Here is a 56,892-nt window from a genome sequence, read left to right as displayed (position 1 = left end):
CGGGGAAGGTGCGTTCGCTGGCGGGTGCCGCCGGGTCGATGGCCATGGTTGCTCCTGAGGAAGGATGGGACTTTTCGTGTCTCCACGAGCATGGGAGAAGGTGACGGGGATCACGAGCTTGCTTTCCACTGAGTGAAAAAGAGATCATGGATCGAGCCCACGGAGGGATGCTCATGAGCGCTGCCGGAACGCCAATGCCGGAAGTCGGGAAGACCACCGTCCCCGCCGGGGGCAGGTCCGTGGCGGAGCGTGTCTTCATGGTGTTGCTGGCCTTCGGGCCCCAGCATCGCCTGATGACGCAGTCCGAGATCGCCCGGCGCATCGACCTGCCGGTGGCCACGGTGCATCGGATGCTGCACAAACTGGAAGGAATGGGTGCCGTCGAGCGGAACGCCGACGGGCGCTACGGGATCGGCCCCTTGATGTGGCGGATGGGCATCCTGGCTCCCACCCACGATGTCATCGGGCGGGGCGGGCGCCCCTTGCTGATGTCCCTGAGTGCCCGGAGCGCTGCGGACGTGAGGGTGCTCAGCTATTTCGACGAGGCCGCCCTGTGCGTGGATGAGATCCACCAGACCTCCCTGTCCGCCGACTCCGGCCTCGGGGAGATGCACCCGCTGCACGCCAGCGCCGGGGGCATCGCCGTGGCCGCTCAACTGACCCCGGAGGACCGGCAGCGGCTACGGTTGACCCGGCCGGTCTTCGAGGACCTCGAGCGTTCGGTCGCCCTCGCCGGGAGGCAGCTGCACGTGGAGGTGCACCGGCCGGCCACCACCGAGCTGGCCGTGGTGCTGAACGTCACGGACCGCCCGCCCATGGCGCTGCAGATCCGCTTTCCCGTGAAGCCCGGAACGGAACGCCGCTCCGCCCAGCGACTGCCGCTTCTGCAGGAGACGGCGCGCTCCTTGACCGCCATCCTCAACGAGAGGCCCCGACCATGACCGCACGAGACGACGCCGAGGGGCTGTCCCCGGTGCCGAAGTCCGTGGTCGCACGGGCCCTGCTGATCCTCGGCCAGTTCAGCGCGACCACGCCGTCCATGACCATCAGCCAGCTGTCCCGCGCCACCGGCCTGCCGGTGGCCACAGTGTTCCGGCTGTTGGGGGAGCTCGAGGCCGGTCACTTCGTCCAGCGCGCCGGCAATGGCCAGTTCCGACTGGGCAACCGGTTGTGGGAGATGGGTCTGCTGACCCCGTTGCACGGTCGGCTGCGGGAGACGGCCCTGCCCTTCCTCCTCAACCTCCAGTACAAGACCCGGGAGACGGTCCAGTTCGCCATCCCCAACGGGGATGCCGCCCTATACATCGAGAAGCTGACACATGAGGAGGCCGTGCCCCATCAGAGCCGCATCGGATCCCCCATGCCGTGGCACGGAACCGGGGTCGGCAAGGTGATGCTGGCGTTCGGTGACGAGGCCACTCGAGACGAGGTCCTGGGCCAGCCCCTGGCCGCCCACACGCCAGACACCCTGGTGGACCCGACAGTCCTGCGGCGCGAACTGCTCGCCATCCGACAGCGGGGGTACTCCACGAGCGCCGGGGAATACGTGGCAGGCTCGACCTCCATTGCCGCACCGGTGATCGTCCACGGAGTGGTGCATGCCGCCGTCGGGATCGTCAACTACCGCATGGATGCGGGCCTTGAGCGCTTCAGCGAACCTCTGCTGCATGCCGCACAGGGCATCTCCCGGAGGCTGGAGGACACGGACGGCCTCATCGGGCAGTAGCCCTCCGCCCGACTGGGGCCGCGGTCAGTCCCCGGAGCCGCCCAGCCCGCCGAGGTCGAAGACCCGGAACACCACGGCATGGTCGGTGCCGGAGCGCACGCCGCCGTCCCGCAGGACCTCCGGGATGAACTCCTCCGGCTTCGGGTGACCGGTGACGTGCTTCAGGTAGGCCTCGTGACGGTTCAGGGAGGCGACGGCGGCGTCCACCGCCGCCTCGTCCACGGCCGCCGCGTGGGTCGGGCGCTCGTGGCCGGCGACCAGCAGGGCGGAGGTGTGCCACTTCTGCAGCCCCTCGTCCTCGGCCAGTTCGCGGAAGACCCAGGGGTTGTCGGCGTCCCGGACCGCGTCCACCACGGCCATCCCCGCGGCGCGGTGGTCGGCCTGGTTCAGCCCGCCGTAGGCCTCGACGTCGAAGTTGGCGGTGACCACCGCGTCCGGGCGGACCGTGCGGATCACGCGGGCGATGTCCCGCCGCAGCCCCAGCCCGTACTCGAGCATCCCGTCCGGGTGGTCCAGGATCAGCAGGTCGCCCACGCCCACCTCGTCACAGGCGTTGCGCTGTTCGGCCGCACGCACCGGCCCGATGACGTCCGGCGGCTCGGCCATGCCGGCCTCGCCCGCGGTGAGCAGCAGATAGGTGACCTCCACGCCCCGGGCGGTCCAGGCCGCCACGGCCGCCGAGGTGCCGTATTCCATGTCATCCGGATGGGCGACCACGCAGAGCACGCGGGACCAGCCGGCGTCAAGCAGCGGGGTGAGCAGCGGTTCGGTGCCGGTCATGACGTTCTCCCGATCTGAGGGGTGCTGTTCCAACCCAGCGTACGTCGGTCGCCGGCCCCTGTCGGCGCCCCGCCGCGAGCCATAGGGTGGCTCTATGAACCACGAGGACACGACCCAGGCCGGGCGGCACGCGCGTTCCATGGCCGGAGCCGACGGCACCATGCCGGCCCAGCAGCAGGAGCCACCCGGGCTGACGGCGCCGATGGACCCCGTGCCGGACCACGGGGAGTCGAGCTGGGTCGGCCGCGGCCGGCTGGAGGGGCTCAAGGCGCTCATCACCGGCGGGGACTCGGGCATCGGCCGGGCCGTGGCGATCGCCTTCGCCCGGGAGGGCGCGGACGTGGCCATCAACTACCTGCCGGAGGAGGCCGAGGACGCCTCGGACACCATCGGCTGGATCGACAAGGCCGGGCGGAACGGCATGGCCGTCCCTGGAGACCTGCGGGACGAGGACGCCTGCCGGCGCATCGCGGAGGAGGCCGTGGCGGGCCTGGGCGGGCTGAACATCCTCGTGAACAACGCCGGCTACCACTGGGCCCGCGGCGAACCCGGGCTCGGCGGGCTGCGCACCGAGGACCTGGACCGCGCGGTGAAGACCAACCTCTACGGAACGCTGTGGTTGAGCCGGGCCTGCCTGCCCCACCTGGGCGCGGGGGACAGCATCATCATCACGACGTCGGTGCAGGCCTACCAGCCCTCCGAGACGATGATCGACTACGCCGCCACCAAGGCGGCCCTGAACAACGTCACGGTGAACCTCGCCGGGGAGTTGGGGCCGCAGGGCATCCGAGTGAACGCGGTGGCCCCGGGGCCGGTGTGGACGCCGTTGCAGCCGGCCACCAAGGAACCGGAGGCGGTCTCGCACATGGGCGCGGACACCCCGTTGGGGCGCATCGGCCAGCCGGCCGAACTAGCCGGCGCGTACGTCTTCCTGGCCAGCCCCGCGGAGGCCAGCTTCGTCTCCGGTTCGGTGCTCGGTGTCACCGGAGGCCTGCCGGTCTTCTGAGATATGGGCGGTAGGGGGTTTCGGCCTCAGCGTCCCAGCACGTGCTGCAGGGCCGCGTCCAATTGAGGGTGACGGAACACGTAACCGCAGTCGAGGGCGCGGTCGGCCCGCGCCTTCTGGTCCGCCTCGACCAGCAGGCGGTTGCCCTCTGAGCCGAGGACCGCCGTGGGTGCAGCCGCCGGCAGGGGGACGGCCGAGGGGCGGCGGAGCACCGTGCCGAGGGTCGCTGCGAAGTCTCGCGACTGCACGGGACGCGGCGCCACGCCGTTGACGGGGCCGTGCACGCGACCGTCCAGGGCGGCGTGGGCGAAGAGCCCCACGATGTCCTCGATCGAGATCCAGCTCTGCCACGGGTTGCGGTCCTTGCCCGTGCCCAGCGGCCCGCCGATCCCGAGCAGGAACAGCGGCAGCACCTGCTGCAGGATGCCGCCGGCGGGCGTCAGGACCAGGCCGGTGCGGATCAGGGCGGTCCGCACCCCGGCCCGCGCGGCCGGGGCGGTGGCCTGCTCCCATTGCCGGCACAGCACGGCCAGGAAGTCCTCGCCGGGCTGATCGGTCTCCCGCAGCCCCTCGCCGTCCTGGCCGGCACCGGCCTCGGCGCCGTAGAAGCCGATCGCCGAGGCGTTGATCAGCGAGCGCTGCCGGCCATCCTCGGCCAGCTCCGCCAGGGTGCGGGCGAGCAGCCCGGTGGCGCTCAGCCGGGACTGCAGCATCTCGTCCCGGTGGGCCTCGGTCAGCCGCCCCCCGATGGTCTCGCCGGAGAGGTTGACCACGGCGTCCACGTCCCGCAGGGCCTCGGCGTCCAGGTGGCCGGCCGCCGGATCCCAGGACACCGTCTCTCCCGAGGAGGTTGCCGTGCCCCGGGACCCGGTGCGCACCAGGCGGATCACCCGGTGGCCGCCCCCGGTCAGCAGGGCGCACAGCTGGCTGCCGATGAGTCCGCTGGCCCCGGAGACGGCGATCGTCAGCGGGCCGTCGGCGTCCGGTGCGGCATGGAGGCCGGCGTGGAAGTCCAGGTCACCGGCGAGCTGGGCGGCCCGGAAGTCGAACTGCCGCGCCAGCTCGTCCTCGAGGCGTTCCTCCGTCCACCGACCAGCCCGGGACCACGCGGCGCCCGTGCGGCGCAGCACGGCGCCTGCGGGCAGCTCGTACTCGATGTGGTCCACCACCACGCAGCCGGGGCGGCCCCCGGCCGTGTCCGCCTCCCCGGGGGCGGCGTCCTCGAAACTGTGCGTGTGGACCCAGGACCTCAGCGGTCCGGAGGACATCTCGTCCCGGAACATGCGGCCCGGTTCCAGGGCCGTGTGCAGTGAGGTCCACGGGGCCTCGGGGGCGAACCACTGGGGCAGTCGGAACGGTAGGACCGTCTTGGCCAGTCCGGCCGCGGACTCCAGTCCCAGGCCCAGCGAACCCGGGGCGCCCACCCCCAGCCGGGCGACGGAGCCGACGTCGAGCCCCTCTGGTTCCCGACGCACCGAGCCGGCGAACGGCGGCGTCAGCCGGACCAACGCACCGGGCCGAGAGAACCAGGAGAACACGGTGGAACGGTCGTGGGGCACCAGGGTGCGGCGTTCGAAGACGGGCATGCGCTCACTCTAGCTAGGGTGAGGGCGTGACCACCGAGCAGTTGTCCTCCCGCGGCCCCACGGGACTACTGGGTCTGCTGTGGATCGCCGTGTGGGGCTTCTCCGGCTTCTTCCTCAGCTACTCCACCATGGTGCCGATCAGTCTCGAGCGCGGCTTGAGCGCCGTGACCGGCGGCACCCTGTTGACGATCATGATGCTCAGCGTGATCGTGGTGCAGCCCGCCGCCCCCGTCCTGAGGCAGCGGTGGGGGCCGCGCCGGACCATCGGCACCTCCCTGCTGCTGATGGCCGCCGGGCACGCGGCGAGCCTGCTCATCCCCCATCCCGTGGCGGCACTGCTGACGGCCGGCCTGGCCGTCGGGTGCGGCTTCGGCGTTCTCGTGGTGGTGGCGACGGCGGCCGTCCCCCTGGTCTCGCGACCGGAACGGGCGGGACGCGCCCTGGGCCAATTCGGGGCGGCCACCTCCAGCGCCGCCGCCGTGGGCGCGCCGCTGGGCCTGTGGTTCAGCGGGGTGGTGCCCCTGGAGACCTTCCGGCTCGTGGCCGCAGCCTGCGTGCTGCTCGCGTTCGCCACCCTGCGCGGCGTCCCGGACCGGGTCGCGGAGGTCACCGCCCCCGTCGCTCCCACCACCGCCACCGCAGACGGCGACCCGGGGCCGGAAGGTGCGGCCCGCGCGTCGGGCACGGGGTCCGGTCCGGCGACCAGCCGGTGGTGGGCCGCGCTGGGGCCGGTGCTGGCGCCGTTCCTGGTCAGCATGGCCGCCTACGGGCTGGTGATCGCCTTCGGGCCGGGCGGGGACACCACACACCCGGCCGTGTTCATCGCGACCATGCAGGCGGCCTCCGTGGTCGGGCGGTGGGTCTCGGGGTCGTTGACGGACCGGCTCGATCCCACGGCGGTCTACACGGCCGGGATCTTGATGACGGCGGCCGGCCTGGTGGCCGTGGCCCTCGTGGATCCACCCGGGCTTTTGGCCGCCTGCCTGGTGCTGATGGGCGTGGGGATCGGCACCGTGCAATCCGCCAGCCTGGTCATGGCCTTCGCCCGGGCCAGCAGCCACGGCCGGGCCAGCGTCGGCTGGAACATGAGCTTCGACACCGGGCTGGGCCTGGCGGGCGTGTTCGGCGGCGTGGGGTTCACCTACCTCGGGCCGGGGGTCACGTTTGCCGGAGTGGCCGCACTGATCGTGCTCGCGGGGATCCCGCTCTGGCTGCGCCGTGGGCGGATCCCGGGCACAGGGTGACCAGACCACGTCACTCTGGTGGGGGCAGGGTCACTTCGCGCCTGGAAGGGGACAGGGATGCCGGGCTGTGCCAGACTGGTGCGCACGTCACGCACCCCGCGCGGGAGAGCGCCGTGACCCGACGCGGTCGGCCGGAAGGCCCGGCCGATGCGCGGGACCACGGCCGCCGAAGGAGCAATTTCTCCCCGAGAATCTCTCAGGCACCGGTACCGCGCAGGGCATGGCGACTCTGGAAAGCTCCGGGACTGTCGTCAGAGACAGACCCCGGACACCGACGGTGCAAGCACGTATCCTCCAGATACGGGCGGAATCTCTCAGGTCCATGACAGAGCGGGGAGGTACCGATCCGTGCCCACCGCGCCCTGGAGGAACCCGATGAATGCCACCTACGCCACCGACGCCACCACGACGACGCCCCCGCAGACCGTCCTGCCGGCCACGAGCCAGCGCCACGAGCCGAGGGACACCGCCTCGGCACCGTTCACCAGCCGCCACATCGGCCCCCGCCCCTCGGACGCCGAGCACATGCTCTCCGTGCTGGGCTTCGACTCCCTGGCGGACCTGGTGGACGCCGCCGTCCCGGCCGACATCCGCCAGGACACCCCGCTGAACCTGCCCCCGGCCCTGACCGAGGCCGCCGTGCTGGAGGACCTGCGGGCCATCGCCAACCGCAACATCGTCAAGACCCAGATGATCGGGCAGGGCTTCTTCGACACGGTGACCCCGCCCGTGGTGCTGCGCAAGGTGCTCGAGAACCCGGCCTGGTACACGGCCTACACCCCGTACCAGCCGGAGATCTCCCAGGGCCGGCTGGAGGCCCTGCTGAACTTCCAGACCATGGTCTCCGACCTCACGGGCCTTCAGATCGCCAACGCCTCCATGCTGGATGAGGCCTCCGCCGCGGCCGAGGCCGTGCTGCTGATGCACCGCGCCAACAAGAAGGCCAAGGACGGCATCACCCTGCTGGATCAGGACATCTACCCGCAGACCCGCGCCGTGATCGAGGGCCGGGCCCGGGCGCTGGACCTGGACGTGCGCACCGCCGACCTGGCGGACGGGCTGCCGGAGGACCTCGCGGCCGACCTGGAGGAGAAGGGCTTGTGCGGCATCGTGCTGCAGCAGCCCGGCGACTCCGGCCGGATCCACGACCACGCCGCCGTGATCTCCCAGGCCAAGGAGCGCGGCGCCATGGTGACCGTGGCCGCCGACCTGCTGTCCCTGGCCCTGATCACCCCGCCGGGCGAGCAGGGGGCGGACATCGCGGTCGGCAACACGCAGCGCTTCGGCGTCCCATTGTTCTTCGGCGGGCCCCACGCGGCCTACATGGCCGTGCCCAAGGGCCTCGAGCGCCAGTTGCCCGGCCGCCTCGTGGGCGTCTCCCAGGACGCCGCCGGCCGCCCGGCCTACCGCCTGGCCCTGCAGACCCGCGAGCAGCACATCCGCCGCGAGAAGGCCACCTCCAACATCTGCACCGCCCAGGCCCTGCTGGCCATCACCGCCTCCATGTTCGCCGTCTACCACGGCCCGGAGGGCGTGACCGCGATCGCCGAGCACGCCCACCGTCAGGCCTCCCGCCTGGCCACCGCCCTTCAGTCCGCCGGGTTCACGCTCACCCAGGACGCGTTCTTCGACACGGTCCAGGTCTCCGTGCCGTCCCTGGCCCGCACCGTCGTCACCGCGGCGGAGGCCGCCGGGGTCAACCTGCGACTCGTGGACGCCGGCACCGTGGGGATCTCCTGTGACGAGACCACCACGGACGAGGACCTCGTGGCCGTGCTCTCGGCCTTCGGCGCACCGCGGGAGTCCCTGGCCGCCGGCGGCACTGATGCCGGAGACCCAGTGAAGAACGACGACGGCCAGCCGGGTCCCGAGCGGATCCCCGCCTCCCAGCGGCGCAGCAGCGCGTTCATGACCCACCCGGTGTTCAACACCTACAAGTCCGAGACCCAGATGCTGCGCTACCTCAAGCGCCTCTCCGGCTACGACCTGGCGCTGGATCGCACCATGATCCCGCTGGGCTCGTGCACCATGAAGCTCAACGCCACCGCGGAGATGGAGTCCATCTCCTGGCCTGAGTTCTGCTCCATCCACCCCTTCGCCCCGGACCACCAGACCGAGGGCTGGCGCTTCCTGCTGGGCGACCTCGAGGAGAAGCTGGCCGAGATCACCGGCTACGCCGCGGTCTCCATCCAGCCCAACGCCGGTTCCCAGGGCGAGTACGCGGGACTGCTCGCCATCCGGCGCTACCACCTGGACCAGGGTGAGGGTGAGCGGGACGTCTGCCTGATCCCCGCCTCGGCCCACGGCACCAACGCCGCTTCCGCGGTGCTCGCCGGGCTCAAGGTCGTGGTGGTGGGCACCGCGGACGACGGCACCATCGACTCGGCGGACCTCGCGGCCAAGATCGAGGCGAACGCCGGCAGGGTCGCGGCCATCATGATCACCTACCCCTCCACGCACGGCGTCTACGACGCGGACGTGCGGGAGGTCTGCCGCACGGTCCACGAGGCCGGTGGCCAGGTCTACATCGACGGCGCGAACCTCAACGCGCTGGTCGGCCTCGCCCAGCCGGGCAAGTTCGGGGGGGACGTCTCCCACCTGAACCTGCACAAGACCTTCTGCATCCCGCACGGCGGCGGCGGCCCGGGGGTGGGCCCCGTGGCCGTGGCCGAGCACCTCAAGCCCTACCTGCCCAGCGCCGAGCTGCCGATCACCTCGGCTCCCTACGGCTCGGCCGGCGTCATGCCGATCTCCTGGGCGTACCTGTACCTGATGGGCGCCGAGGGGCTCACGGACGCCACCCGCCACGCGCTGCTGAACGCGAACTACGTGGCCAAGCGGCTCGGGGACAAGTTCCCCATCCTCTACACGGGCGAGACCGGGCTCGTGGCCCACGAGTGCATCCTGGACCTGCGGGAGCTCACCGCGAGATCCGGGGTCACCGCGGAGGACGTCTGCAAGCGGCTGATCGACTACGGTTTCCACGCCCCGACCCTGGCGTTCCCGGTGGCCGGCACCCTGATGGTGGAGCCGACCGAGTCCGAGGACCTGGCCGAGATCGACCGCTTCATCGACGCCATGGTGGCCATCCACGCCGAGATGGAGGCCACCACCCCGGAGACCCTGGACGCCTCCGTGCTGCGCAACGCCCCCCACCCGGCCGAGGTGCTCACCGCGGACGAGTGGGACCGGACGTACCCGCGCTCGCAGGCGGCCTACCCGGTGGACTCGCTGCGCCGGGACAAGTACTTCCCCCCGGTGGGACGCATCGACGGCGCGTGGGGGGACCGCAACCTGTTCTGCTCCTGCCCGCCGATCGAGTCCTTCGAGTCGGCCGATCCGCAGGGGGCCGCCGCCTCCGCCACGGCCGTGGCGGAGAACGTCGAGTCCTCGTCCTCCGTATCCCACTGACAGGAACGCGCACATGTCCGAGAACAACAATCCGAACACCACCCCGCTGCACGGGGTCCATGTGGAGGCCGGCGCCTCCTTCACGGACTTCGGCGGGTGGCAGATGCCCCTGAAATACGGCTCGGAGCTGGCAGAACACCAGGCCGTGCGCACCTCCGCCGGGCTCTTCGACCTCTCCCACATGGGAGAAGTCCGGGTGACGGGACCCCAGGCCGCCGAGGCCCTGGACTACGCCCTGACCGCCCGTATCTCCGCGGTGGAACCGGGCAAGGCCAAGTACTCCCTGATCTGCACCGAGGCCGGGACCGTGCTGGACGACCTGATCGTCTACCGGCTGGATGACGGCGGCGAGGCCGGGGCGGATGGCGCGGCTCGCGAGTTCCTGGTGGTGCCCAATGCGGGCAATGCCGCCGCGGTGGCCGCCGCGCTGACCGAGCGCGCGGCGGACTTCGAGGTCACCGTCCGCAACGAGTCCTCGCAGACGGCGCTGATCGCCCTGCAGGGTCCCGAGGCCGCGCGCATCCTCGCCGCCGTGCTGCCCGAGGGCGAGGCGGCGGAGCTGGCGGGGCTGCCGTACTACGCCGCTCGGCCGGCCACCGTGCGGACCGGTGGGGAGGCCGGGCACAGCGGTGACGTCACCGTCCTGCTGGCCCGCACCGGGTACACGGGTGAGGACGGCTTCGAGCTGATCATCGGTCCCGTGGCAGACCGCGGCGTGCTCTCCACCGAGGCCGAGGCCATCTGGAACGCATTGCGCGGCGCCGCCGCCTCGGTGGGCGCGGACCTGCTGCCGTGCGGGCTGGCCTGCCGTGACTCGCTGCGCCTGGAGGCCGGGATGCCGCTCTACGGCAACGAACTGGACCTGGGCCACCTGCCCAGTGAGTCCGGGGCCGGGATGGCCGTGCCGCTGAAGTCCAAGGAGACGGACTTCGTGGGCCGGGACGCCCTGCTGGCCGCCCGGGAGGCCGGGACCGGTACCACGACCGGCCAGCGGATCGTGGCCCTGCAGGGCGGTGGCCGCCGGGCGGCGCGTGCGGGCTACCCCGTGCTCGACGCCGAGGGGCAGCGGATCGGCGAGGTCACCTCCGGCATCCCCAGCCCGACCCTCGGTTACCCGATCGCCCTGGCCAGGGTGGACGTCGGCTTCCGGGAGGTCGGCACCGAACTGGCCGTTGACCTGCGTGGCAAGGCCGAGCCGTTCACCGTGGTGCAGGCACCCTTCTACCGCCGGACGGAATAGCACGAGCCCCCGGGCCCGCTTGCTAGACTTTCGGAAGCCTGCGGGCCCGCCTGATCCCCCGCCACACCGGCGCCACCCCACTGCAGGAAGACCATGACAGAACAGCAGACTGCCCGACGGTTCTCCGTCCTGGCCATCATCGCGTTCGTCGTGGTGGCCGCGCTGTTGCTGACGCTGGCCATCCTGAGCACCATCAAGGGGGTCCGCACCGCCGCCGCCGTGGGCAACGTGGTGCGGGTCCAGGACGGCCAGACCCTCGTGGTGAACCATGACGGCACCGAGGAGACGGTGACGCTCGTCGGGGTGCTGGCCCCCTTGCCGGCGGCTGAGGGCGAGGAACCCACGGTGGAGAACTGCCTCGCCGAGGAGTCGACGGCGAACCTCGCGGCGATCCTCGAGCCGGGGGACTCCGTGCGGTTGGAGTACCCGGAGGAGTCGGACGGACCCAACGGCACCCGGCTGGCCATGATCCACCACGACGGCCAGATCACCAACACCCAGCAGGTCGAGGCCGGGCTGGCCGTTCCGCTGCGTGAGCAGCCGGTGGAGCACCTCGGCAGCGATCTGCGGGAGGCGCAGGAGACCGCCCGCACGGAGGAGTCCGGCCTGTACTCCCCGGTGGAGCCGTGCACCCTGGCCGGGCAGATCGCCCCCGCCGTGACCGTCCTCCAGGACCTGCAGGAGGACCGGCCCGCCACCTCCGAGGAGGCCGACGCCCAGATCGAGACGGTGGAGGCCGCCGTGGAGCAGGGCATCACCGCTGAGAAGGTCTTCGCCACCATCGACCCTGAGGGCGGCTCCCTCGCCGCGCTCGCCTGGGGACAGGACCTGCCGCGGCTGCAGGAACGGCTCAGTGGGGCGTTGTCCTCGGCACAGTCCGAGCTCGACTCGCTGAAGTCCACCCGCACCGTCCTGCTGACCCGGGAGAGGGAAGAGCAGGAGCGTCGGGAGGAGGAGGCCCGCAGGGCCGAGGCCGCGCGTCAGGCCGAGCTGCAGCGTCAGCGCGAGGAGGCCGCACGCCAGGAGGCGGCGCAGGAGGCCGAACGCCGCCGGCAGGCCGAGGCCAGCCGCGAGGCCGAGGAGAGCGCCGAGGCCGAGGAGAGCGCCGAGGCCGAGGCCTCGGAATCCGCGTCCCCCTCGCCGTCCGAGACGCCGTCCTCCTCGCCGTCGCCAACTCCCACCACGGCATCGCCGAGCTCCCCGGACTCCTCCGGTGACGACGACTGACCTCCCGGCGACCCACCCGTGACCGCCCAGCAGCCGGGCCCCGCCGGGCACGCCCCTCGCGCCCACGGCTTCCCCTCACCGGCCCGCGACTACCTGGACGGCGGGATCGACCTCAACCGGGAACTCGTGCGGGACCGCACCTCCACCTTCCTGATGCGGGTGAGCGGGCAGGCACTGGCCGCCTCCGGCATCCATGACGGTGACGAACTGGTGGTGGACCGCGCCGGGACGCCGCGCCACGGCTCCGTGGTGGTGGCCGTGCTCGAGGGGGAGCTGCTGGTGCGTCGGCTGGCCCTCCAGGTCCGGGACGGGATGCACCGCACGGTCTTGGAGACCGACGACGGCGCGGCGCCCCGCGAGGTCGAGGACCTCCAGGTCTGGGGCGTGGCCACCTACTGCCTGCACCGCCTGTGACGGAGGCGGGCGGCACGGCGGGGGAGCGATCCGGCGAGCACCTGGCGCTCGTGGACGTCAACAACTTCTACGTCTCCTGCGAACGACTCTTCGACCCGCGGCTGGAGAACCGGCCGGTGGTGGTGCTCTCCAACAACGACGGCTGCGTGGTGGCCCGCTCGCCGGAGGCCAAGGCGCTGGGGCTGAAGACCGGCATGCCGTGGTTCCAGATCGCACCGCACGCGAAGGCGTGGGGCCTGGTGGCCCGGTCCTCCAACTACGAGCTCTACGGGGACCTGTCGGCCCGGGTGATGGAGCTGCTCGGTCGCTGGGGGACCTGGCAGCAGGTCTACTCGATCGACGAGTGTTTCATCGGCCTGACCGGTACGCCCCGGCAGGCGCTCGAGGCGGGCCGGGCCGTACGGCGGGACGTGGCCGAGCGCCTGGGACTGCCCGTGTGCGTGGGGATCGCACCCACCAAGACGTTGGCCAAGTTCGCCAACCACGTGGCCAAGAACAACCCGGCCGATGCCCGGATCGACGGGGTCTTCTCCGTGGATCACGCGGGGCCGCGGTTCGTGGACCGCCTGATGGGGCGGCTGCCGGCCACCGAGGTGTGGGGCGTGGGCCGCAAGTCCGGGGACAAGCTCGAGCGTCTGGGCATCCGCACCATGGCCGAGCTGCGGGCCGCCGAGCCGGGGTGGATCCGGTCCCGGTTCTCCGTGGTCATGGAACGCACCGTGCTGGAACTCGGCGGCGTAGCCTGCATCCCGGACGCCGATGAACAGGCCGGCCCCGCCCAGGTCATCTTCTCCCGCTCCTTCTCCCGCCCCGTGGTGAGCGCCGCGGACATGGCCGACGTCATGAACGCCTACGGTCAGCGGGCGGCGGCCCGGCTGGCGGACCAGGGCCAGCAGGCGCGGACGGTGATGGTCACGGCCGGGACCTCACGGTTCTCGGGGCCGGACGGCTCCGTCTCGAAGTCGGTGGTCCTGCCGCGGGCCACCGCGGACCCGATCGCCATCACCCGGGCAGCAGTGGGGGCCATGCGCTCGGTCATGCGGGAGGGGGTCCCCTACACCCGGGCCGGGGTGATGCTCGCCGGCCTGGGGCCGGCCGAGACCGGCCAGGAGATGTTGGCGGGCTTCGAGGAGGTGGAGGGGGCCGACGTCGTCCCCGACCGTCACCTGGAGGAGGTCCTGGGGCGGGTCCGGGGCCGTTTCGGCGGGACGGCGATCGGGCTGGGGAGCGGTGGCCTGGCCGAGCAGGGCACCTGGACCATGCGCCGGGAGTTCGCCTCCCCGCGGTACACCACCCGGTTCTCCGACCTCCCCGAGGTGCGGGCCTGACCCGGTCCGGGAGGTGTCAGTCCAAGGCGAGGGTGACGAGCCCGAGCTGCGCGGCGCGGATGATCACCTGGACGCGGTCCCGGACCTCGAGCTTGTCCATGATCTTGGTGAGGTTCGCCTTGACCGTGGACTCGGAGAGGTGCAGCTCCTCGGCCATCTCCGGGTTGGACCGGCCACGGGCGAGCAGGCGGAGCACGTCGAGCTCGCGCGGCGTCAGGTCCGAGCCGTCCGGGTCCCCCTCGGCCACGGCGGTCTTCCCGACGGCGGCCCCGTCACCCTCGATGGAGGAGAGCAGCTTGCGCGTCACGGCGGGGGAGAGGACCGACTCCCCGCGGTGCACGCTCCAGATGGCGCCGATGATGGTCTCCGGGTCGGCGTCCTTGAGGAGGTAGCCGGCGGCACCGGCGCGCAGGGCGGGCACCAGGTAGGGCTCGGAGGTGAACGTGGTGATGGCCAGGACCTTGGTGTCCGGCAGCTCGGCTGTGATCCGCTCGGTGGCCTCCACCCCGCCCATCACGGGCATCTGCATGTCCATGAGCACCACGTCGGGGTGGGAGGCCCGGCTGGATTCCAGGCCCTCCGCCCCATTGGCGGCGATGCCCACACACTCCATGTTCGTGGATGACTCCACGAGCATCTTGAGTGCGCCGCTCATCAGGGGCTGGTCGTCCACGATGAGTACCTTCAGGGGGAACGCGCTGGAATCAGGCATGCCTCCAGACTAGCGGCATGCCGGGACATTCCGGCTCTGACCAGCGCAGAGGAAGGCGGGTTTTCAGGGGAGGCGGTGGTGGACCTGAACCTTTGAATATCCTGATAGCTTGCCCTGAATGTGGAGAACGCGCCGCGCGCCGGTGATAATAAGGGCATGAAACATCCCCTCAAGGCCGTAGCGGCCGCCGTGCTCGTCTCATCCGCCCTCTTCGCTGCCCCGGCTGCCGCCGCGGAAGCCCCGTCCTCCGGTTCCGTGCTCCCCGCCTCGTTCCAGGTCCAGCCCAAGTCCTCCACGGGTGGCATGTCCACCATGGGTGCGGGCGCAGGGTCTCAGACCTTCTGGTGCATGACCTTCGGGTTCTTCTGCTAAGAGGCAGTTGATGACTCCAAATACGCCGGTCGGATCCTCCATGGATCCGTCCGGTTTTTGGCATTCACGGCCTCTGAACCGGATTCTGCTCGTGGTGGTGTCCATCTTCATCACCTTTTCCCTGGTTTCGGATGTCCTGACGGCACTGGATGGTGAATCCCGCATCACTCCCGGGACCTCCCTCGTCAATATCCTGACGAGCTTGTCCTTCTATATCCTGTGGATGCGAACGACGTACGCCTTCGTCGGGTTGATCCCAGCTCTCTTGGCAAGCCATCTGGTGGGCGAGAGCGGCTCTGTCGCCTTTCTGATGCTGGTTCTTCCCCTAATGCTTGCCGTGGTGGCCGCCACGACCACGAATCTATTCAGTTACATAGCACTCATCGTGGCCGTCATCTGGGTCTCGTTCATTCCCCTGACATCGCCTGGTGATGGGGATGTCGTATGGATTACCCTTCCATTGGTCCTAGCAGCTTGGGGCATTGGGTTTTTCGTCGGCTGGATGCTTGACCGCCGCGCTCAAGACCGGCGCCGCATTGTGGACGCCAATCGCCGGGCCGCCGCAGCCGCCCAGGAAGAGCGTCGTTCGCTGGCCCGGGACCTCCATGACATCGTCGCTCACAATCTGACGATCATCTCGATGCAGGCTCGTGCTGCCAGGTACGCCGGCACGGATTCCTCCGCGCGGGAGGCGATCGACGTCATCGGCGACTCCGCCGGCGAGGCCCTGGTCGACCTGCGCCGCATGCTGTCCCTGTTGCAGGCAGAAGGTCTGGTGGCCGGGGACCAGGAGAGCGCCCTGCGGGATATCGGCGAGGGCGCCTCGGCGCTGGATCTCGAGTACGGGGCGGTGAAGTTCGGCCGCATGCTGGAAGGCCTCGGTATCGAGACCACCGTGGAGACCTCGGGGCTGGACCAGGACATCCCGCAGAGCGTGGAGACCGCCCTGTACCGCGTGCTCCAGGAGGCCATCACCAATGTGGCCAAGCACTCGACCGAGGGCGGTCAGTGCCACCTGGAGGTCCGCACGAGCGAAGGCAACCTGGAACTCGCCGTGGACAACACGCTTCCCCCGCCCGGCACCGCCAGCCGCGCGGGATGGAACTCCTCAGCCAGCGGGCTGATCGGCATGCAGGACCGTGTGGATGCCTTCGGCGGGACCATGTCCTCGGCCCGCGACGGCCGCTGGTGGCGGGTCCGCGCGAGCGTCCCGCTCCACGGAGCGACGGTGTGAAGCGACCAGCATGTGATCTAGATCACATCAAGCGCCGAATGCTGGCCAATGGTCCAATGGCGGTCGAGGCCAATCGCCGGTTAACCTAAAAGGGCCCCATGAGACGGTGCACACGGATCGGACGGTGGAACTAGCCCGGGGGGATACGGGCCCACCAATCCAATATCCGCTGAGAGGCGGTGGCTTAGCCACCGCCTCTCAGATGTTTAAGACGCAGGTCACACTGCCGTCTGTACGGGTATTAGGGTGTCAAGAATGAACGCCCCGTCTGGCGCGGTCGCTGGACACCCAGCACGCGCGCGCACCGCCTGGATCCCCATCGTCATCGCCGGCGTCGCCTCGGCCATGCACATCTGGAAACTCCCCGAGGCCCTGTCCTTCGTCCAGGCGGACCTGGGCATGACCCTGATCGAATCAGGTGTCCTGCTGGGGATCGTCCAGGTCGGCTCGATGCTCCTGGGATTGGGCGTCTCACTCTTCTCCGAGGTGATGGGTCTTCGCCGCACCCTGCTGGTCGGACTCACGCTGTTGTCCGCTGCATCCCTGACCGGGGCGTTCGCCGAGACCACGGGCTTCCTGATGGCCACGCGTGCCGTGGAGGGCGTGGGCTTCCTGATGGCCACGGTGGTGTGCCCGCCGCTCATCCGACTGATCACGCCCCCGGCCCGGACGAACATCGCCATGGGCTGGTGGGGCTCCTTCCAGGGGCTGGCCACCTTCGTGGCGGTCCTGCTCTCCACCCTGCTGCTGACCAGTGTCAGCTGGCAGGTGTGGTGGGTCCTGATGGCCGTGGTCACCGCGGCCACCATCCCGATGATCCTGACCTTCGTGCCGCCGCCGCCCTCCGACCGCGACTCCAACGTCACGCTGGCGGTGCGGCGGGTGGGAGCCACGGTCAGGACCCTGACACCGTGGATGGCCGGAATCGTCTTCGCCTGCTATTCCCTGCAGTGGGGATCCGTGATCGGCTTCCTGCCCACCATCTTCGACGAGGCCGGCGTCGGCGGCCTCTGGCCAGGGATCGTCACCGCCGTGGTGGGCGGCGTGAACGGGGTGGGCAACATCATCACCGGCCGCCTGCATCAACGCGGCGTACCCATGCGGCGCCTCATCCTGATCGGCCTGGCCACCATGGGCGTCACCTCCGTCATCACGTTCGCACCGGACTGGTCCGGCATCCCGGGCGGGCTGGCCGTGCAGATCCTCGCGGTCGCGCTCTTCTCCGCCGTCGGGGCGCTGGTCCCGGCCACCCTGAACCGGATCGCCGTGGACATCGCCCCGCCCAACGGCTCCGGCGCCGCCGCCATGGGGCTCATGGTCCAGATCTACAACGGTGCCAACTTCGTGGGACCCATCATCATCGCCGCCATCGCCACCGCCGCGGGCAGCTGGCACTTCTCCTGGACCATGACCTTCGGCGCCAGCCTGCTCGGCATCGTGGTGGCCTGGCGGTTCCTGTCAGCCCGACGCCTGGGCATCGACTTCCAGCACCGCGGCTAGGTCAGTCGCAGCCGTTCGGGCCGCAGGCCTGGCCGTCGAGGCCGCCGGGCTGCACCATCTGCAGGGGCTGGGACTCGGCCCAGGACTGTTCCAGGGCCTGGGTGAAGACCTCCACGGGCTGAGCCCCCGAGATGCCGTACTTGCGCTCCAGGACGAAGAACGGGACACCGGAGACACCCAGAGCCCGGGCGGTCGCGAGGTCCTGTTTCACGGCGGTCTCCCAGCGGTCCTCGTCCAGGGCCTCGCGGACCTGTTCGGCGGTCAACCCGGCGGCGGTGCCGAGTTCCACGAGCACGTCCTCGCTGCCGATGTTCTTCCCGTCCTCGAAGTGGGCCTTGAACAGCTGCTCCTCGAGGCGTGCGGCCGTCTCCAGGGAGGAAGCCTTGGCGCGCTGGATCACGCGGTGGGCCTTCCACGAGTTCGCCACCACGAGGGCGTCGAAGTCGTAGTCCAGCCCCTCGCCGGCGGCCTGCTGGGTCACGTGGGCCAGCATCTGGGTCACCTGATCGCGCGGCATGCCCTTGGTCTCGACGAGATAGTCGATCTCGTTGCGGTGGTCATGCTCGGGCAGGCTCGGGTCGAGCTGGAAGCTCTTCCACTCGACCTCCACCTGGTCCCGGTGCTCAAAGGACTCCAGGGCCGTCTCGAAGCGGCGCTTGCCGATGAAACACCAGGGGCAGCCGACGTCAGAAAAAATCTCGATCTTCATATCAGCCACAACCCCGCCTCTCAGCCGGGTATTCCGGCCAGGGGTCTCAGGGACGACGCCGGCCACGCGCCCTGCGACGGCGGCGCGCCTCAGGCGCGACGCAGGCCACCCTGCCACAGGGCGTCGAAGGGGGTGTTGCCGGTGACGCGCTGCTTGATGCCCTCCGTGACGAACTCCTTGGCGCGGCGGGCGGCCTGCAGCGGCGTGGCGCCCTGGGCCAGCTCCGCCGTGACCGCGGCCGCCAGGGAACAGCCCGCACCGGACACCGCGTGCTCGCCGACCTTCGGGGCGGAGAGCACCTCGAGGACCTCGCCGTCGTAGAACACGTCCTGGGCGTCGGGCCCCTCGAGCCGGATGCCGCCCTTGGCCAGGACGGCCGCGCCGGAGACCTCGTGGATGCGCTTCGCGGCCTCCTTCAGGTCCTCCAGGGTGCGGATCTCCAGGCCGGAGAGCTGCTCGGACTCGAAGTGGTTGGGGGTGGTGAAGGTGGCGAGCGGCAGCAACTCCGCCTTGAGGGCGCGGTCCGTGTCCAGGGCGTGGCCGGGTTCTTGGCCCTTGCAGATGAGCACCGGGTCCAGGACCACGTGGGCCCAATCCTGGCTCTTCAGGGCGGCGGCCACCGTGGAGACGGTCTCCGGGGAGCCCATCATGCCGAGCTTGGTGGTCTTCAGGGCGCCGGCGTAGTCGGCCTGGATGGCCTCGAGCTGGTTGGCGATGACCTCCTGCTGGACCGGTACGAAGCGGTGGTTCCAGTTGTCCTTCGGATCGAAGGCGACGATGCAGGTCAGGGCCACCATGCCGAAGGCGCCAAGCTCCTGGAAGGTCTTCAGGTCGGCCTGGGCGCCGGCGCCGCCGGTCGCCTCGGATCCGGCGATGGTCAGGGCGAGCGCGGGGGTGCTGGGAGCGTGGACGTCATGCGGAGCGGTGGAAGACATGCCCACCATGTTAAACCCGTTCCGGGCGCACCACGGTGACCAGCGGCCGGGCGAGGGTACGGCCCAGGGCCATCAGGATGGCTGCCGGGAAGCCGACCACCGGGATGAGCATGGGCACCAGGCCGCCGGCCCCGGAGAACAGGACGGCCAGGCCGTAGAGCATCCCGACGAGGGCGTAGCCCAGGACGTGGATCCACTGGTTGGTCTTGTACCGGAAGAGCCAGTTCACCAGCAGGCACAGCGGCAGGCCGATTGCCATGCCGGCCACGCCGACGACCGTCAGCAGGGGAGCGAGCGAGCCGTAGGCCTGCAGCGCGGGGATGAGGTTGAGGACCAGGACGAGCGCGGCCATGATCAGGTTCGGGATCAGCCAGGCCACCAGGAAGCCGTACAGGGACATCTTCAACCGGGCGCGGGGGCCGGACGCCGGCCGCGTGCGGCGGCTGGGCTTGACCGGGATGGGCGTGGTCATGGGGCGGGCTCCAGAGGTGACGGTGGCTGGCTGTGCTTGGCCTTGAGGCCGTGCCAGTCTACCGGCGGTGGCAGCCGGTCCGCTCAGGCGAACGCCATCCCGTCCATCAGCTTGCGGGCGGTGCGGACGCTGCCGGTCACCAGCACGGCGCCGTCCTCGACCTCGAGGACCAGGTCGGTGTGCCCCGTGGGGTGCTCCACCCGGACGTCCCGGGAGGCGTGGTCGCCGTCCAGCTCCGCCACCACCGTGCCCGGGACCTGCCAGGCGACGGCCGCCGAGGCCGCGGCGAAGACCCCGATCGCCTCGTGCACGCGCTTCGGGATGAAGCAGCGGGTGCTGAACGTGCCGCCGTCCCGGGCCGGGGACACCAGGCACACCTTGGGGACGGTGGCATCCGTGACGTCACCGAGCCCCATGGCGGCACCGGCCTCGAGGCGGACGGCCTCCACCGCGGCGCACAGCTGGGCGTCGGCCTCCAGAGCGGCCGGCTCCTCGGTCCCGTCCACTCCCAGATCGGCTGCGCGGAGCACGACGACGGGCATCCCGTTGTCCACGCAGGTCACCTGGGCCCCGGCGAAGGTGTCGCTGGTATTCCCCGTGGGGAAGAGGGCGCCGCAGCTGGAGCCGGCCGTGCCGCGGTAGTCCAGCACCACCGGGGCCGCGGCCCCGGGGACGCCGGCGATCTCCGTGTCACCGGCGTACGAGACGCGGCCGGCCGGCGTCGTGACGATGGCCCGGGCCACCGAACCGGTGTTGACCATGTGGATGACCACCTCGGTGGTGCCGTCCCGGGCGGGGACGAGCCCGCGTTCGATGGCGAAAGGGCCCACCCCGACCAGGATGTTGCCGCAGTTCTGCTGGTCGGAGACCACGGCACGGTCCACGGAGACCTGGAGGAAGAGGTAGTCGACCCCGCCGTCGGGGCGTGCCGAGACCACCGCGACCTTGCTGGTGAGCGGATGGGCACCGCCAAGCCCGTCGATCTGCCGCGGATCGGGGGAGCCCATGAGACGCAACAGCAGGGCGTCCCGCTCGGCCGGATCGGCCGGCAGGTCCTCGGCGAGGAAGTACAGCCCCTTGGACGTGCCACCGCGCATCACCATGCACCGGATCTGGGGGGCGGGTGCGGCTGCGGTGGACATGAGGCCTCGCTTCTCCGGGACTCCCGGCTGGGCTACTTCTGTGACAATATTGTTCACAATCAGATCCATCATGGCCGACGAGCGGGGGAGTTTCCAGTGGCTACAGCAACACGGGCCAGTTCCGCGGTGAACGCGACCGCGGTCGCCGACCAGATCCGCTCCGCCATCTTCGCCGGCGAGCTCGTGCCGAACCAGCGGCTCGTGGAGGCCGACCTGGCCGAGATGTACGGGGCCAGCCGCGGGCATGTGCGCACGGCCCTGTCCGAGCTGACCGTCGAGGGCGTGGTGGAGCGGATCCAGAACCGGGGTGCCCGCGTGCGCTCCGTCCCCCTCGAGGAGGCGCTCGAGATCGTGGAGGTCCGTGCCGCCCTGGAGGCCCTGTGCGCCGCCCGCGCGGCCCGCCGCCTCACGGACGAGGAGGCCCTGGTGCTCCGGCGGATCGGCAGCGACATGGAGGCGGCCGTGGAGGCCGGTGACCAGGCCGCCTACGCGCAGGGCAACACGGAGCTGCACTCCACGCTCATCCGGCTGTCCGGCCAGCAGACGGCCGCCGCCACCATCGACCGGCTCCGGGCCCAGGCCGTCCGGTTCCAGTACCGGCTGTTCGCGAAGCCGGGGCGCTCGCGGCAGTCCCTCCCCGAGCACCTGGCCATCATCGAAGCCGTCTGCGCCCGCGAGCCGGAGAACGCGGCCCGGGCCATGCGCGAACACCTGATGTCCGTGGGCCAGGCGATCGAGGAGTCGGCCGACTCCTCGATCGCCTGACGCCGCTCCTCGTCCGGCGCCTCATTCGGTGCGCAAGGGGTCCTTGCTGGTCTCGCGGGACAGGGCCACGGCCACCAGGGAGACCGCCGCGGCGGCCATCAGGTACCAACCCGGGGCCACGTCATTGCCGCTCGTGGCGATCAGCCAGGTGGCCACCAGCGGCGCCGTGCCACCGAAGAGGGCGTTGGAGAGGTTGAAACTGACGGCGAAGCCCGTGTACCGAACCTTGGTGGGGAACATCTCGGCCAGGAAGCTCGGCAGGGTCCCGTCATTGAGGGCGAGCATGCCGCCGAGCAGGATCTGCAGCAGCAGGACGACCATGAAGCTGTCCGTGCCCAGCAGGTAGAAGGCCGGCACGGTGAAGATCAGGAACGCGACCGAGGCGCTGATGAGGATTCGCTTGCGACCGAAGCGGTCCGAGAGGGTGCCGGTGATGAAGATGAAGCCGATATAGGTGGCCAGGGCCACCGTGGTGGCCACATAGGAGGATGTCTGGTCCAGGCCGAGTTCCTCCGAGAGGTACGTCGGCATGTAGCTGAGGATGACGTAGAAGCCCACCGCGTTGAGCAGCACGGCGCCGGCGGCCTGCAAGAGCCGGCCCCAGTGCTCGCGGAACAGGGAGCTGACCGGCGCCTTGACGGCTTCGTCCTTGAGGGCCATCTCGCGGAACGCGGGGGTGTCCTCCAGCTTGTTCCGAATGTAGCGGCCGATCAGGCCCATGGGTGCGGCCAGCAGGAACGGCAGGCGCCAGCCCCAGTCGGTCATCTGCTGGCTGTCGAGGGTGGCCGTCAGGACGGTGGCGATGAGCGAACCGAGCAGCAACCCGGTGGCCGTGCTCGCCGGCACGACGGCGGCGTAGACCCCGCGGCGCTTCGGCGGGGCGTACTCGACCAGGAAGGCCGAGGCGCCGGCGTACTCACCGGAGGCTGAGAAGCCCTGAACCAGCCGGAGCAGCAGCAACAGCAGGGGGGCCCAGATGCCGATGGTGGCATATCCGGGGATCAAGGCGATGCAGAACGTGGCGATGGACATCACCAGGATGGACCAGGACAGGGCGACCCGCCGGCCGAAGCGATCTCCGATGTGCCCCCAGATGAAACCGCCGATGGGCCGGACGAGGAACGAGACGGCAAAGAGGGAGAAGGTCAACATCAGCCCGGTGGCCGGGTCTGAATCCGGGAAGAACACCGCGGAGATGGTCACCGCCAGGTAGCCGTACATGGCGTAGTCGAACCATTCGACGAAGTTGCCGATGAAGCTGGCACCGATGACGCGGCGACGCGTCGCGGCATCCACCGGGGTGTGGGTCTGGCCACTGAGCGTGGGCCGGGTCGTGGCACTGGTCATGGGGGATCATCTCCGGTGTTGCATTGAATGCAATCTGGTTGCAAAGGTTTGCTGTCCGGCTCAGTGTGGTGGTGTGATTGATGTCACGTCAAGGGGTGGAGGGCCGCCGGTGGTTCAGGGCTGCACGGGGTCGTCGTGGAAGCGGCGCAGGGGTTTGCCGGCGGTCTCGCGAACGAAGACGGACACGACCATCAGGGCGATGACTGCAACGACCGTCACGTAGATGGCCGGGGCCAGCGTATTGCCGGTGGTCGCCACCAGCCAGGTGGCCAGGTAGGGGGCCGTGCCGCCGAAGAGCGCATAGGTGACGTTGTAACTCAGGCCGGAGGCCGTGTATCGCACGTCCGTGGAGAACATCTCGGAGATCAGCACAGAGGTCACCACGTTGGCGGAGACGGCGCCCAGGGCGATCAGTAGTTGACTGGCCATGGCGCTTCCGAGGGTGCCGAGCTCGGCCAACATGTACGCGGGGATGGTCAGCACTGTCAGCAGTCCGGCGGAGATCTGCATGATACGGCGCCGGCCGATCCGGTCGGAGAGCCGTCCCATGACGGGAGAGAGTCCCGTGGCGAACAGCAACGCCACGAGGCTGGAAAGCAGCGCGTGGCCCTGGCTCACCCCGACCACTTGGGTGAGGAAGGTCGCCATGTAGGTGGAGAAGATGTAGAAGGACAGGGCCGTCAGCATGACGAAGCCACCGAGCTTGAGCATCTGCGCCCACTGGCTGTCGATGACCTCGCGGAGGCTCAGCGTCGGACGGTTGGCCGAGTCCTTGACCATGGCCTCGAACTCCGGTGACTCGTGCAGCTTGGAGCGGATGTAGAACGCGACCAGGCCCATGGGGATGGACAGCAGGAACAGCACGCGCCATCCCCATTCATCCATCACCTCGAGCGGCAGGACGAGACTGAGCAGGGCCCCGAGGCCGGCGGCCAGGGCGAAGGAGACGAACGTGGCCGCGGACATCGCGCTGGAGTAGCGGTTGCGCTGGTGGTCCGGGCTGTGCTCGACGGTGTAGATGGTGGCGCCGGCGTACTCGCCCCCGGCGGAGAGCCCCTGGACGCACCGGGCGACGGCCAGCAGGACGGCGGCCCAGATCCCGATGGACTCCTGGCTGGGGATGAGTCCGATGGCCGCCGTCGATCCCGACATGAGCAGGACCGTGACGATCAGGATCTTCTTGCGGCCGAGCCGGTCTCCCAGGCGGCCGAAGACGATCCCGCCCAGCGGGCGAAGTGCGAAGGCGACGGCGAAGATCGCGAAGGTCTCCAGCAGGCCGGTCACCGGGTCATCGGAGGCGAAGAAGGTGGCGGCGATGTGGGTGGCCATGAAGCCGTAGATCGCGAAGTCGAACCATTCGACGACGGTGCCGGCGAATGAAGCACCGACCACTTTCCGGAGGTGCTCGGGGCTGACCTTCTGGAGGGCAGGCGGCTGTGCGGTTGTCGTGGTCGTGCTGCTCATGTGGTGTCCTCGGTGTCCTCGGCGTCGGGTCGGTCGGTCTGTCAGGTGCGGTTCGGTTGTCGGTCAGTCGGGTCGTACGGTTCGCGGATCCACGTTCGGCGCGGCGAAGACCAGCAGCCCAGCGGCCAGGATGGGCAAGCAACCCCACCACAGGGTGGCGGTCTCCCAGCTCTGTCCGGCGGCCAGCGTGGCGGTGATGAGCACGCCGCCGACGATAGCGCCGACCTGACCGGAGGCGTTGATGAGTGAGCTGCCGGTGGCGCGGGTGTGCACCGGAAAGGATTCGCCCGTGAAGAACAGCAGGGCCGAGAACGGGCCGATCAGGAAGAACAGGCCGGCGCTGTACAAGGCCACGATCAGCGGAAAGTTGCCGTCCGGTGCCTGCAGCATGGCAAAGAAGCACAGACTGCAGACGATCCAAGCCAGACCGATCGTGTTGCGCCGGCCGATGCGGTCACCGAGCCACCCGTGGAACAGGTAGCCCAGGAAGGCGGTCGCGTTGGAGATGATCAGGATGGTCAGGGCGTTGTCGAAGCTGATGTTCTTGCCGGACTCGGCCGTCAGCAGCGAGGTGCCGAGGATGGAGAAGGACAGCACGCCGACCCAGTTCAACAGGAACGAGCTGCCGATGACGAGTGTGGGACGCAGCGACGTGCCGCGGAACACAGCGGTGATCGGGGACGACTCTTCTCCCATGCTGATGCCGTAGGCGGCCGAGCGCTCGCGGGCCTCGTCGATCTGCCCGGCCCGGCGCAGCTCGTCCACCTCCTTGCGGCGCAGGAACTGGGGGCTCTCCTTGAGCCAGCGGCCGGCCCAGAGGATGAAGACGGCGGGCAGGGCGGCGACGGCGAAGCACAACTCCCAACCTCCGATGGGGAACAGCAGGTATACCGAGGAGGCAGCGAGGACCGAACCCACCGGCCAGCCGGACTGGACGAGGGAGTAGATCAGACCGCGGCGCTTGGCCTTGGCCGGATCCGAGTAGCGGTGGGCGAACATCTCGTTGAGATAGGCGGCGTTGATGGCCTGCTCGGCGTAACCCAGCCCGGCGATCGAACGGACCACCACGAGGAAGACGAGGCCCAGTCCCGCGGCGAGCCCGTAGACCCAGCCGACGGTGGCGGTCAGGAGCGAGGCAAGTGCCGCTCCGGCCACGGCTACCAGGATGCCCTTGCGGCGGCCGATCCTGTCCGTCAACGGACCGATGGCGAAGGCCACCAGCGCGGTGCCGGCGGTAACCCAGGTGTTGACCTCCGTGGAGTGCGCCTCCGACCAGCCCAGGGATGCGGCCAACTGCGGCAGCAGGTTCCCGAAGAGGACGAAGTCGTAGACGGCGAAGGTCCAGGCGAAGAAGCAGATCCACGAGGCGATCCTCACGTCACGGGACGTGACGTCGTGGGCCATGGGCGGTTTCGAGTCCGCGACCGCCGTGGAGGTGACCGTCCTGTCCTGCGGCGGGTCCTGGAGGTGTTCCGAGGTGCTCATGGTGGTTCCTGTCAGTTCAGGCTGATGCTGGGGGATGCTGGGGGATGCTGGGGGATGCCGGGGGATGCTGGGTGATGCTGGGTGATGCTGGGTGACGCAGGGGAGGGCGGGAAGCCGTCCGGGCCGTGGCCCGGGGCGATGGCGGCCCGCCCTCCGGGTGCCGCCCCGCCTCGCCGTGGACGAGGCGGATCGGCACGGGGCGGTGGCTGAACCGTGATCAGTCGGGATCAGGCATATACGTCCTGCAGCGGTGCGGACCGCAGCGCGGCTCGTGTGGTTTCCGTGGCGGCCAGGTCCAAGGCCGGTTCGCCGTCCTTGCCGGTGATGATCACGCCGTAGTCCCGCTCGGCCGCCTCGCGCGTGGTGAAGCCGTCGCAGACGTCCTCCAGCACCTTGGACGGATCGCGCTTGACAGGGTCGCCGAACCCTCCGCCGCTCGGAACGGTGATGGCGATCGAATCACCGGCCTTGAGCTGCCAGCCGGTGACCTTGGAGGGCCAGGACTCCTCGCCCTCGCGGCCCGGATTCTTCACGAGCGAGGCATTGAGGCCGTCGTGGCCGCCGTCGAAGCCCCAGGGGACGTCCGAATCGTGGCGCTCGCCCTCGCACGTGATGATGGTGTCCGTCAGGAAGGTGTTCTCCCGGACGATGCCGATGCCGCCGCGGAACTCGCCGGCCGCGGCGGGCTCATCGCGCAGCTCGTAACGATCGGTCCGCATCGGGAACCGCCACTCCAGCTCCTCGATCGGGTTGTTCCGGGTGTTGGCGATGAGGTTGTCCACCGAGTCTGGGCCGTCACTTCTGGAGCGGGCACCATAGGAGCCCTCGTTCACCTCGAGATAGACCCAGTACTCGCCGGCGTTCTCGTCCCATCCCGAGTAGGACATGAAATGGATGTGGGCCGAGTTGCCGGCCGTCACCCGCTCCGGGATCACTGGAGCCAGGGCCCGCAGGGCCAGGTCCACGGCACGCTGGACCTGCGAGAAGCGGGAGAACGTGGCGGCCGGGTAGGTCGGATTGAAGATCGTGCCCTCGGGGGCGATGACCTTCAGGGGTTTGAGCATCCCCTCGTTCTGCGGCACGAAGACCGGGAAGGCAACCTCGTCCAGGAAGATCATGCGGGTGATGAACGTGAAGGCTGAGACCGTAGTGCCCTCGAAGGCGCAGTTGTAGGCGGTGGGAACCTGCTGGGAGGATCCGGTGAGGTCATAGGTGATCTCGTCGCCCTCCACGATGACCTTGACCGCGATCGGCAGCTTCGTGCCGTAATTTCGGCCGTCGTCGTCCAGGTAGCCGACTTCGGTCTCGTAGACACCGTCCGGGATCTTGGCGATCTCCTGGCGTAGCATCCGCTCGGAGTAGTCGATCCAGGACTGGCCGGAATCCCGCACCGCGCCGATCCCATACCGGTCCACGAGGGCCAGGTACCGGGACTTGGCGAGTTCGCAGGCGGCGATCATGGCCTGGAAATCGCCCTCATTGGAGGTGGGCGTGCGGGTGTTGTTGAGGATGTGCCGGATCAGCGACTCCTGACGCACGCCCTTCTCGTAGACCTTGACGGCGCGGAAGATGGTGCCCTCGGACTGGACGTCCTGGATGTCCACCATCAGGCCGGAGAAGGCGCCGCCGTTGTCGATCAACTGCCCGGACGCGCCCGCGAAGCCGACGAGCTCGCCGGAGTGGAAGATCGGCTCGATGATCGCCACGTCGGGGGAGTGGGTGGCCCCCAGGTACGGATCGTTGTGCAGGATGACATCCCCCTCGTGGATGCCCTCGCCCAGCACGGACATCACTCCCTTGACGATCTTGGGCATGGAGCCCATGAACATGGGGGTGGAGTCCGACTCGGCCAGCACGTTGCCGTCCTTGTCGAACAGGCCGGCGCCGAGGTCCTCGGACTCGCGGATGATCGAGGAGTAGGACATCCGGAACAGGACGGAGGCCATCTCCTTGGCAGCGGAGTTCAGGGCACCGCCGATCACGCGCATGAGGATCGGGGTGGCCAGCTTCTCGGCCGTCTCCACGGCCGACGGGCAGGTGATGACAATGTTGCCGGCCTCGTCCACCACTCCTGAGAATCCCGGAGGGACCACGGTGGTGGTGTCGTACTGCTCGATGACGGCCGGGCCCTCGAAAGCGGTGCCGACGCCCATCCTGTCCCGGTCGTAGAAGTGGGTGTCCACGGAGGTGGGCTTGCCGTCCACGTCGAAGACGACCTTGCGCGTCTCGAGCAGCGCCTCGGCAAGGTCGGCGCCCTGGGCGGGCGCCGGCGTCGGGAGCTCGTCCATGAGACCGGAAGCCTCCACGCGGATGTTGATGATCTCCACCGTGCCGTCCTTGAAACGGTGTCCATACTCCTCGAAGTGCGCCTCGTGGAAGGCCTCCTCGGCGCGGGCCAGCCAGGCGGCGTCCACCGGCCCCTCGGGGACATCGAAGCGGATCTCGTATCCCTGGCCCTCATAGCGGGCATCGGCGAGCCAGTCGATCTTGCGGCGATCCGCCGCGAAGCCCTCAACGTCCAGCTGCTTGACGGCTTGGGCCTCGAGGCCCTCGTAGGACGCCTGGATGGCGGCTGGGTCGGCCTCGGTGAAGCGGAAGCGCTGGGTCGCCACGAACTCGTACTGCTCGTCGGTGGCCAACAGGCCGGTGGCGGCGATGATGCCGGGGTGGGCAGGGACCAGCACGTGGGGGACCTCGAGCTCGGCGGCGATCTCGCAGGCGAACAGGGCGCCGGCGCCGCCGGCTGCCACCAGGGTGAAGTCACGCGGATCGTAGCCGCGGCGCACCGAGTTCTGTTCGATGGCCTGGGTCATGCCGAACTTCTGGATCTGCAGGGCGCCGAGGGCGGCCTCCTCCACGGACATGTTCAACTGTTCCGCGAGCGTGCCCATGGCCGCATGCGCCGCCTTGAAGTCCAGGTCGATCCCGGAGCCGGCCAGTAGCCGGTCCGGCCGCATGCGTCCGAGCAGGGCTTGGGCGTCCGTGGAGGTCGGCTCGGTGCCGCCCTTGCCGTAGCAGACCGGTCCGGGCGTGGCGCCGGCCGACTGCGGTCCCACGCGGAAGACACCACCGGCATCCACGTAGGCGATGGAGCCGCCGCCAGCGCCGATGGTGTCCACGTCCACCATGGGCACCATGGCCTGGTGGTCGCCGATCTTGGTGTCCAGCAGGTGGCGCATGCGCAGTTCGCCCTGGTAGGCGACCCCGATGTCCGCGGAGGTGCCGCCGATGTCCAGGGTCACCACGTTGCCGAATCCAGACTGCTTGCCGGCCCAGACACCGCCGATCAGGCCGCCGACCGGTCCGGACATCATCAGGGTGACGGGCCGCTTGGCGGCTTCCTTGATGGGGACCATGCCGCCCGAGGACTGCATGAGAAGGATCTCCTTGCCGTAGCCCATCGCCACGGCCTCGGTCTGCAGACGGTCCAGGTAGCGGGAGACACGCGGACCCACGAAGGCATTGAGCGCGGTGGTGGAGAAGCGCTCGTACTCGCGGTAGAGGGGAACGATGTCACTGGAGAGCGAGAGGAAGGCCTCGGGAAACTCTTCGGTGACGATCTGACCGATGCGCCGCTCGTGTTCCGGATTGAGGTAGGAGTGCAGCAGACAGACGGCGATGGCCTCGACGCCGGCCGCCTTCAGTTCGCGCACGCGCTCGCGGACCTCGTCCTCGTCCAGGGGGACGAGCACCTCGCCCTTCGGGGCGGTGATGCGTTCCTTGACGGTCAACCGGTGGCGGCGCTTCACCAGCGGCTTGGTCTGCCAGGGCAGGTCCTGTTGAAGCGAGAAGTTATGCGGCTTCTTGTGGCGCGCGATGTGCAGGATGTCCCGGAAACCCTCGGTGGTGATCATCCCGACCTCGGCTCCGGTATGCGTCAGTGCCGTGTTGGTGGCCACGGTTGTCCCGTGGACCACCTGGTCGACCTCGGCCAGGGAGATCCCCGCCTTCTCGCAGAGCTTCTTGATGCCCAGTACCACCGCCTCGGAGGGGTCGTGGGGGGTTGAGGGGACTTTCTCCACAACGGCGATGCGCTGTGCATCGTCCGAGAAATACAGGTCGGTGAACGTACCGCCGACGTCTACTCCGATGCGCTTCATGATGGGTCCTTTCGATGGGACGTGTTCAGAACTGGAGTGGATGGAAGAGGGGCTGGGGTGAGGGGGCCATGAGTACTGCCCCACGGGGTGCCGCGGTTCGTTGGGCCGGGCCTCGTCCCCGGAACTCCGCCGTGACAACCGTCACAGCTGGTTGCGTGCTGAGCAATCTAGTTCTCTGGCAAGCAACGCGCAATAGTTTGAGCGCGACATTCTTGAACTGCGGACCGCAGGGCCTTGCCGTTGCTGTTGGTGTGGGCCACGGAAGGTTCTGCGGATTGATGTTGTCTTCACTCCAACAAGAGTCCTCTCACTGCAACACGGGCGCAATCACCGGGGCGTTAATTCTGTGTTTCAGGCAGAAGATGCCCCTTGCCCCTGGGGTGGCGAGCTCGCTGCGCACTGCCGGAGGTTGGCCCGAATGCGGACCGGATCTCCTCTGGCGCCGGAAAGTTTCGTGCGCTACAGTGCCAATCACAGCAACTCAGTTGCTCAACCAGCAACACATGAATTTCGAGAATGGAGAGAGCCATGACCGTGACGTCCAATGACATCGAGGCCCGCCTTGCAGCAGTGCTGGAGGAGGCGTTCGAAGCCGGCCGGGGGATCTACGACGAGCGCGGCTTCACGCGTCGGATCGGCTACGGCAACCGCCCCGCCGTCATCCACATCGACCTGGCGAACGCCTGGACCCGCTCGGGCCACCCCTTCAGCTGCCCGGGGATGGAGGAGATCATCCCGAACGTCCAGCGGATCAACGAGGCCGCGCGAGCCAAGGGAGTCCCGGTCTTCTACACCACGAACGTCTACCGCAACCGCGACGCCACCTCTGGCACCAACGACATGGGCCTGTGGTACTCGAAGATCCCCACCGAGACCCTTCCGGCGGATTCCTACTGGGCACAGATCGATGACCGCATCGCGCCCGCACACGGCGAGGTCGTGATCGAGAAGAACCGCGCCTCGGCGTTCCCCGGGACGAACCTCGAGCTCTTCCTGACCTCCAACCGCATCGACACGTTGATCGTGACCGGTGCTACTGCGGCCGGCTGTGTGCGCCACACCGTTGAGGACGCGATCGCGAAGGGCTTCCGTCCGATCATCCCCCGGGAGACCATCGGCGACCGTGTCCCGGGCGTCGTGCAGTGGAACCTCTACGACATCGACAACAAGTTCGGCGACGTGGAGCCCACGGATTCGGTGGTGGAGTACCTGAACAAACTCCCGCAGTTCGAGGACACGGTCCCGAAGACTCTCTCGGACCCCCAGCCCGAGGTCCAGGCCCCCGCGGACCCGGCCTGAGCCCTTGTCCTGCCGGTGCCCTGGGCCCGGCCCCGTCCCGGTCAGGCAGCAGTCCGGCACCCTCAGCGGGTGCCGGGCTGCCGCAGTCCGGTGAGGACATGCAGGTCCCGCGGGCGCAGGCCGGCGGCATCCATCCCCCGCCGGAAGGCCGGAATCCCGGCCGCCGCTAGCATGGGGGCACGACCGCCGGCGTCACGTCATCCGCCCGGCCGGGCGTCGACCATCAGCCGAGAGGAATGACATGCCGGACACCGCACCGGACCCCGCGCCGGCCGCGGAGAAGCCGCAGGGAGCCGCGGCCTCACTGCTCAACGGACTGTCCGTGCTGGAGGCGTTCTCCGCCACCACCCGACCACTGCTCGGCGTCACCGAGATCTCCGAGATCGTCGGACTGCACAAGAGCACCGTGTCCCGCATGCTCGCCGGGCTCACCGAGGCCGGCTACGTCCAGCGCGATCTGGACTCGGGGAGGTATCGGCTGGGACTGGGCCTGATCGGCCTCGCCGGCCCGTTGTTGTCCGAGTTGGACGTCCGCCGGGCGGCGCTGCCACACCTCGAGGAACTGACGCAGTCCACGGGGGAGACTGCGGCCCTGGCCGTGTGGAACGGGTCCGCGGCGATCGTGGTGGAGCAGGTGGCCAGTCCGCACCAGGTCAAGCACAGTGCGACCATCGGCACCCGGTACGCCAAGTTCGCGAGCTCCTCGGTGCGGGTATTCCTCGCTGAACTTCCGGCATCCGAGGTGGACCGACTGCTGCGCAGCGGGGCCGTGGAGCGGGAGGGCTACTCCGGTCCGGGGGATGACCCGGTCTTCCGCCACCTCGACATCGTCCGCGAGGCGGGTGAGGCGGTCAATGACGGCGAGACCACCTTCGAGGAGTACGGCGTCTCCGTCCCGGTGCGGGACTACCGCGGCAAGATCGTCGGGTGCATCACCGTCAGTGCCCCGCGGTCCCGGGTCCAGTACCGGGGCAATCAGGCCGACCTGGCCGCCGCGGTCCGGCGGGCCGCCGCTACCGTGTGCGCCCGCCTGGGCTGGGCCCCCGAGGCGGAGGGCCCGGAGTAGTAGGCGGGCGGGGCAGGGACTCTCGATCCCGGACGGCCCCTGAAGGGTCAGGACCCCCGAGCGACCAACGCCTTCTGATAGGTGCCGAAGCCGGAGAAGTCCGCCGCGCCGGGTGGGCCCCAGACCACCAGCAGCCGAAGTTCGTCCGGCCCGGGGTTGGCGACCCCGCGACGGGCGGCGGGTGGGCACAGCGCCGAGTCTCCGGGGTGGAGGATGTGGAGGGTTCCGTCGAGGTGCATCTCCGCCTCGCCGGACAGGACGAGGTAGAACTCCTCCAGCTCCTGACCCCCGCGGTCGTGGGCGTGCGTTCCCTCGCTGGCTCCCGGCTCCAGGACCCACGTCTGGACCGCCACCGGCATTTCCATCTCACCGGCGAAGTGGAATTGGATCGTGGTGCGACCGGAACCACCGTGGAGGGTGTGGTCGAAGGTGCCGGCCCCGACCCGCTCGATGTCCGCCCCGGAGCTCATGGGAGGGCGGCTCCCAGGCGCAGGGAGATGCGCCGGGCGGTGTCTCGGCACGCGGCGGCCAGCGAGGGGATCTGCTCGTCCGGCACCCGGTAGTGCGGGGCTGCCAGCAGCACGGCGGCCACCACCTGACCGCGGTGGTCCGTCACGGGTGCGGAGATGCCCACCTCATCCGGCGAGGTCTCGCCGAGGTTCACGGCGTGGCCCAGCTCCCGGACGGCGGCGAGTCGTGCCAGGAAGTCATCCGGATCCGTGGGGACGTCGAAACGGATCCGCCCGGAGTCCACGAGGCCACGGACGTGCTCCGGGGGCTCGTGCGCCAGGAAGACCTGGACGCTCGCACTCAGCCCGGTGGCGTAGCGGCTGCCCAGCACGGAGGTGTGCTTGACCTGCTGCCGGCTGGGGACCTGCTCCACCGTCACCGCGGCGGTGCCGTCCCAGATGCTCAGGGCCGCCGTCTCGGCGGTCTCCGCGGAGAGCTCTCGCAGATCGTCCATGGCCACGCGGCGCACGTCCAGGTTGGCCAGCAGGGGACCCGCCACGGCGATCAGGCCCAGGCCGAGGCGGTACCTGCGCGAGGCCTCCTCCCGTTCCACGACCTGTTCCTGCTCGAGCGTGGCCAGGATCCGGGACACGCTGGACTTGTGCAGTCCCACCCGGGCCGCGATCTCCGTGACGCCCAGGACCGGCTCGTCCACGGTGAAGCAACGGATGACCTGCAGGACGTTGACGATCACGGAGGCGCCGCGCGCTCCACCGGTGCCCCGCTCGCCCACGGCGTCATCGGACGCCGGAGCGGAACCGGTGGGGCCGGCGTCGTGCCCGGTGTTGCTGGTGCTCATGGTGGATCCTCCCGGAACTCGGTGCTGGGGCTGCGCCCCGTCCCCAGAATGCCATGGCCTGAGGCCCCGGAAGGGGACCTCAGGCCATGGCCGGAAGCGGCGCCCGTCAGGCGTCGATGATGTTGTTCTCGGGGCCGAAGCCGAACTTGGTGATGTTCTCGACACCGCCGTCCTCGCCGATCACGAGGATGTCATGCTCGCGGTAGCCGCCGGCGCCGGGCTCCCCGTCCATGACGGTGATCATCGGCTCCATGGAGACCACCATGCCCGGTTCCAGCACGGTGTCGATGTCCTCGCGCAGTTCCAGGCCGGCCTCTCGCCCGTAGTAGTGGGAGAGCACGCCGAAGGAGTGGCCGTAGCCGAAGGTGCGGTTGGGCAGCAGGCCGTGGCCGATGTAGATCTCGTTCAGCGCATGCGCGATGTCCTTGCAGACCGCACCGGGCTTGATCAGCTCGAGGCCGGCGCGGTGGACCTCCACGTTGACGTTCCACAGCTCGAGGCTGCGCTCGTCCGGCTGGCCGAGGAACAGCGTGCGTTCCAGGGCGGTGTAGTAGCCGGAGGTCATGGGGAAGCAGTTCAGGGACAGGATGTCCCCGCGCTGCAGCTGGCGGGTGGTGGCCCAGTTGTGGGCGCCGTCCGTGTTGATGCCGGACTGGAACCAGACCCAGGTGTCCCGGACCTCGCGGTGCGGGAAGGTCCTGGCGATCTCATGCACCATCGCCTCGGTGCCGATCAGGGCGACCTCGTACTCGGTGATGCCCTCACGGATGGCGGCCTTGATGGCCTCGCCGCCCAGGTCACCGATGCGGGCGCCGTGCTTGATGACCTCGATCTCCTCCGGGGACTTGATCATGCGCTGGCGCATGGCGTCCTGGGAGACGTCCAGCAGCTCGGCGCCACCGAAGGCGTCCTGGATGCGCTGGCGGGTCAGGCCCGGCAGGAAGTCATCCTCGACGCCGATCCGGGAGGCCTTCACGCCGTCCCGCCTCAGGGCCTCCTGCAGGCCGTAGTAGAAGTTGTCCCGCTTCCAGTCCGTGTACACGATGTTCTCGCCGTAGCTGGTGCGCCAGGGCATGCCCGCGTCGATGTTCGCTGTCACGGTGGTCGAGTTGGTGGCGGTCACCACCAGCGCGTAGTTGCGACCGAAGGTGGTGTAGAGGAAGTCGGAGTAGTACTTGATGCCGTGGTAGCTCGTCAGGATGACGGCGTCCAGGGACTTCTCGGCCATGATCCGGCGCAGGCCGGTCAGGCGCCGTTCGAACTCGGCGTCCGAGAAGGTCAGCTGCTGCTTGGAACCGTTGTGCAGGGTCTTCAGGCGCTCAAGGTCCGAAACGGAGTTCGCGGTGGACGTCATGGGGATCTCCTCGTTCTAAGTTGCATTGATTGCAACGGGGTTGCATTGATTGTGACCCTGTGGTGCGCGTCACGTCAAGGGGTTGACGCGCCATTCAGGTGGTTGGTTTCAGGTGGTGGGGGTGGGTAGGCCGAGCTCGGCCGTCAGGTCGGCCGAGAGGTCGGCGACGACCTGCTCGAACATGAGCTGGCCCTTGCCGGCGTCAGAGCCGGTAGGCGCGGACAGGCAGCCGGTCTCGGGGGTGCGGCCCGCCACCACGGGGAGCCGGTCGAAGCGCGGCAGGGCGGCCGGCGGGTGGTCCACGGCGCGATCGAGCTGCACCAGTCCGGGTTCCAGGTGGAGCATGAGCGAGGTCTCCAAGACGCCGCCGTGCTCGATGTCCCAGCCGGGGAATCCGTCCGGGTAGACGGCCTCGAGGGTCTGCTCGGAGACGTAGTCCCAATAGGAGAGGAGCACCACGCCGGGCCCGTCCTCCGCGGACAGCCCGAGGTCCCCGAGGGCCAGGTCGACCCCCTCGTAGAGGAACTGGTAGTTCTCATAGTGCCCGTTGAGCAGGGCCACGTGCTGGACGCCCTGGGCCAACAGGCTGGTCACCACGCACCGGGTGACCCCGATGAGGGTGGCGGCGTCCAGGCTGACCGTGCCGGGCAGGTGGTTTCCGCCGCCGGACTTCTGCTGGGACTTGTAGCCGTAGGTCAGGGGCTGCGCCACCCGGGCCCCGGTCCGCCGGGCCACGGCCTCGGCGATCGCGGTGGACAGCAGGGCGTCCGTGCCCAGGGGCAGGTGGGGGCCGTGCTGTTCGAGGGCGCCCACCGGGACCAGCGCCGTGGCCCGGCCGGTGGCCACCCAGTCGCGGTAGGTGAAGGCGTCCGTGTGGGAGAGCCGGACCTCGGATTGCGGCTGCGGTGTCTTCTCGGTCATGAGATGTCCTGCGGATCCACGTAGGTGCCGGGCCCCACGCCGAGGCGCGGATCGTGGCGCGGGATGCCGTCCTCGTCGCACAGCGCGTCCTCCGCGCGGGGCTCAGGATCGTTGATGTCCTTCTCGAGCTGGCGGGTGGCCGCGGTGCGGGACCGCAGCCGCCGGATCAGGTTGATGATCATCAGTACGATCACGAAGGAGAACGGGAAGCCTCCGATGATGGTCCCGGTCTGGACCGTGTCCACGGCGTTGACCCCGCCGATGGACAGCAGCACCAGGGCGACGGTGGCGATGGAGGCCACCAGGACCACGCGGAACCAGGGGCCCGACTTCTTCGGGGCCGAGACGAACTCTGCGAGGGCGTAGGTCCCGGAGTCCAGGGACGTGATGTAGTACGTGGCCACCAGGACGGTCGCAACGATGACCAGCAGCGTGCCGATCCACGGGACCATCTCCAGCATGGAGAACAGGGCGGAGGAGGTGTCCGCCGCGGCGTCCGCGGAGATCTGCCCCGACTCGTTGTCGTAGTGGATGCCCGCGGAGCCGATGACGGCCACCCAGACCATGACGATCAGGGACGGGATGATGGTCACGCCCAGGACGAACTCGCGGATGGTGCGGCCGCGGGAGATCCGGGCGATGAATCCGGCCACGAAGGGCGAGAAGGCGATGACCCAGCACCAGATGAAGACCGTCCACCAGCCGCTCCAGCTGTCCTGCCAGTCGGCCAGCGGAGCGCCCGTGCCCTCCGCCTCCGCCCAGAAGCTCATCGGGATGAAGTGCTGGAAGAAGGAGCCGAAGGTCTGGGTCATGTTGGAGAGGATGTAGACCGTGGGACCGAAGACGAACACGGCGACGACCAGCACGATGCTCAGGATGGAGTTGGTCTCGCTGATGCGCTTCATGCCCTTGTTGACGCCGAGGAAGGCGGAGACGGCCGTGAGTAGGCCCAGCGCGATGATGACGATCGCCCACACCAGGGGGCTGGCCTCGAAGGGCAAGGCGTTGACGGCTCCGGAGGTGAACTGCATCGCCGCGAAGCCGAAGGAGGTGGCCAGGCCGAGCACGGTGGCGATGATGGCCAGCAGTTCGACCACGACGCCGGCCGGACGCTGGGCGCGCTTCGGCAGGATGTCCACGGTCGCCTCGCGGAACGTGAGGGTCTTGCCGAGGTTGTGGTGGGAGTAGGCCAGGCAGACGGCGACCACGCAGTACATGGCCCAGGCGGTCAGGCCCCAATGGAAGTACGTCCAGACCAGTCCGCCCTCGCCCGGATTGGCACCCGTGGGGATGACGGGGGTCTCCTCGCGCAGCATGATCGGCTCGGCCAGCGACCAGAAGATCAGGCCGATGCCCTGGCCGCAGGCGAAGAGCATGGAGTACCAGGCGAAGTTGCTGTGTTCCGGCCGGGCCTTGGGTCCGCCGAGGCGCACCTTGCCGACCCGGCTGATGCACAGCCAGGCGCAGACGCCGACGGCGATGAGGGAGTAGGCCACGAACCACCAGGTGAATCCGCCGGTGACGAAGGTCCGCAGCCGCCCGATGAGGGCGGCGGCGCCCTCCGGGTTGACCGTCACGGCCACCACGGCGGCGATGATCAGGACGGGCGGCAGGACCATGATGATGGTCCGGTCCAGGGTGGGGATGATGCGGCCGCGGAACCGCGGCAGGGTGACGGTCCGGGTGTTCGCTGCGGCCGGGCTGTCCTCGGTGGCCGTGGCCGGGCCCGCCAGGGTGGTGGTACCGACGGCGTCCGTCTCGTGATTCTCAGGGGTGGGCATGTCGACGTCCTCCAGGGGGCGCAGTCGCTGACTGTCCGCAGTTTGTTGCACTAAAGGCAACGCGGTTGCGCTAAAGAATGACAGTGGCTCAGGTCACAGTCAAGCCCTGGGCGGGATGAGCCTCAGATGGCGCCGCGGACCGCCGCGTCGAAGTGGCGGACGTGTTCGGCGGCGATGGATTCCGCCCGGTCCTGGTCGCCGTCCAGGATGGCGTCGAGCAGGCCGAGGTGCTCCCGGATATGGCCGGCCACGTCCGGGAGGCGGTCCACCACCACGCACCAGATCCGGGTGGCGAGGTTGTCCAGGCGGATCAGCGACTCCTCGAGGTGGTGGTTCCCGGCGGTGCGGTAGATCAGCCGGTGTACGGCCAGGTCCAGGGCCATGACGTCCCGCCAGGGGGAGTCCTGCGAGAGTCGGTCGATGCCCTCCCGGGCCTGCAGCAGCGCGGCCCGGGTGTCCGGGTCCACGTTGCCGGCCGCCTTGCGGGCGGCGAGCGGCTCGAGGAGCTGGCGCACCTCGGAGACGGTGGCCAGCTCGGTGATGTCCACGCGGGTGGCGAACGTCCCTCGGCGGGGGTAGGAGACCACCAGGTGGTCCGTCTCCAGGCGCTTCATGGCCTCCCGCAGCGGGGTGCGGCCGTATCCGAGTTCGGTCACCAGCTGCCCCTCGTGCAGGGGCTCGCCCGGGGCGATGTCCAGCATGATCAGCCGGTCGCGGAGGGCGCGGTAGGCCTGTTCGGCGAGTGAGAGTCCCTGGGTGGCGTCTGGGGTGGCGTCTGGGGTGACGTCCCGGTCGGCGTCCTGGTGGCCGCGATCCGTGGCGGTGGTCATGGTGTCCTTCGGGGGGTGTTGACGGGTTGTGATCCTCATCATACTCTTGGTCGCAGCTTGATATATCAGTTGTCTTTCAGCTTCGCCCCAGGAGGCATCGTGACCCAGACCCGTGAGTCTGCCCAGACCGTACCCGCCGAACTGACCGCTTCCCTGGCGGAACTGGACCCGGAGATCGCCGGCCACATCGACGCCGAGCTGCACCGCCAGCGCGGAGGCCTCGAGATGATCGCCTCGGAGAACCACACCGCCGCCGCCGTCATGCAGGCCCAGGGCTCCGTGCTGACCAACAAGTACGCCGAGGGCTACCCCGGCCGGCGCTACTACGGCGGCTGCGAGCACGTGGACGCCGTGGAGACCCTCGCCATCGAGCGGGTCAAGGAGCTCTTCGGCTCCGCCTACGCCAACGTCCAGCCCCACTCGGGCGCCCAGGCCAACGCCTCCGTCATGCACGCGCTGATCCGCCCCGGGGACACCGTGCTCGGCCTGAACCTGGCGCACGGCGGCCACCTCACCCATGGGATGAAGATCAACTTCTCCGGCCGGCTGTACAACATCGTGGCGTACGGCGTGGACGAGGCCACGCACCAGGTGGACATGGACGAGGTCGCCCGCCTGGCCCGTCAGAGCAAGCCGCAGCTCATCATCGCCGGCTGGTCCGCCTACCCCCGCCAGCTCGACTTCGCCCGCTTCCGCGAGATCGCCGACGAGGTGGGCGCCTACCTGATGGTGGACATGGCCCACTTCGCCGGCCTCGTGGCGACCGGGCTGCACCCCTCGCCGGTGCCGCACGCCCATGTGGTCACCTCCACCACCCACAAGACCCTGGCCGGCCCGCGCGGCGGCATCATCCTGACCAACGACGGCGACATCGCCAAGAAGGTCAACTCCGCCGTCTTCCCGGGCCAGCAGGGCGGGCCGCTCGAGCACGTGATCGCCGGCAAGGCCGTGGCCTTCAGGATCGCCGCCTCGGACGGCTTCAAGGACCGTCAGGAGCGCACCCTGGCGGGCGCCCGGATCCTGGCCGAACGGCTCACCCGCCCGGACGTGGCCGAGCACGGGGTCACCGTGCTGACCGGTGGCACGGACGTGCACCTGGTCCTCGTGGACCTGCGGGACTCCGCGCTGGACGGGCAGCAGGGCGAGGACCTGCTCGCCGCCGTGGACATCACCATCAACCGCAACGCCGTGCCGTTCGACCCGCGCCCGCCGATGGTCACCTCGGGGCTGCGCATCGGCACCCCGGCGCTGGCCACCCGCGGCTTCGGGGAGGAGGCCTTCCGCGAGGTCGCTGACATCATCGCCGAGACGCTGATAGCCGGCGCCTCCGCGGAGAAGGCCGGGGCCGGCGTCGTGCCCCAGGTCCCGACCGAGACCCTCGCCGGACTGCGCGAGCGCGCCCGCGCGCTGGCCGCCGCCCACCCGCTCTACCCCGACCTGACCCCGCACTCCACCCAGATGGGAGCCTGACATGGCCGATCTGCTGCCCGAGCACCCGGATTTCCTGTGGCGCAACCCGGACCCCAAGCCGAGCTATGACGCCGTGATCGTCGGCGGCGGCGGCCACGGACTGGCGACCGCCTACTACCTGGCCAAGAACCACGGCCTGACGAACATCGCCATCCTCGAGCGGGGCTGGCTGGCCGGCGGCAACATGGCCCGCAACACCACGATCATCCGCTCGAACTACCTCTGGGACGAGTCCGCCGGGATCTACGAGCACTCCCTCAAGCTGTGGGAGGGGCTGCCGGAGGAGCTGGAGTACGACTTCCTGTTCTCCCAGCGCGGTGTGATGAACCTGGCCCACACCCTGCAGGACGTGCGTGAGTCCCAGCGCCGCGTCAACGCCAACGTGCTCAACGGCGTGGACGCCGAGTGGCTGGACCCCCAGCAGGTCAAGGAACTGTGCCCGATCATCAACATCGGCGACGACATCCGCTACCCGGTCATGGGCGCCACCTATCAGCCTCGCGCCGGGATCGCCAAGCACGACCACGTGGCCTGGGCCTTCGCCCGCAAGTGCGACGAGATGGGCGTGGACATCATCCAGAACTGCGAGGTCACCGGTTTCGTCAAGGACGGCAACCGGGTGGTGGGCGTGGAGACCTCCCGCGGCCGCATCAACGCCGGCAAGGTGGCGCTGGCGGCCGCCGGGCACTCCTCGGTGCTCGCCGACCTGGCCGGGTTCCGGCTGCCGATCCAGTCGCATCCCCTGCAGGCGCTGGTCTCCGAGCTCTTCGAGCCGGTGCACCCCACCGTGGTGATGTCCAACCACGTCCACGTCTACGTCTCCCAGGCACACAAGGGCGAGCTGGTCATGGGCGCGGGGCTCGACGCCTACAACGGCTACGGGCAGCGCGGCGCCTTCCACGTGGTCGAGGAGCAGCTGGCCGCCGCGGTCGAGCTGTTCCCGATCTTCTCCCGGGCGCACCTGCTGCGCACCTGGGGAGGGATCGTGGACACCACCTTCGACGCCTCGCCCATCATCTCCACCACGCCGATCGACGAGCTCTACGTCAACTGCGGCTGGGGCACGGGTGGCTTCAAAGGCACCCCGGCCTCCGGGTACACCTTCGCCCACACCATCGCCACCGGTGAGGCCCACCCGCTGAACGCCCCGTTCGCGCTGGACCGCTTCGAGACCGGACATCTCATCGACGAGCACGGCGCCGCCGCCGTGGCCCACTAGGAAGGTACAGGCAGGAGAGAACCATGCTGCTGATCGACTGCCCGCACTGCGGGCCGCGCAACGAGACCGAATTCCACTACGGGGGCCAGGCCCACATCGCCTACCCCGAGGACCCCCACTCCCTGGACGACCGGGGCTGGGCCGAGTACCTGTTCTACCGGGACAACCCCAAGGGGATGTTCGCCGAGCGCTGGCAACACGGCGGCGGCTGCCGCAAGTGGTTCAACGCCCTGCGGGACACCCGCAGCTACGAGTTCGCGGCCACGTATCCGGCCGGCACGCCCCGCCCCGACGCCGAGGAGCTGCCGGACCCGGGACACGGCAACTCCACCCGGACCACCCCGTCCAGCGCCACCAACCCTTCCACCGACCACGGAGGCCACCAGTGAGCACCGCCAACACCTCCCCGTCCCGCCGGATGGAGGCCACCCGGGCCCCCGGCCACGGGATCGACCGCAGCCGCGAGATCGCCTTCACGGTGGACGGCGCCGACTACGCCGGCCACCCCGGGGACACCCTGGCCAGCGCCCTCGTGGCCGCCGGCCGCCTGGACTGCGGGCCCTCCCTCTACCTCGGCCGCCCCCGCGGGATCCTCTCCGCCGGGGTGGAGGAGGCCAACGCCCTGGTCACCGTGGCCGCCCGCTTCGCCGGCCACGTGGACGAGTCCATGCTCCCGGCCACCACGGTCGGCCTGACCGAGGGGATGCGCGCCGGCTACCTCTCCGGGCTCGGCGTGCTGGACCCGGCCCGGGACGAGGCCGTCTACGACCACAAGTACGTGCACACCGACGTGCTCGTGGTCGGCGCGGGACCGGCCGGACTGGCCGCCGCCCGCGAGGCCGCGAAGTCCGGTGCCCGCACCATGCTCATGGACGACCAGCCGGCCGCCGGCGGCTCGCTGCTCTCCGGCCGTGCCGGTGACGGCGAGGACACCATCGACGAGATGGACGCCCGCGACTGGGCCGCCGCCACCCTGACACGACTCGCCGGCTCCGAGGACTTCACCTACCTGCCCCGCACCACCGCCTTCGGCAGCTACGACGAGAACTTCGTGGTGGCCGTCGAGCACCGCACGGACCACCTGCCGCCGCGCGAACGGCCCGGGGTGTCCCGCCAGCGGATCTGGCACGTGCGCGCCAGCCAGGTGGTGCTGGCCACCGGCACCCACGAGCGCCCGATCGTGTTCGCCAACAACGACCGTCCCGGCATCATGCTGGCCGGGGCCGTGCGCAGCTACCTGAACCGGTACGCCGCGCTTGCCGGCGAGCGGATCGCGGTGGCCACCACCAACGACTCGGCCTACGCTCTGGTCGCCGACCTGCACGCCGCCGGCGTCACCGTGGTGGCCGTCGTCGACTCCCGGCCGGAGGCCTCCGCCACCGCGCTGGAGGTCCTCGAGGACACGGGCGTGCGCGGCGTCTTCGGTGCCGCCGTGGCGGACACCGCGGGCGACGGGCCGGCCGGGCGGATCAGCGGCATCACCGTCAGTTCCCTGGACGGGGCCGGTGCCCTGACGGGGGAGCCGGAGCTGCTGGACGTGGACCTGCTCGCCGTCTCGGGTGGCCACTCACCGGTGGTGCACCTGCACAGCCAGCGCCAGGGCGCGCTGCGCTGGGACGAGGGGATCGCCGCGTTCGTGCCGTCGGCCGCCGTGAAGAACCAGCAGACGGTGGGCGCCATGACCGGAGCCGGGACCCTGCGTGAGGCCCTCGTGCAGGGGGCCGAGGCGGGCCACCGGGCGGCCCGGTCCACCGGGTCCACCGCCCCGCTGCTGGTCCCGGACGCTCCGGCCCCCGCGATCGCACCGGGTGCCATCCGGCCGCTGTGGCTGGTGCCGGGGCTGGCCGGCGAGCCGGTGGACTGGGACACCCACTTCGTGGACCTGCAGCGGGACCAGACCGTGGCCGATGTCCTGCGGGCCACCGGGGCCGGGATGCGCTCGGTGGAGCACGTCAAGCGCTACACCTCCATCTCCACCGCCAACGACCAGGGCAAGACCTCCGGCGTCAACGCCATCGGCGTGATCGCTGCGGCCCTGAACGAGGGCGACCTCGGCGAGATCGGCACCACCACCTTCCGTGCCCCGTTCACCCCGGTCGCCTTCGCCGCGGTGGCCGGCCGCCGCCGCGGGACGCTCTTCGACCCCGCCCGCGTCACCTCGATCCACCCGTGGCACGAGGCGCAGGGCGCCCTGTTCGAGGACGTGGGCCAATGGAAGCGCCCCTGGTACTACCCGCACCCCGGGGAGGACCTGGACGCCGCCGTGCTGCGCGAGTGCGCCGCCGTGCGCGACTCCGTGGGTTTCATGGACGCCTCCACCCTCGGCAAGATCGAGATCCGCGGCTCTGATGCGGCGGAGTTCCTCAACCGCATCTACACCAACGCCTTCCTCAAGCTGAAGGTCGGGATGGGCCGCTACGGGCTGATGTGCTCCGCGGACGGCATGCTCTTCGACGATGGCGTGACCATGCGCCTGGCGGAGGACCGGTTCTTCATGACCACCACCACCGGCGGGGCCGCGAAGGTCCTCGACTGGCTGGAGGAGTGGCACCAGACGGAGTGGCCGGGGCTGGACGTGGTGTTCACCTCGGTGACCGAGCAGTGGAACACGATCGCCGTCGTCGGACCGAAGTCCCGCGCGGTGGTGGCGAAGCTGGCCCCGGAGCTGGACGTCTCCAATGAGGCCTTCCCGTTCATGGCCTTCCGCGAGACCACGCTGGCCAACGGGACCCGGGCCCGGATCTGCCGGATCTCCTTCTCCGGCGAGCTCGCCTTCGAGATCAACGTGGAGGCCTTCTCCGGGCTGTCCACGTGGGAGGCCGTGGCGGAGGCCGGCGCCGAGTTCGGGATCACGCCGTACGGCACCGAGACCATGCACGTGCTGCGCGCCGAGAAGGGCTTCATCATCATCGGCCAGGACACGGACGGCACGGTGACCCCGCAGGACGCCGGGATGGACTGGGCGGTGTCCAAGAAGAAGGACTTCGTGGGCAACCGCTCCTTCTCCCGGGCCCACACGGCCCGCGAGGACCGCCGCCACCTGGTCGGCGTGCTCCCCGTGGACCGCGCCACCCGCCTGGCGGAGGGAGCCCAGCTCATCACCGCCGGGACCCCCGTGACGCCCGACGCCGGCCCGGTCCCGATGATCGGCCACGTCACCTCCTCCTACAACTCGCCCGCGCTGGGCCGGACCTTCGGCCTGGCCTTGGTGGACAACGGCCGGAACCGCATCGGCGAGATCGTCCACTCTCCGGTGGGTGACTCGCTGGTCGAGGTCCAGATCGCCTCGCCCAACCTCTACGACCCCGAAGGGACCCGCCGTGATGGCTGAGAACCTGATGACCCGTACGCTCCGAACGAGCCCAGCAGCCCACCTGGCCGATGTCATGGAGGCGGCCACCGTGACGGGAACCCGCGCGGTGTCCCTGCGCGAGATCGCCTTCGCGGTGCAGATCGGGCTCCGAGCCGAGCCCGGCAGCCCCTCCGCCCAGGCGCTCGAAAGCACCCTCGGTCTGACCCTGCCGGCCGGGCACGGTCAGACCACCGGGGACGCGGCCGGCCAGCATGTGCTGTGGCTGTCCCCGGACGAGTTCCTGGCCGTGGACGTCTCCCGCGAGCAGTCCACGGGGGACGCGGACGCCCTCGAGGCGGCCCTCGAGGGCCTGCCCGGCCAGGCGTTGGACCTCTCCGCGAACCGCACCATCCTCGTGCTCGCCGGCCCCTCGGCCCGGGAGGTCCTCGAGAAGGGGTGCCAGGCGGACCTGCACCCGCGGTCCTTCCCCGTCGGACACGGGATCGTGACCTCGGTGGGCCCCGCCCCGGTGCTGCTGCACCGTTCCGGCGAACAGGAATACCGCCTCTATCCCCGTGCATCCTTCGCCGAGTTCCTCGTACGCTGGTTGGTGGACTCCATGCAGGAGTTCCGTCAGGAGGACGTGCTGTGACCTTGAGCGTGCTGGACCTGTTCTCGATCGGCTTGGGGCCGTCGTCGTCCCACACCGTGGGGCCCATGCGGGCCGCCCGCCTCTTCTCCCGGTCCCTGGCCGAATCCGGCAGGCTGGGGGAGGTGGCACGGGTCAAGGCCGTGCTGTTCGGATCGCTCGGCGCCACCGGCCAGGGGCACGGCTCGGACGACGCCGTGATCCTCGGTCTGACCGGTCTCGAGCCCGAGATGGTGGGTGCGGACGAGGCCCCCGTGGCGGTGGCGGAGGCCGTGGGCTCCGGGCGGCTGAGACTGGACGGCACGCATGAGGTTGCCTTCTCCATGGGTGAGGACGTGGTGCTCAACGGCTGGGAGTCGTTGCCCGGCCACCCCAACGGGATGCGGCTGACCGCTTACTCCTCCGAGGAGGCCGCCGCGGCGGCTGGGACCGGAGCCGAGGACGGAGCCGAGGGGGCCGGCGTCGTGATGTCCCAGGAGTACTACTCCGTGGGCGGCGGCTTCGTGGTCACGGCGGAGGACCTGGCGAATCCGGCCGACGCCGAGCCGGAGGTCCCCGAACCGTACCCGTTCGCCAGCGGGGACGAGCTGCTGCAGCGGTGCCGCGAGTCCGGGCTGTCCATCGCGCAGGTCATGCATGCCAACGAGCTCACCCGGCACACGGACGAGGAGATCCGCAGCTCGCTGCTGCAGGTGTGGGCCGTCATGCAGGAGTGCGTGGAGAACGGCTGTACGCGGACCGAGGAGGTCCTGCCCGGAGGGCTCGAGGCCAAGCGGCGGGCCCCCGGGCTGCGGCGGCGGCTGCGCGAGCAGGAGTCGACGGGGGACACCAAGGACACCCTGTGGGCCATGGAATGGGTCAACCTCTTCGCCCTGGCCGTCAACGAGGAGAACGCCTCCGGGGGCCGCGTGGTCACCGCCCCCACCAACGGGGCGGCCGGCATCATCCCCGCCGTGCTGCACTACTTCGACATGTTCCGCGAGTGCGACGACGAGAAGGTGGTTGAGTTCCTGCTGACCGCCGGTGCCGTCGGGACGCTGTTCAAGCGCAACGCCTCGATCTCCGGGGCGGAGGTCGGCTGCCAGGGCGAGGTGGGCTCGGCCTGCTCCATGGCCGCCGGCGCGCTGTGCGCCGTGCTGGGCGGCACGCCGGAACAGGTGGAGAACGCCGCCGAGATCGGCCTGGAACACAATCTCGGGCTGACCTGTGACCCGATCGCCGGCCTTGTGCAGATCCCCTGCATCGAGCGCAACGCGATCGCCTCCGTCAAGGCCATCAACGCCGCCCGGCTGGCCCTGGCAGGGGACGGCACCCACCGGGTGTCCCTCGACGAGTGCATCACCACCATGCGGGACACTGGCCGGGACATGATGTCCAAGTACAAGGAGACGTCCCGCGGCGGGCTGGCCGTGAATGTGGCGGTGAACATCCCGGAGTGCTGAGGCGGTTTTCCGCCCGGTGAAAGGGGAACGGACGGGTGGAGACGCACCGGCGACGATGGGGCTGACCACACCCCCAGCTTCCGGATGGAGATCCCCGTGTCAGACACCGAATTCCCCGCGCCCCTCACCGACGCCCTGGCCAGCCCCCCGGACCGGTGGCTGGCGGGCCGCACGGCCGTGGTGGCTGGCGGCGGGCTGTCCGGTCCGCTGGGCAACGTGGGCTTCGCGATGGCGTGGCTGTACCACCTCGCCGGGGCCCGCGTGGCCGTCCTTGACCGCGACACGAAGGCCGGGGCCCGGACCGTGCAGGCCATCCGTGACGCCGGGGGAGAGGCGGAGGCCTTCGAGGTCGACCTGCTCGACCAGGAATCCACGCGGGCTGCAGTGGACGCCGCGCAGGAGCACTTCGGCCGACTCGACGTGGTGGCCACCACCATCGGCGGCGGTGGCGCCGTCAGCGTCTTCGAGACGAGTGAGGAGGAGTGGGACCGCACCTTCGACCTCAACCTCAAGGCCGCCTGGCGCCTGATGGTCGCCGCGAAGCCCCACCTGACACCCGGCAGCGCGATCGTCACCGTCTCCTCGGGGGCGGCGGAGGGGCGGGGGCCGGCCATGCCGTACTCCATCGCCAAGACCGGGATCGAGAAGCTCTCCGTGGGAGCCGCCGCCTCGCTGGCCCCAGACGGTGTGCGCGTCAACTGCATCCGTGTCGGCATGATCTGGGGCGCCTTCGCGGCCCGGGGCATGAGCGAGGAGCAGCGGGAGACGCGCCGGAAGAACGTGGCCCTGCAGACCGAGGGGTCCCCCTGGGACATCGCCTCGGCCGCGGTGTTCCTGTCCACGGATCAGGCCCGGTGGATCTCCGGCCAGGTGCTGGCCGTGGACGGCGGTGGTTTCGCCATGCGGAACGTCGGGGCGGCCGGCTCGAAGTAGCCGGCGGCGATTCCCTGGAACTGGGTGTTGCCTGGATCACAGATATATACCTATGCTCATAGGTAGTAAACGTTCCCGTTCACCCAGACGTCCACCAACAGCAGGAGAGTCAGCCATGCCGGACCAGAAGTCGTTGCAGCAGGCCATAGAGGCCGCGGGGAATCCCGTCGAGATGATGCGGAACTCGAAGGTGGGCGCCTACGTCTACCCCGTGGTGGCCCCCGAGTTCACCAACTGGCGGGACGAGGTCATCGCCTGGCGCGAGTCCGCCGTGATGTTCGACCAGACCCACCACATGGACAACCTGATCATCAAGGGCCCCGACGCCAAGAAGCTCGTCTCCTACACCGCGATCAACTCCTTGGAGAACTTCCCGGTCAACCGCGCCAAGCAGTACGTGCCCGTCACCCCGGCAGGCCACGTCATCGGAGACGGCATCCTGTTCCACGAGGAGCAGGACCAGTTCACCTACGTGGGCCGCGCGCCCGCCACCAACTGGCTGAAGTTCCACGCCGAGACCGGCGGCTACGACGTCGAGCTCATCGAGGACCGGCGCTCTCCCTCCCGCCCCATGGGCAAGTCCGTGAGCCGCGAGTACTGGCGCCTGCAGATCCAGGGCCCGAAGGCCTGGGACGTCATCGAGAAGGTCAACGGCGGCCCCGTGGAGCAGCTGAAGTTCTTCCACATGGACACCATGAACGTGGCCGGTACCCAGGTGCGCACCCTGCGCCACGGCATGGCCGGCGCCCCCGGACTCGAGCTGTGGGGCGACTACAAGGACTACGACAAGGTCCGCGAGGCCATCATGGAGGCCGGCGCCGAATTCGGCCTGGCCGCCGTGGGCGCCCGCGCCTACTCCTCGAACACGCTGGAGTCCGGGTGGATCCCCTCGCCGCTGCCCGCCATCTACTCGGGTGACGGCATGCTCGCCGACTACCGGGCCTGGCTCGGGGCGGACTCCTACGAGGCGAACAACGCGATCGCCGGGTCCTTCGTCTCGAACAACATCGAAGACTACTACACGACCCCCTGGGAGCTGGGCTACGGCAACTTCATCAAGTTCGACCACGACTTCATCGGCCGTGAGGCCCTGGAGCAGGTCGACGCATCCACGCAGCGCCACAAGGTGACGCTGGCCTGGGACGACGCCGACATGGCCACCATCCACGCCTCCATGTACGGCAAGGGCGAGATCGGCTACAAGTTCTTCGACCTGCCGAACGCCAACTACGGTTCCTCCAACTTTGACTCCGTGGTGGACGACTCCGGCAAGGTCGTGGGGCTGTCCATGTTCACCGGCTACTCGGCCAACGAGCGCACGGCGCTCTCGCTGGCAGTGGTGGATCCGTCCGTGCAGGTCGGGGACCGCCTCAAGGTGGTCTGGGGAGAGCCCGACGGCGGCTCCGGCAAGACCACCGTGGAACGTCACCGCCAGATCGAGGTCAACGTCACCGTCTCCCCGGTGCCGTACTCCTCCGAGGTGCGGGACAACTATGAGGGCTCCTGGCGCCGGGCCGGCCAGGTCTGAGCTGAACGTGAGGCCCTGCTGAAGGCAGCGGGGACCACCTGACGAAAGGGTGCCGGTCAGAAGACCGGCACCCTTTTGCATGTCCGGGGTGCTATGCCGCGCCGGTCAGGCGTCGTCGAGGTGGCAGTAGCGGCGGTTCTTGTACAGCAGCGGGGTCCGCCGGTCCGAGGTCGAGCTCTCGTCGATCCGCACGATGGTGAGCAGCGAGCCCTCCACCTCGAAGCGGTGGGCGACGGGGCCCCACGCCCAGGAGGGGACATCCCGGATCAGCGGGGTGCCGTCCGGCAGGGCCGTCCAGTCAAGGTCGGCGAAGCGGTCGATGCCCGAGGTCGCGAACCGCTGGGCGAGTACCTCGTGGTCCGTGTCGAGGAGGTGCACGGCCACGTTCTCCGTGATCCTCATGGCCTCCAGGCTGGAGGAGGTGGCCGAGACCGAGAACGCCAGCAGTGGGGGTTCGGCGGACAGGGAGATCACCGAGGTCGCCGTGAAGCCCAACGGCTTGGGGTCTCCGGAGGCGGTGATGACCGCGACCGGACCCGGGTGGGACCGGAAGAGGGACTTGAAGGCGTCGGGGGAGACCGGGGCGGTGAGCGGGCTGTGGTCGGCTCGGGCGTCGGCTGTCAGCGTCTTCACGGCGGGGGCACTCCTTCGATCCGGGGGTGACCGTAGATGCGGTCGTGGAATAGTAACAATAGATAGTATTCCGGACGGTCGAGAGTAGGTCAATGCCCAGGCCTCCCCGGAAGTCAGGGGATTCTTTCGGCCACCCTTGTCACGGATGGGATCAATTTCCGGGGTCCGGGGAGGGGTTTCGTCGCGGCGTCAGGGCAGGAGTTCGTCGCTGCGGCGGTTGAGCCGGTCCACCAGGGCCAGGAAGAAGGTCTTCTCGTCCGGGTTGAGGACGTCCATCACGCGGGTGATGTCCTCCAACGCCTGCGGGGCGATGTGGTCGTAGAGGTCCTGCCCCTCGCGGGTGGCGAACAGGCGGCGGCGTCTCGAGTCCCGGGGGTCGACCTTGGACGTGACGCGGCCGGTGGTCCGCAAGGTCTGCACGGATCGACTGACGCTCATGGCCGGCAGGGCGGTGGTCGTCGCGATCTCGGAGCCGCTGACGCCGGGGCGCTGGACGATCTGCACCAGGACTCGCCAGTCGGAGAGGGTGATCTCGTACTGGTTGGAAACCTGCTGCTGGAACGGCCGCTCCAGGACCTGGGCGAGCCGGTTGATCCGCCCGGCGAGGCGGAGTTCCGAGCTCATGAAGGCGGGGGGACCCTCGGTGGTGTCGGGGGGCAGGGGGCCGTCCTCCGGTACTGCCGGAACAGGGGTGTCGGACATGGTGGCTGACTCAGGCTCCCTGCTGTTCTCTGTCGTCATGGCTCGTGGCGGGGTACTCCTCGGGGGCCGCCGGCCCGGGGTCCCACTCTACCCACCGCTCCACCCGCCGAGCCTGCCGTCTCAGGCGATCCGCAGGTCCCGGGAGGAGCGGTCCTCCGCATCCGGTCCATTGAGGGCGGCCGAGATGCGCCGGGCGGTGGTCAACAGGGGTGGGATGAGCTGGTTCGCGGTGAACCGGTCCTTCGGTGCGGTGATCCCCACGGCCGCCACGGCCCGGCCGTGGGGGCCGGTGATGGGTGCCGCCAGGGCGATGACGCCGATGGCGATCTGGTCGTAGGCCACGGCCACGCCGTGCTGCCGGATCTCGGCGAGCAGCAGACGCAGTTCCTCCGGATCGGTGACGGTGTGCGGCGAGTAGGCCATCAGCGGGCGGCTCAGGGAGGCCTCCAGTTCGGCGGGGGAGGCCGCGGCGAGCAGCACGCGGCCGGTGGCGGTGGCGTGCATGGGCCACCGGCCGCCGAAGCGGCTGGTCACCGGGGCGCCGCCCGGGGTCAGCATGGACTCCAGGTAGAGGACGTCCTGCTGGATGGACACCGAGAGGTGGATGTTGGTGTTCGTGGCGTGGTGCAGGCCGTGGAGGTAGGGGTGCGCCAGCTGCTTGAGCCTCAGGCGGTGACCGGCCAGGGAGCCCAGCTCGAGGACCTTCAGGCCGATGGTGTACTCACCGTCCGGCTGGCGGTGCAGGGCGCCCCAGTCGGTGAGTTCGCCGACGAGACGGTGGGCGGTCGGCAGGGTGAGTCCGGCGCGGCGGGCGATGGAGCTGAGGGTCAGGCTGTCATGACGGTCCGTGAAGGTGTCCAGGATGGCCAGGACGCGGCCGGCGGCAGTGGGCTTCGGCGTGGATGTTGAGGTCACTCGCGACTCCTTTGAGGGTGAGGAGGATCACAACAGCTTAGCGCGGTGAAGAGCTATGTGCATAGGTATAAAACCTCGCTGACCTCACCGTTCTGGGTCGGCAACCTCAAGTGGCCCCTCGGCCGCCCAGCACGAGGCCGGCCAGGTGCTCACCCAGCAGGACGGCGGTGGCGGCCGGCCCCCGGCTGGGGACATCCGGCAGGATCGAGGTGTCCGCCACCCGCAGCCCGCGCACCCCGTGGACGCGGCCGAACTGATCCGTCACCGCACCCGGGACGCCTTCCGGCCCCATCGGGGCGGTCCCGGAGAGATGCACCGCGGTGCCCAGGTGCTCGAGCATCCACGCGTCCAGGAGATGGTCCTGGTCGAACGCCGACCGGTCCCACCCTGCCGAGTCCACCCACGGGCTGAGATGGTCCGAGGCCAGCAGGTCCACAGCGGTGCGGAGGCCCTCGCGCATCCGCTGCCGATCGACCGCGCTGTCCAGGTGTCGGTAGTGGACCCGGGGGGTCGCTTGCGGGTCCACGGGATCCAGGCAGAGGCGGCCCCGGCTGGTGGGTCCCTGGAGCGCCACGATCACCGGGAGCTCCGATCCTTCCGGAGCGCCGGCCACGACGGGGAAGGGCCGCAGCATCGGCAGGACCTCGACGGTACCCGGGCCCTCGTCCGGTCCCGCACCCGTCCAGTTCAGTGCCCAGGAGAACAGTGGATCCCGATCTCTGGGCCGCAGGGGGCGCAGGAGCGGGGCCGTCACCGTGACGTCCGGGTGGTCGGAGAAGGAGGCGCCCACGCCGGCGGAGTCCACGGTGGGGCGGATCCCGGCCGCGGTGAGGTGATCGGCCGGCCCGATCCCGGAGAGCATCAGCAGGTGCGGGGAGCGGATCGCTCCGCCCGCCAGGACCACCTCTCCGGCGCTGATGCGGTGCAGGCGGCCCCCGGCCTCGACCTCCACCCCGCTCGCCCGGCCCGCGGTGATCAGGACCCGCCGCACGGTGGCGTGGCCCCAGACCGTCAGGTTGGGGCGGTGGAGGGCCGGGAGCAGGTAGGTCAGGCCGGTGTTCATGCGCACCCCCTCCTGCACGTTCAGGGGCAGCTCCCCGTGCCCGGACAGGGCCTGCACATCGTTCAGGTCCGGCAGCGGAAGATGGCCCTCTGCCGTCGCGGCCGCCGCGAAGGCGCCCGCCAGGGGAGACGGGGCGAAGGCCCTCCGGTCGACCGGGACGGGGCCGCTGCCGCCGTGGCCGGGGGTTCCCGCGAACTGCACATCCCGCTCCAGCCGGGCCAGCACCGGCAGCACCCGCTCCGGTGCCCACTCGGGGTTGCCGGCGGCCTCCCACCGCCGCAGGTCCGTGACCCGGGGGCGGACGAAGTAGGCGCCGTTCACGGCGGTGGAGCCGCCCGCGCCCTGGCCCCGGCCGACGTCGTAGTCCCGCCCGGGCGCCACCTGGGATCGGTACCACCAGGAATGCGGGCCGGGCCCCTTGACCGTGGGCAGGGTGGTGGCGTCCAGGACGTCCGCGGGGAAGTCCTCCGGGGTGCGTGGAACGGGGCCGGCCTCCAGCACCAGGACGGTCCGCTCCGGGTCCTCGCTGATCCTGGCGGCGAACGGGGCGCCGGCCCCGCCGGCTCCCACCACGATGATGTCCGGGTGTCGCCTCATGCGAGACGCGGCCGGTGGGAGCCCGATGCGGCGGGAGGGCCCGGTTCGGACGGGGAGCCCACGGCGCGGGAGAGGGCCCGGGCGGTGGCGTGCAGGGCCGGCAGGACGTGGTGGGCGGTCACCGGCCCACCCTGCTTGAGGGTCAGGCTCAGGGCCGCCATCGGCCGGTCCAGAGGACCGCGCACCGGGACGCCGACCGCGAAGGCCCCCAGGGTGATGGCCTCGTGGAGCTCGGACATCCCGGTCCGACGCACCTCGGCCAGCAGCCGGCGCAAGACCAGCGGATCCGTGACGGTGCGCTCCGTGAACCGCTGCAGGGGAGAGGCCAGGACCTCGTCCACCACCCCGGGGGGAGCGAACGCCAGCAGCACCATGCCGGTGGCGGTGGCGTGTAGGGGCCAGCGCCCTCCGAGCCGGCTCAGCACGGGTGCCCCGGACCGGCGCTGCAGGGATTCCAGGTACACCACGTCATGGCCGTCCCGGACGGACAGGTGCACATTGGCGTCGACCGCGGACTGCAGGTCGGCCAGATAGGCGGGGGCCACGTCGCGCAGCTGCAGCATCTGCGGCTCCAGGGTGCCCAATTCCAGGACGCGCAGACCCACCGTGTACCGCCCGTCCGGCAGCCGCTCCAGCGCGCCCCAGCCGTGGAGCTCACCCACCAGCCGGTGGGTGGTGCTCAGGGTGAGACCGGCCCGCCGCCCGATCTCACTCAGCGTCAGCTCGAGGTGGTCCTCGTCGAAGACGTCCAGCACGGACAGGACGCGGCCGGCGGCCGTGCGCTGCCCCGTGGTCGCCGTCAGGTCGGCCGGGAACCGCGAGGCAGGAACCATGTCCTCGACCATCGGCACTCCTCTGTCGGATCGGTCGGATCTGTCGGTGTGGCTGGGAACGGCGGGGCCGGACCCGGGATCTCCATCGTGGAAGGATACGCCGCCCGGGACGGCGGAGTTCCACCTCATGGAAGGCCGAGAGGCCGGAACAGTGGCCTTCCGCCCGGGGGAATGAGCAGCCAGCGCGTGCGTCCGGGTGCCTAGGTTCTTCTATGGATCCATTGACCGTACCCAGCAGGAGGAAGACCCACCATGACCGAGCGCAGCGCCATCAGCACAGCAGGGCCGGGCCCGTTGGCCGGCCAGGTGGCCGTGGTCAGCGGATGCGGCAAGCCCGACGGCATGGGCCAGGGGATCGCCCGGGCGCTGGCCGCGCGCGGTGCCTGCCTGGTGGTCACGGACCGGGAGACGCACGGGGTGGCCAACGACCGGCAGCGGGCCCTCGGGCAGGTGCCGCCCAGCGGCCTGGAGGAGTTCGCCGAGGACCTCCGCCGGGAGGGAGCCGACGCGGTCGCCGTGTTGTGCGACATCTCCCACCGCCCGGACGTGGCCCGCGTCATGGCCACCGTGCGGGAACGCTTCGGCCGGCTGGACATCCTGGTCAACAACGCCGCCGCCCCCCAGGGAGCCGACCGGCGGGACGTCGAGGAGGTCCCGGACGAGGCCTTCGACCTGTTGATCGACGTCAACGTGCGCGGCACCTATGCGATGTGCCGCGCGGCCGTGCCCCTGATGCGGGACTCCCGGTACGGGCGGATCGTCAACATCTCCTCCATGGCCGGGCTGACCGCCGCACCGTTCTCGGTGGCGTACTCGGCGTCCAAGGCCGCGGTGATCGGCCTGACCCGGGCCCTCGCCATGGACGTGGGGCCCTGGGGCATCACCGTCAACGCCGTGTGCCCGGGACTGGTGGCCACCAGTCGGGCCATCCTGGACCCCTCCGCGGACCTGGACGTGGACGAGACGCTGGCGCAGCGCGGCCGGAACATCCCGGTGGGCCGGGTCGGACGGCCCACGGACATCGCCGCGCTCGTGGCGTACCTGGCCTCCGAGGAGGCCGGCTACGTCACGGGACAGGCGATCCCCATCGACGGCGGCGGGCTGAGCGCCTTCCCGCTGCGTCAGCCGCCGGCCCGGGACTGAGCCGGGGAGAAGACCGGCGACGACGGCCGGTTGGCCGGGTCGTAGACGTCAGCGGAGAGCAGGAAGGGGATCGCGTCCCGGCGCTCCTCGTTGATCGGCTCCTCGGGGAAGGAGTCCTCGATGGCCCGGTGCCGCTGCACCACCCCGTCCTTGAACTCCGGGTGGGTCAGGATGAACAGGTCCCCGCGCCGCACCCCCTCCAGGACGCGCTCGCCGGCCTCCTCAGCGCTCATATAGGGCTGGGTGCGTTGGAACGCGGTGGCCTCCGGCCCCGGGGCCGTATAGCCCGAGGCCCCGTACTCCCGGGGGCGTCTGGCCACCGAGGAGGCGATGTTCGAATGGGTGGGGCCGGGGCAGTACGCCGAGACCCCGATGTCCTCCTGAAGCAACTCGATGTGCAGCGCCTCGGACAGGGCGATCACGGCGGCCTTGGACATCGAGTACAGCCCGGCGACCACCGGCATCAGCCCCGCCATGGACGAGGTGTTGACGATGTGTCCGCCCGCCCCGTTCCGCCGCAGGGCCGGCAGGAAGGCCTGGATGCCGTGCGCCACGCCCTTGATGTTGACGTCGATCACCCAGTTCCAGTCCGCATCGCTGGCCGCGGCCACGGGTCCGGTCAGGCCGATCCCGGCGTTGTTCACGAGCAGGTCCACCCGTCCCTGCTCCGCCTCGATCAGGGCGGCGGCCTCCCGCATGGCCGCCAGGTCGGTCACGTCCACCTTCACGGTGGCGACCTCGAGGCCTCGTGCGGCGAACTCCTCCTGGGTCTCAGCCAGGTGGTCCTCACTGCGGCCGGTGGCGTAGACGGTCATGCCCGCGCGGGCGCAGGCCAGGGCGATGCCCCGGCCGATGCCGCTGCTGCCGCCGGTGACGACGGCGACGCGTCCGGTCAGATCCCTCATGGTCGGTTCCTCTCGGTATCGGTATCGGTATCGGTAGAGGTGGCGGTGGCGGAGAACGAGTCCACGGTGAAGGCCAGTGAGGGTGGGCTCATCCGGGGACCGCCTCGTCGTAGTCCGCCGCGGTGCGAGCCCGGACGTCCTCCGGGGTGACGCCGGGGGCGCACTCGACCAGGGTGAGCCTCCCCTCGAGGAGGTGGAAGACCGCCAGGTCCGTGTAGACCCGGGTCACCACGCCGCGGCCGGTCAGCGGGAAGGTGCACTCGGGCACCAGCTTGGGCCGGCCCTGGCGGTCCACGTGCTCCATGCAGACCCACACCTGCGGGGTGCCGGAGACCAGGTCCATGGCCCCGCCGACGGCCGGGTTGCGGCCGGGCACGTACCAGTTGGCCAGGTCCCCGGTGGCCGAGACCTGGAGCGCGCCGAGGATGGTCACGTCCAGGTGCCCACCGCGGATGATGGCGAAGGACAGCGCGGAGTCCACGATCGCGCCGCCGGGCAGGATGCTGGTGGGGATCTTGCCGGCGTTCGTCAGGTCGGGGTCCTCCGTGCCGGGCGCTGGGGCGGGGCCCAGGCCGAGGATGCCGTTCTCCGAGTGGAGGAAGACCTCCAGCCCGTCGGGGATGTGCTGGGGCACCGCCAGGGGGATGCCCACCCCGAGGTTGACGGTGTACCCGTCCACGAGGTCGGCGGCGAGGCGCTGGGCGATCTCGTCCCGGCTGCGCCCGGCGAGCCGTGGGAGTGCGGTGTCGGTCATGGACATGGTCAGCCCTTCGTCAGAGTGGCCGCCCGCCGTGGCAGGTCGGCCGGGA

The 56,892-nt window shown here is 70.0% G+C and carries 50 protein-coding genes and 1 riboswitch (2 of these 51 running past the window's edge); of the genes, 24 read left to right on the top strand and 26 right to left on the bottom strand.

All coding sequences use genetic code 11. From position 1 onward, the window contains the following. Window positions 1-46 carry the 5' end (the start) of a PEP-utilizing enzyme gene (locus AB0K08_RS06560; RefSeq protein WP_363352726.1) on the bottom strand. 1,841 nt of this gene lie to the left of the window's left edge, so only the first 46 of its 1,887 coding nucleotides appear in the window; its start codon is at window positions 44-46; its stop codon lies off the left edge, out of view. A gap of 127 nt (window positions 47-173) precedes the next feature. Here AB0K08_RS06560 and AB0K08_RS06555 point away from each other — a divergent pair, with 127 nt between their 5' ends. Together AB0K08_RS06555 and AB0K08_RS06550 are read left to right on the top strand one after the other, a co-directional pair. Then, window positions 174-941 (top strand): helix-turn-helix domain-containing protein, encoded by a 768-nt coding sequence (locus AB0K08_RS06555; RefSeq protein ID WP_363352725.1) that lies wholly within the window; start codon window positions 174-176, stop codon window positions 939-941. Beyond that, on the top strand, window positions 938-1,726 hold the full coding sequence (locus AB0K08_RS06550) for an IclR family transcriptional regulator (RefSeq protein WP_363352724.1): 789 nt from the start codon (window positions 938-940) through the stop codon (window positions 1,724-1,726). Before AB0K08_RS06555 ends, AB0K08_RS06550 begins: the two co-directional genes overlap by 4 nt. A gap of 24 nt (window positions 1,727-1,750) precedes the next feature. Here AB0K08_RS06550 and AB0K08_RS06545 read toward each other — a convergent pair whose 3' ends face one another. Continuing rightward, window positions 1,751-2,506: a PIG-L deacetylase family protein gene (locus tag AB0K08_RS06545; protein ID WP_363352723.1), complete on the bottom strand. Its 756-nt coding sequence runs from the start codon at window positions 2,504-2,506 to the stop codon at window positions 1,751-1,753. A 94-nt stretch (window positions 2,507-2,600) separates the two neighbouring features. Between AB0K08_RS06545 and AB0K08_RS06540 the strand changes: the two genes are divergently transcribed. After that, a complete protein-coding gene (locus AB0K08_RS06540) occupies window positions 2,601-3,512 on the top strand; it encodes an SDR family oxidoreductase (RefSeq protein WP_363352722.1) in 912 nt (303 codons plus the stop codon). Window positions 3,513-3,538: 26 nt separating this feature from the next. On the opposite strand, the gene AB0K08_RS06535 is transcribed toward AB0K08_RS06540, so the two are convergent. Then, window positions 3,539-5,098 carry a TIGR01777 family oxidoreductase gene (locus AB0K08_RS06535; protein ID WP_363352721.1) on the bottom strand — a complete coding sequence of 520 codons (1,560 nt, stop codon included), beginning with the start codon at window positions 5,096-5,098 and terminating at the stop codon, window positions 3,539-3,541. Window positions 5,099-5,124: 26 nt separating this feature from the next. Here AB0K08_RS06535 and AB0K08_RS06530 point away from each other — a divergent pair, with 26 nt between their 5' ends. The 6 genes from AB0K08_RS06530 (at window position 5,125) to AB0K08_RS06505 (ending at window position 13,962) form a co-directional block, all read left to right on the top strand. Then, window positions 5,125-6,342: an MFS transporter gene (locus AB0K08_RS06530; protein WP_363352720.1), complete on the top strand. Its 1,218-nt coding sequence runs from the start codon at window positions 5,125-5,127 to the stop codon at window positions 6,340-6,342. A gap of 91 nt (window positions 6,343-6,433) precedes the next feature. Next, a riboswitch (glycine riboswitch) is annotated at window positions 6,434-6,564 on the top strand. 153 nt (window positions 6,565-6,717) lie between these two features. Further along, window positions 6,718-9,753, top strand: coding sequence for an aminomethyl-transferring glycine dehydrogenase (gcvP, locus tag AB0K08_RS06525; RefSeq protein WP_363352719.1), 3,036 nt, complete (start codon window positions 6,718-6,720; stop codon window positions 9,751-9,753). 13 nt (window positions 9,754-9,766) lie between these two features. Further along, entirely contained in the window at window positions 9,767-10,993 is a 1,227-nt protein-coding gene (gene gcvT, locus AB0K08_RS06520) for a glycine cleavage system aminomethyltransferase GcvT (protein WP_363352718.1), read from the top strand. 93 nt (window positions 10,994-11,086) lie between these two features. Continuing rightward, a complete protein-coding gene (locus AB0K08_RS06515) occupies window positions 11,087-12,220 on the top strand; it encodes a hypothetical protein (RefSeq protein ID WP_363352717.1) in 1,134 nt (377 codons plus the stop codon). An 18-nt stretch (window positions 12,221-12,238) separates the two neighbouring features. Continuing rightward, on the top strand, window positions 12,239-12,634 hold the full coding sequence (umuD, locus tag AB0K08_RS06510; protein ID WP_363352716.1) for a translesion error-prone DNA polymerase V autoproteolytic subunit: 396 nt from the start codon (window positions 12,239-12,241) through the stop codon (window positions 12,632-12,634). After that, complete coding sequence (locus tag AB0K08_RS06505; RefSeq protein ID WP_363352715.1) at window positions 12,631-13,962, top strand: Y-family DNA polymerase; 1,332 nt, start codon at window positions 12,631-12,633, stop codon at window positions 13,960-13,962. The genes umuD and AB0K08_RS06505 overlap by 4 nt, the downstream gene beginning before the upstream one ends. A 16-nt stretch (window positions 13,963-13,978) precedes the next feature. On the opposite strand, the gene AB0K08_RS06500 is transcribed toward AB0K08_RS06505, so the two are convergent. After that, a complete protein-coding gene (locus tag AB0K08_RS06500) occupies window positions 13,979-14,674 on the bottom strand; it encodes a response regulator transcription factor (protein ID WP_363352714.1) in 696 nt (231 codons plus the stop codon). Between the two features lie 156 nt (window positions 14,675-14,830). On the opposite strand from AB0K08_RS06500, the gene AB0K08_RS06495 reads away from it, so the two are divergent. The 3 genes from AB0K08_RS06495 (at window position 14,831) to AB0K08_RS06485 (ending at window position 17,780) form a co-directional block, all read left to right on the top strand. Then, window positions 14,831-15,046, top strand: a complete 216-nt coding sequence (locus AB0K08_RS06495; protein WP_363352713.1) for a hypothetical protein — start codon at window positions 14,831-14,833, stop codon at window positions 15,044-15,046. Window positions 15,047-15,086: 40 nt separating this feature from the next. Next, entirely contained in the window at window positions 15,087-16,280 is a 1,194-nt protein-coding gene (locus AB0K08_RS06490) for a histidine kinase (RefSeq protein WP_363352712.1), read from the top strand. Between the two features lie 255 nt (window positions 16,281-16,535). Continuing rightward, complete coding sequence (locus AB0K08_RS06485) at window positions 16,536-17,780, top strand: MFS transporter (RefSeq protein WP_363352711.1); 1,245 nt, start codon at window positions 16,536-16,538, stop codon at window positions 17,778-17,780. Window position 17,781: 1 nt separating this feature from the next. Here AB0K08_RS06485 and AB0K08_RS06480 read toward each other — a convergent pair whose 3' ends face one another. The 4 genes from AB0K08_RS06480 to AB0K08_RS06465 all read right to left on the bottom strand — a co-directional run bounded on the left by AB0K08_RS06480 (window position 17,782) and on the right by AB0K08_RS06465 (window position 21,038). Further along, complete coding sequence (locus tag AB0K08_RS06480) at window positions 17,782-18,489, bottom strand: DsbA family oxidoreductase (protein WP_363353108.1); 708 nt, start codon at window positions 18,487-18,489, stop codon at window positions 17,782-17,784. 89 nt (window positions 18,490-18,578) lie between these two features. Continuing rightward, window positions 18,579-19,424, bottom strand: coding sequence for a bifunctional hydroxymethylpyrimidine kinase/phosphomethylpyrimidine kinase (thiD, locus tag AB0K08_RS06475; protein WP_363352710.1), 846 nt, complete (start codon window positions 19,422-19,424; stop codon window positions 18,579-18,581). 10 nt (window positions 19,425-19,434) lie between these two features. Continuing rightward, on the bottom strand, window positions 19,435-19,896 hold the full coding sequence (locus AB0K08_RS06470; RefSeq protein ID WP_363352709.1) for a hypothetical protein: 462 nt from the start codon (window positions 19,894-19,896) through the stop codon (window positions 19,435-19,437). An 83-nt stretch (window positions 19,897-19,979) separates the two neighbouring features. Then, on the bottom strand, window positions 19,980-21,038 hold the full coding sequence (locus AB0K08_RS06465) for a 4-oxalomesaconate tautomerase (protein ID WP_363352708.1): 1,059 nt from the start codon (window positions 21,036-21,038) through the stop codon (window positions 19,980-19,982). A gap of 96 nt (window positions 21,039-21,134) precedes the next feature. On the opposite strand from AB0K08_RS06465, the gene AB0K08_RS06460 reads away from it, so the two are divergent. Beyond that, window positions 21,135-21,803, top strand: coding sequence for a GntR family transcriptional regulator (locus AB0K08_RS06460; protein WP_363352707.1), 669 nt, complete (start codon window positions 21,135-21,137; stop codon window positions 21,801-21,803). 21 nt (window positions 21,804-21,824) lie between these two features. Here AB0K08_RS06460 and AB0K08_RS06455 read toward each other — a convergent pair whose 3' ends face one another. The 4 genes from AB0K08_RS06455 to AB0K08_RS06440 form a co-directional block, all read right to left on the bottom strand. Beyond that, window positions 21,825-23,150, bottom strand: coding sequence for an MFS transporter (locus AB0K08_RS06455; protein ID WP_363352706.1), 1,326 nt, complete (start codon window positions 23,148-23,150; stop codon window positions 21,825-21,827). Between the two features lie 114 nt (window positions 23,151-23,264). Next, window positions 23,265-24,614 (bottom strand): MFS transporter, encoded by a 1,350-nt coding sequence (locus tag AB0K08_RS06450; RefSeq protein ID WP_363352705.1) that lies wholly within the window; start codon window positions 24,612-24,614, stop codon window positions 23,265-23,267. A gap of 63 nt (window positions 24,615-24,677) precedes the next feature. After that, window positions 24,678-26,099 carry an MFS transporter gene (locus tag AB0K08_RS06445; RefSeq protein ID WP_363352704.1) on the bottom strand — a complete coding sequence of 474 codons (1,422 nt, stop codon included), beginning with the start codon at window positions 26,097-26,099 and terminating at the stop codon, window positions 24,678-24,680. A 227-nt stretch (window positions 26,100-26,326) separates the two neighbouring features. After that, complete coding sequence (locus tag AB0K08_RS06440; RefSeq protein WP_363352703.1) at window positions 26,327-30,199, bottom strand: hydantoinase B/oxoprolinase family protein; 3,873 nt, start codon at window positions 30,197-30,199, stop codon at window positions 26,327-26,329. Between the two features lie 528 nt (window positions 30,200-30,727). Here AB0K08_RS06440 and AB0K08_RS06435 point away from each other — a divergent pair. After that, window positions 30,728-31,498: an N-carbamoylsarcosine amidohydrolase gene (locus AB0K08_RS06435; protein ID WP_363352702.1), complete on the top strand. Its 771-nt coding sequence runs from the start codon at window positions 30,728-30,730 to the stop codon at window positions 31,496-31,498. Window positions 31,499-31,739: 241 nt separating this feature from the next. Then, window positions 31,740-32,564: an IclR family transcriptional regulator gene (locus AB0K08_RS06430; protein WP_363352701.1), complete on the top strand. Its 825-nt coding sequence runs from the start codon at window positions 31,740-31,742 to the stop codon at window positions 32,562-32,564. Between the two features lie 47 nt (window positions 32,565-32,611). On the opposite strand, the gene AB0K08_RS06425 is transcribed toward AB0K08_RS06430, so the two are convergent. From AB0K08_RS06425 to AB0K08_RS06400, 6 genes are all read right to left on the bottom strand, one after another. Then, complete coding sequence (locus tag AB0K08_RS06425; RefSeq protein ID WP_363352700.1) at window positions 32,612-33,034, bottom strand: cupin domain-containing protein; 423 nt, start codon at window positions 33,032-33,034, stop codon at window positions 32,612-32,614. Next, a complete protein-coding gene (locus AB0K08_RS06420) occupies window positions 33,031-33,873 on the bottom strand; it encodes an IclR family transcriptional regulator (RefSeq protein WP_363352699.1) in 843 nt (280 codons plus the stop codon). Before AB0K08_RS06420 ends, AB0K08_RS06425 begins: the two co-directional genes overlap by 4 nt. A 106-nt stretch (window positions 33,874-33,979) precedes the next feature. After that, window positions 33,980-35,227, bottom strand: a complete 1,248-nt coding sequence (locus tag AB0K08_RS06415) for an aminopeptidase P family protein (RefSeq protein ID WP_363352698.1) — start codon at window positions 35,225-35,227, stop codon at window positions 33,980-33,982. Between the two features lie 108 nt (window positions 35,228-35,335). After that, entirely contained in the window at window positions 35,336-36,148 is an 813-nt protein-coding gene (locus AB0K08_RS06410; protein WP_363352697.1) for a creatininase, read from the bottom strand. Continuing rightward, window positions 36,145-37,929, bottom strand: a complete 1,785-nt coding sequence (locus tag AB0K08_RS06405) for a BCCT family transporter (protein WP_363352696.1) — start codon at window positions 37,927-37,929, stop codon at window positions 36,145-36,147. The genes AB0K08_RS06410 and AB0K08_RS06405 overlap by 4 nt, the downstream gene beginning before the upstream one ends. A gap of 122 nt (window positions 37,930-38,051) precedes the next feature. Then, window positions 38,052-38,759, bottom strand: coding sequence for a GntR family transcriptional regulator (locus tag AB0K08_RS06400; protein ID WP_363352695.1), 708 nt, complete (start codon window positions 38,757-38,759; stop codon window positions 38,052-38,054). A 99-nt stretch (window positions 38,760-38,858) separates the two neighbouring features. Between AB0K08_RS06400 and glyA the strand changes: the two genes are divergently transcribed. The 8 genes from glyA (at window position 38,859) to AB0K08_RS06360 (ending at window position 49,292) form a co-directional block, all read left to right on the top strand. Next, a complete protein-coding gene (glyA, locus tag AB0K08_RS06395; RefSeq protein WP_363352694.1) occupies window positions 38,859-40,229 on the top strand; it encodes a serine hydroxymethyltransferase in 1,371 nt (456 codons plus the stop codon). A 1-nt stretch (window position 40,230) separates the two neighbouring features. Beyond that, entirely contained in the window at window positions 40,231-41,448 is a 1,218-nt protein-coding gene (locus AB0K08_RS06390; protein WP_363352693.1) for a sarcosine oxidase subunit beta family protein, read from the top strand. Window positions 41,449-41,471: 23 nt separating this feature from the next. Beyond that, a complete protein-coding gene (locus AB0K08_RS06385; protein WP_363352692.1) occupies window positions 41,472-41,837 on the top strand; it encodes a sarcosine oxidase subunit delta in 366 nt (121 codons plus the stop codon). A gap of 29 nt (window positions 41,838-41,866) precedes the next feature. Further along, window positions 41,867-44,779 carry a 2Fe-2S iron-sulfur cluster-binding protein gene (locus AB0K08_RS06380; RefSeq protein ID WP_363353107.1) on the top strand — a complete coding sequence of 971 codons (2,913 nt, stop codon included), beginning with the start codon at window positions 41,867-41,869 and terminating at the stop codon, window positions 44,777-44,779. Beyond that, a complete protein-coding gene (gene soxG / locus AB0K08_RS06375) occupies window positions 44,772-45,392 on the top strand; it encodes a sarcosine oxidase subunit gamma family protein (RefSeq protein ID WP_363352691.1) in 621 nt (206 codons plus the stop codon). Before AB0K08_RS06380 ends, soxG begins: the two co-directional genes overlap by 8 nt. Further along, window positions 45,389-46,831: an L-serine ammonia-lyase gene (locus AB0K08_RS06370; protein ID WP_363352690.1), complete on the top strand. Its 1,443-nt coding sequence runs from the start codon at window positions 45,389-45,391 to the stop codon at window positions 46,829-46,831. Before soxG ends, AB0K08_RS06370 begins: the two co-directional genes overlap by 4 nt. Window positions 46,832-46,927: 96 nt before the next feature. Beyond that, a complete protein-coding gene (locus AB0K08_RS06365; protein WP_363352689.1) occupies window positions 46,928-47,764 on the top strand; it encodes an SDR family oxidoreductase in 837 nt (278 codons plus the stop codon). Window positions 47,765-47,879: 115 nt separating this feature from the next. Next, a complete protein-coding gene (locus tag AB0K08_RS06360) occupies window positions 47,880-49,292 on the top strand; it encodes an aminomethyl transferase family protein (RefSeq protein WP_363352688.1) in 1,413 nt (470 codons plus the stop codon). Between the two features lie 105 nt (window positions 49,293-49,397). On the opposite strand, the gene AB0K08_RS06355 is transcribed toward AB0K08_RS06360, so the two are convergent. The 5 genes from AB0K08_RS06355 to AB0K08_RS06335 all read right to left on the bottom strand — a co-directional run bounded on the left by AB0K08_RS06355 (window position 49,398) and on the right by AB0K08_RS06335 (window position 54,047). After that, window positions 49,398-49,925: a flavin reductase family protein gene (locus tag AB0K08_RS06355; RefSeq protein ID WP_363352687.1), complete on the bottom strand. Its 528-nt coding sequence runs from the start codon at window positions 49,923-49,925 to the stop codon at window positions 49,398-49,400. A 189-nt stretch (window positions 49,926-50,114) separates the two neighbouring features. Then, entirely contained in the window at window positions 50,115-50,627 is a 513-nt protein-coding gene (locus AB0K08_RS06350) for a MarR family winged helix-turn-helix transcriptional regulator (RefSeq protein ID WP_363352686.1), read from the bottom strand. A 120-nt stretch (window positions 50,628-50,747) separates the two neighbouring features. Further along, window positions 50,748-51,542 carry an IclR family transcriptional regulator gene (locus tag AB0K08_RS06345; RefSeq protein ID WP_363352685.1) on the bottom strand — a complete coding sequence of 265 codons (795 nt, stop codon included), beginning with the start codon at window positions 51,540-51,542 and terminating at the stop codon, window positions 50,748-50,750. A 106-nt stretch (window positions 51,543-51,648) separates the two neighbouring features. Beyond that, entirely contained in the window at window positions 51,649-53,202 is a 1,554-nt protein-coding gene (mftG, locus tag AB0K08_RS06340; RefSeq protein ID WP_363352684.1) for a mycofactocin system GMC family oxidoreductase MftG, read from the bottom strand. Continuing rightward, a complete protein-coding gene (locus tag AB0K08_RS06335; RefSeq protein WP_363352683.1) occupies window positions 53,199-54,047 on the bottom strand; it encodes an IclR family transcriptional regulator in 849 nt (282 codons plus the stop codon). The genes mftG and AB0K08_RS06335 overlap by 4 nt, the downstream gene beginning before the upstream one ends. A 240-nt stretch (window positions 54,048-54,287) precedes the next feature. Here AB0K08_RS06335 and AB0K08_RS06330 point away from each other — a divergent pair, with 240 nt between their 5' ends. Then, window positions 54,288-55,178, top strand: coding sequence for an SDR family NAD(P)-dependent oxidoreductase (locus AB0K08_RS06330; RefSeq protein ID WP_363352682.1), 891 nt, complete (start codon window positions 54,288-54,290; stop codon window positions 55,176-55,178). On the opposite strand, the gene AB0K08_RS06325 is transcribed toward AB0K08_RS06330, so the two are convergent. The 3 genes from AB0K08_RS06325 to AB0K08_RS06315 all read right to left on the bottom strand — a co-directional run. Then, window positions 55,157-56,083 (bottom strand): SDR family NAD(P)-dependent oxidoreductase, encoded by a 927-nt coding sequence (locus tag AB0K08_RS06325; protein ID WP_363352681.1) that lies wholly within the window; start codon window positions 56,081-56,083, stop codon window positions 55,157-55,159. The genes AB0K08_RS06330 and AB0K08_RS06325 overlap by 22 nt on opposite strands. An 88-nt stretch (window positions 56,084-56,171) precedes the next feature. After that, window positions 56,172-56,837: a 3-oxoacid CoA-transferase subunit B gene (locus AB0K08_RS06320; protein WP_363352680.1), complete on the bottom strand. Its 666-nt coding sequence runs from the start codon at window positions 56,835-56,837 to the stop codon at window positions 56,172-56,174. A gap of 8 nt (window positions 56,838-56,845) precedes the next feature. Then, window positions 56,846-56,892: the end of a 3-oxoacid CoA-transferase subunit A gene (locus tag AB0K08_RS06315; protein ID WP_363352679.1), read on the bottom strand. It continues 706 nt past the right edge of the window; 47 of the gene's 753 nt are visible here — the last part of the coding sequence; the start codon falls outside the window, past its right edge — the gene reads right to left on this strand; it ends in the stop codon at window positions 56,846-56,848.

This window comes from Citricoccus sp. NPDC055426, assembly GCF_040677445.1.
Lineage (GTDB): Bacteria > Actinomycetota > Actinomycetes > Actinomycetales > Micrococcaceae > Citricoccus.
This window is presented reverse-complemented; position numbering and strand designations above follow the sequence as displayed.

What these genes read in the sequence shown, in the direction of transcription:
- AB0K08_RS06540 (WP_363352722.1), top strand. Translation starts at nt 2,601, where the DNA reads ATGAACCACGAGGACACGACCCAGGCCGGGCGGCACGCGCGTTCCATG.
- thiD (WP_363352710.1), bottom strand. Translation starts at nt 19,424, where the DNA reads ATGTCTTCCACCGCTCCGCATGACGTCCACGCTCCCAGCACCCCCGCG.
- AB0K08_RS06385 (WP_363352692.1), top strand. Translation starts at nt 41,472, where the DNA reads ATGCTGCTGATCGACTGCCCGCACTGCGGGCCGCGCAACGAGACCGAA.
- AB0K08_RS06350 (WP_363352686.1), bottom strand. Translation starts at nt 50,627, where the DNA reads ATGTCCGACACCCCTGTTCCGGCAGTACCGGAGGACGGCCCCCTGCCC.
- AB0K08_RS06435 (WP_363352702.1), top strand. Translation starts at nt 30,728, where the DNA reads ATGACCGTGACGTCCAATGACATCGAGGCCCGCCTTGCAGCAGTGCTG.
- AB0K08_RS06325 (WP_363352681.1), bottom strand. Translation starts at nt 56,083, where the DNA reads ATGAGGGATCTGACCGGACGCGTCGCCGTCGTCACCGGCGGCAGCAGC.
- AB0K08_RS06495 (WP_363352713.1), top strand. Translation starts at nt 14,831, where the DNA reads ATGAAACATCCCCTCAAGGCCGTAGCGGCCGCCGTGCTCGTCTCATCC.
- AB0K08_RS06400 (WP_363352695.1), bottom strand. Translation starts at nt 38,759, where the DNA reads ATGACCACCGCCACGGATCGCGGCCACCAGGACGCCGACCGGGACGTC.
- AB0K08_RS06360 (WP_363352688.1), top strand. Translation starts at nt 47,880, where the DNA reads ATGCCGGACCAGAAGTCGTTGCAGCAGGCCATAGAGGCCGCGGGGAAT.
- AB0K08_RS06465 (WP_363352708.1), bottom strand. Translation starts at nt 21,038, where the DNA reads ATGTCCACCGCAGCCGCACCCGCCCCCCAGATCCGGTGCATGGTGATG.
- AB0K08_RS06430 (WP_363352701.1), top strand. Translation starts at nt 31,740, where the DNA reads ATGCCGGACACCGCACCGGACCCCGCGCCGGCCGCGGAGAAGCCGCAG.
- AB0K08_RS06470 (WP_363352709.1), bottom strand. Translation starts at nt 19,896, where the DNA reads ATGACCACGCCCATCCCGGTCAAGCCCAGCCGCCGCACGCGGCCGGCG.
- AB0K08_RS06480 (WP_363353108.1), bottom strand. Translation starts at nt 18,489, where the DNA reads ATGAAGATCGAGATTTTTTCTGACGTCGGCTGCCCCTGGTGTTTCATC.
- soxG (WP_363352691.1), top strand. Translation starts at nt 44,772, where the DNA reads ATGGCTGAGAACCTGATGACCCGTACGCTCCGAACGAGCCCAGCAGCC.
- AB0K08_RS06445 (WP_363352704.1), bottom strand. Translation starts at nt 26,099, where the DNA reads ATGAGCACCTCGGAACACCTCCAGGACCCGCCGCAGGACAGGACGGTC.
- AB0K08_RS06555 (WP_363352725.1), top strand. Translation starts at nt 174, where the DNA reads ATGAGCGCTGCCGGAACGCCAATGCCGGAAGTCGGGAAGACCACCGTC.
- gcvP (WP_363352719.1), top strand. Translation starts at nt 6,718, where the DNA reads ATGAATGCCACCTACGCCACCGACGCCACCACGACGACGCCCCCGCAG.
- AB0K08_RS06420 (WP_363352699.1), bottom strand. Translation starts at nt 33,873, where the DNA reads ATGAGCACCAGCAACACCGGGCACGACGCCGGCCCCACCGGTTCCGCT.
- AB0K08_RS06405 (WP_363352696.1), bottom strand. Translation starts at nt 37,929, where the DNA reads ATGCCCACCCCTGAGAATCACGAGACGGACGCCGTCGGTACCACCACC.
- AB0K08_RS06440 (WP_363352703.1), bottom strand. Translation starts at nt 30,199, where the DNA reads ATGAAGCGCATCGGAGTAGACGTCGGCGGTACGTTCACCGACCTGTAT.
- AB0K08_RS06500 (WP_363352714.1), bottom strand. Translation starts at nt 14,674, where the DNA reads ATGCCTGATTCCAGCGCGTTCCCCCTGAAGGTACTCATCGTGGACGAC.
- AB0K08_RS06330 (WP_363352682.1), top strand. Translation starts at nt 54,288, where the DNA reads ATGACCGAGCGCAGCGCCATCAGCACAGCAGGGCCGGGCCCGTTGGCC.
- AB0K08_RS06450 (WP_363352705.1), bottom strand. Translation starts at nt 24,614, where the DNA reads ATGAGCAGCACGACCACGACAACCGCACAGCCGCCTGCCCTCCAGAAG.
- AB0K08_RS06335 (WP_363352683.1), bottom strand. Translation starts at nt 54,047, where the DNA reads ATGGTCGAGGACATGGTTCCTGCCTCGCGGTTCCCGGCCGACCTGACG.
- AB0K08_RS06410 (WP_363352697.1), bottom strand. Translation starts at nt 36,148, where the DNA reads ATGACCGAGAAGACACCGCAGCCGCAATCCGAGGTCCGGCTCTCCCAC.
- AB0K08_RS06380 (WP_363353107.1), top strand. Translation starts at nt 41,867, where the DNA reads ATGGAGGCCACCCGGGCCCCCGGCCACGGGATCGACCGCAGCCGCGAG.
- AB0K08_RS06390 (WP_363352693.1), top strand. Translation starts at nt 40,231, where the DNA reads ATGGCCGATCTGCTGCCCGAGCACCCGGATTTCCTGTGGCGCAACCCG.
- AB0K08_RS06485 (WP_363352711.1), top strand. Translation starts at nt 16,536, where the DNA reads ATGAACGCCCCGTCTGGCGCGGTCGCTGGACACCCAGCACGCGCGCGC.
- gcvT (WP_363352718.1), top strand. Translation starts at nt 9,767, where the DNA reads ATGTCCGAGAACAACAATCCGAACACCACCCCGCTGCACGGGGTCCAT.
- mftG (WP_363352684.1), bottom strand. Translation starts at nt 53,202, where the DNA reads ATGAGGCGACACCCGGACATCATCGTGGTGGGAGCCGGCGGGGCCGGC.
- AB0K08_RS06535 (WP_363352721.1), bottom strand. Translation starts at nt 5,098, where the DNA reads ATGCCCGTCTTCGAACGCCGCACCCTGGTGCCCCACGACCGTTCCACC.
- AB0K08_RS06415 (WP_363352698.1), bottom strand. Translation starts at nt 35,227, where the DNA reads ATGACGTCCACCGCGAACTCCGTTTCGGACCTTGAGCGCCTGAAGACC.
- AB0K08_RS06425 (WP_363352700.1), bottom strand. Translation starts at nt 33,034, where the DNA reads ATGAGCTCCGGGGCGGACATCGAGCGGGTCGGGGCCGGCACCTTCGAC.
- AB0K08_RS06515 (WP_363352717.1), top strand. Translation starts at nt 11,087, where the DNA reads ATGACAGAACAGCAGACTGCCCGACGGTTCTCCGTCCTGGCCATCATC.
- AB0K08_RS06545 (WP_363352723.1), bottom strand. Translation starts at nt 2,506, where the DNA reads ATGACCGGCACCGAACCGCTGCTCACCCCGCTGCTTGACGCCGGCTGG.
- AB0K08_RS06490 (WP_363352712.1), top strand. Translation starts at nt 15,087, where the DNA reads ATGGATCCGTCCGGTTTTTGGCATTCACGGCCTCTGAACCGGATTCTG.
- AB0K08_RS06550 (WP_363352724.1), top strand. Translation starts at nt 938, where the DNA reads ATGACCGCACGAGACGACGCCGAGGGGCTGTCCCCGGTGCCGAAGTCC.
- AB0K08_RS06320 (WP_363352680.1), bottom strand. Translation starts at nt 56,837, where the DNA reads ATGACCGACACCGCACTCCCACGGCTCGCCGGGCGCAGCCGGGACGAG.
- AB0K08_RS06455 (WP_363352706.1), bottom strand. Translation starts at nt 23,150, where the DNA reads ATGACCAGTGCCACGACCCGGCCCACGCTCAGTGGCCAGACCCACACC.